The organism is Rhizobium sp. BR 315, assembly GCF_050577975.1.
GTDB lineage: Bacteria > Pseudomonadota > Alphaproteobacteria > Rhizobiales > Rhizobiaceae > Rhizobium > Rhizobium miluonense.
Map to the genome: position 1 here is coordinate 1 of NZ_JARWKZ010000044.1, position 52,397 is coordinate 52,397.

General features: G+C 60.1%; 45 protein-coding genes and 3 pseudogenes. 30 read left to right on the forward strand and 18 right to left on the reverse strand.

The window, feature by feature from the left end:
* The 3 genes and pseudogenes from QD409_RS27750 to QD409_RS27760 form a co-directional block, all read left to right on the forward strand.
* Positions 1-265 (forward strand): annotated as a pseudogene (locus QD409_RS27750) (ShlB/FhaC/HecB family hemolysin secretion/activation protein); the annotation flags it as partial.
* A gap of 167 nt (positions 266-432) precedes the next feature.
* Positions 433-966 (forward strand): invasion associated locus B family protein, encoded by a 534-nt coding sequence (locus tag QD409_RS27755; RefSeq protein WP_430764182.1) that lies wholly within the window; start codon positions 433-435, stop codon positions 964-966.
* 125 nt (positions 967-1,091) lie between these two features.
* Positions 1,092-1,586, forward strand: coding sequence for an invasion associated locus B family protein (locus QD409_RS27760; RefSeq protein WP_159432150.1), 495 nt, complete (start codon positions 1,092-1,094; stop codon positions 1,584-1,586).
* A 100-nt stretch (positions 1,587-1,686) separates the two neighbouring features.
* Here QD409_RS27760 and QD409_RS27765 read toward each other — a convergent pair whose 3' ends face one another.
* The 3 genes from QD409_RS27765 to QD409_RS27775 form a co-directional block, all read right to left on the reverse strand.
* Positions 1,687-2,781: an amino acid ABC transporter permease gene (locus tag QD409_RS27765; RefSeq protein WP_430764183.1), complete on the reverse strand. Its 1,095-nt coding sequence runs from the start codon at positions 2,779-2,781 to the stop codon at positions 1,687-1,689.
* Between the two features lie 2 nt (positions 2,782-2,783).
* The gene (locus QD409_RS27770) at positions 2,784-3,932 is read right to left on the reverse strand and encodes an amino acid ABC transporter permease (protein WP_092846103.1); all 1,149 of its coding nucleotides are present in this window, start codon (positions 3,930-3,932) and stop codon (positions 2,784-2,786) included.
* 70 nt (positions 3,933-4,002) lie between these two features.
* Positions 4,003-5,031 carry an amino acid ABC transporter substrate-binding protein gene (locus QD409_RS27775; RefSeq protein ID WP_092846101.1) on the reverse strand — a complete coding sequence of 343 codons (1,029 nt, stop codon included), beginning with the start codon at positions 5,029-5,031 and terminating at the stop codon, positions 4,003-4,005.
* A 195-nt stretch (positions 5,032-5,226) separates the two neighbouring features.
* On the opposite strand from QD409_RS27775, the gene QD409_RS27780 reads away from it, so the two are divergent.
* Entirely contained in the window at positions 5,227-6,207 is a 981-nt protein-coding gene (locus QD409_RS27780) for a GGDEF domain-containing protein (protein WP_430764184.1), read from the forward strand.
* Positions 6,208-6,414: 207 nt separating this feature from the next.
* On the forward strand, positions 6,415-6,717 hold the full coding sequence (locus QD409_RS27785; protein ID WP_430764185.1) for a hypothetical protein: 303 nt from the start codon (positions 6,415-6,417) through the stop codon (positions 6,715-6,717).
* 184 nt (positions 6,718-6,901) lie between these two features.
* Here the strand turns inward: QD409_RS27785 and QD409_RS27790 are convergent, their stop codons facing one another.
* Entirely contained in the window at positions 6,902-9,307 is a 2,406-nt protein-coding gene (locus tag QD409_RS27790) for a transketolase-like TK C-terminal-containing protein (RefSeq protein ID WP_430764186.1), read from the reverse strand.
* 132 nt (positions 9,308-9,439) lie between these two features.
* On the opposite strand from QD409_RS27790, the gene QD409_RS27795 reads away from it, so the two are divergent.
* Positions 9,440-9,934: an Lrp/AsnC family transcriptional regulator gene (locus QD409_RS27795; protein WP_430764187.1), complete on the forward strand. Its 495-nt coding sequence runs from the start codon at positions 9,440-9,442 to the stop codon at positions 9,932-9,934.
* A 116-nt stretch (positions 9,935-10,050) separates the two neighbouring features.
* Here QD409_RS27795 and QD409_RS27800 read toward each other — a convergent pair whose 3' ends face one another.
* Positions 10,051-10,491, reverse strand: a complete 441-nt coding sequence (locus QD409_RS27800) for an Lrp/AsnC family transcriptional regulator (protein WP_092846091.1) — start codon at positions 10,489-10,491, stop codon at positions 10,051-10,053.
* 160 nt (positions 10,492-10,651) lie between these two features.
* Between QD409_RS27800 and QD409_RS27805 the strand changes: the two genes are divergently transcribed.
* From QD409_RS27805 to QD409_RS27830, 6 genes are all read left to right on the forward strand, one after another.
* Positions 10,652-13,699 (forward strand): aminotransferase class III-fold pyridoxal phosphate-dependent enzyme, encoded by a 3,048-nt coding sequence (locus QD409_RS27805; RefSeq protein WP_430764188.1) that lies wholly within the window; start codon positions 10,652-10,654, stop codon positions 13,697-13,699.
* Between the two features lie 361 nt (positions 13,700-14,060).
* The gene (locus QD409_RS27810) at positions 14,061-14,849 is read left to right on the forward strand and encodes an ABC transporter substrate-binding protein (RefSeq protein WP_430764189.1); all 789 of its coding nucleotides are present in this window, start codon (positions 14,061-14,063) and stop codon (positions 14,847-14,849) included.
* 65 nt (positions 14,850-14,914) lie between these two features.
* A complete protein-coding gene (locus QD409_RS27815; protein WP_092846085.1) occupies positions 14,915-15,562 on the forward strand; it encodes an amino acid ABC transporter permease in 648 nt (215 codons plus the stop codon).
* A 10-nt stretch (positions 15,563-15,572) separates the two neighbouring features.
* Positions 15,573-16,232 carry an amino acid ABC transporter permease gene (locus QD409_RS27820; protein WP_430764190.1) on the forward strand — a complete coding sequence of 220 codons (660 nt, stop codon included), beginning with the start codon at positions 15,573-15,575 and terminating at the stop codon, positions 16,230-16,232.
* Positions 16,229-16,996, forward strand: a complete 768-nt coding sequence (locus QD409_RS27825; protein WP_092846081.1) for an amino acid ABC transporter ATP-binding protein — start codon at positions 16,229-16,231, stop codon at positions 16,994-16,996. The genes QD409_RS27820 and QD409_RS27825 overlap by 4 nt, the downstream gene beginning before the upstream one ends.
* Positions 16,997-17,122: 126 nt before the next feature.
* Positions 17,123-18,256 carry a gluconeogenesis factor YvcK family protein gene (locus QD409_RS27830; RefSeq protein ID WP_092846079.1) on the forward strand — a complete coding sequence of 378 codons (1,134 nt, stop codon included), beginning with the start codon at positions 17,123-17,125 and terminating at the stop codon, positions 18,254-18,256.
* A gap of 130 nt (positions 18,257-18,386) precedes the next feature.
* Here the strand turns inward: QD409_RS27830 and QD409_RS27835 are convergent, their stop codons facing one another.
* A complete protein-coding gene (locus QD409_RS27835) occupies positions 18,387-18,590 on the reverse strand; it encodes a hypothetical protein (RefSeq protein WP_430764211.1) in 204 nt (67 codons plus the stop codon).
* On the opposite strand from QD409_RS27835, the pseudogene QD409_RS27840 reads away from it, so the two are divergent.
* The 3 genes and pseudogenes from QD409_RS27840 to uxuA form a co-directional block, all read left to right on the forward strand.
* Positions 18,561-18,656, forward strand: a pseudogene (locus QD409_RS27840) (carbohydrate ABC transporter permease); the annotation flags it as partial. The gene QD409_RS27835 and the pseudogene QD409_RS27840 overlap by 30 nt on opposite strands.
* Positions 18,653-18,946, forward strand: coding sequence for a hypothetical protein (locus tag QD409_RS27845; protein ID WP_430764212.1), 294 nt, complete (start codon positions 18,653-18,655; stop codon positions 18,944-18,946). The pseudogene QD409_RS27840 and the gene QD409_RS27845, both read left to right, overlap by 4 nt.
* Positions 18,947-19,010: 64 nt before the next feature.
* Positions 19,011-20,255 (forward strand): mannonate dehydratase, encoded by a 1,245-nt coding sequence (gene uxuA / locus QD409_RS27850; RefSeq protein ID WP_430764210.1) that lies wholly within the window; start codon positions 19,011-19,013, stop codon positions 20,253-20,255.
* A gap of 46 nt (positions 20,256-20,301) precedes the next feature.
* Here uxuA and QD409_RS27855 read toward each other — a convergent pair whose 3' ends face one another.
* The gene (locus QD409_RS27855) at positions 20,302-21,711 is read right to left on the reverse strand and encodes a helix-turn-helix domain-containing protein (RefSeq protein ID WP_092846077.1); all 1,410 of its coding nucleotides are present in this window, start codon (positions 21,709-21,711) and stop codon (positions 20,302-20,304) included.
* A gap of 115 nt (positions 21,712-21,826) precedes the next feature.
* Between QD409_RS27855 and QD409_RS27860 the strand changes: the two genes are divergently transcribed.
* The 5 genes from QD409_RS27860 to QD409_RS27880 all read left to right on the forward strand — a co-directional run bounded on the left by QD409_RS27860 (position 21,827) and on the right by QD409_RS27880 (position 28,075).
* Positions 21,827-23,359, forward strand: coding sequence for an acyl-CoA carboxylase subunit beta (locus QD409_RS27860; protein WP_430764191.1), 1,533 nt, complete (start codon positions 21,827-21,829; stop codon positions 23,357-23,359).
* Positions 23,360-23,371: 12 nt separating this feature from the next.
* Entirely contained in the window at positions 23,372-25,378 is a 2,007-nt protein-coding gene (locus QD409_RS27865) for an acetyl-CoA carboxylase biotin carboxylase subunit (RefSeq protein ID WP_430764192.1), read from the forward strand.
* Complete coding sequence (gene scpA / locus QD409_RS27870) at positions 25,378-27,516, forward strand: methylmalonyl-CoA mutase (RefSeq protein WP_430764193.1); 2,139 nt, start codon at positions 25,378-25,380, stop codon at positions 27,514-27,516. The genes QD409_RS27865 and scpA overlap by 1 nt, the downstream gene beginning before the upstream one ends.
* Positions 27,517-27,520: 4 nt before the next feature.
* Complete coding sequence (locus QD409_RS27875; protein ID WP_430764194.1) at positions 27,521-27,670, forward strand: hypothetical protein; 150 nt, start codon at positions 27,521-27,523, stop codon at positions 27,668-27,670.
* 258 nt (positions 27,671-27,928) lie between these two features.
* Positions 27,929-28,075, forward strand: a complete 147-nt coding sequence (locus QD409_RS27880) for a DUF1127 domain-containing protein (protein ID WP_081615274.1) — start codon at positions 27,929-27,931, stop codon at positions 28,073-28,075.
* Positions 28,076-28,543: 468 nt separating this feature from the next.
* Here QD409_RS27880 and QD409_RS27885 read toward each other — a convergent pair whose 3' ends face one another.
* From QD409_RS27885 to QD409_RS27895, 3 genes are all read right to left on the reverse strand, one after another.
* On the reverse strand, positions 28,544-29,749 hold the full coding sequence (locus QD409_RS27885) for an adenylate/guanylate cyclase domain-containing protein (protein WP_430764195.1): 1,206 nt from the start codon (positions 29,747-29,749) through the stop codon (positions 28,544-28,546).
* Positions 29,750-29,778: 29 nt separating this feature from the next.
* A complete protein-coding gene (locus QD409_RS27890; protein ID WP_430764196.1) occupies positions 29,779-31,401 on the reverse strand; it encodes an MDR family MFS transporter in 1,623 nt (540 codons plus the stop codon).
* A gap of 77 nt (positions 31,402-31,478) precedes the next feature.
* On the reverse strand, positions 31,479-32,711 hold the full coding sequence (locus QD409_RS27895) for an HlyD family secretion protein (RefSeq protein ID WP_430764197.1): 1,233 nt from the start codon (positions 32,709-32,711) through the stop codon (positions 31,479-31,481).
* Between the two features lie 138 nt (positions 32,712-32,849).
* Here QD409_RS27895 and QD409_RS27900 point away from each other — a divergent pair, with 138 nt between their 5' ends.
* Together QD409_RS27900 and QD409_RS27905 are read left to right on the forward strand one after the other, a co-directional pair.
* Positions 32,850-33,752, forward strand: a complete 903-nt coding sequence (locus QD409_RS27900; RefSeq protein WP_430764198.1) for a LysR family transcriptional regulator — start codon at positions 32,850-32,852, stop codon at positions 33,750-33,752.
* Between the two features lie 165 nt (positions 33,753-33,917).
* A complete protein-coding gene (locus QD409_RS27905) occupies positions 33,918-34,388 on the forward strand; it encodes an MEKHLA domain-containing protein (RefSeq protein WP_430764199.1) in 471 nt (156 codons plus the stop codon).
* Positions 34,389-34,544: 156 nt separating this feature from the next.
* Here QD409_RS27905 and QD409_RS27910 read toward each other — a convergent pair whose 3' ends face one another.
* From QD409_RS27910 to QD409_RS27920, 3 genes are read right to left on the reverse strand one after another with little or no spacing between them, the layout of a single operon-like run.
* On the reverse strand, positions 34,545-36,032 hold the full coding sequence (locus QD409_RS27910) for an MFS transporter (RefSeq protein WP_430764200.1): 1,488 nt from the start codon (positions 36,030-36,032) through the stop codon (positions 34,545-34,547).
* A 43-nt stretch (positions 36,033-36,075) separates the two neighbouring features.
* Positions 36,076-39,222 (reverse strand): multidrug efflux RND transporter permease subunit, encoded by a 3,147-nt coding sequence (locus tag QD409_RS27915; RefSeq protein WP_430764201.1) that lies wholly within the window; start codon positions 39,220-39,222, stop codon positions 36,076-36,078.
* A gap of 7 nt (positions 39,223-39,229) precedes the next feature.
* Entirely contained in the window at positions 39,230-40,414 is a 1,185-nt protein-coding gene (locus QD409_RS27920; protein WP_430764202.1) for an efflux RND transporter periplasmic adaptor subunit, read from the reverse strand.
* 232 nt (positions 40,415-40,646) lie between these two features.
* Here QD409_RS27920 and QD409_RS27925 point away from each other — a divergent pair, with 232 nt between their 5' ends.
* From QD409_RS27925 to QD409_RS27935, 3 genes are all read left to right on the forward strand, one after another.
* Complete coding sequence (locus QD409_RS27925) at positions 40,647-41,345, forward strand: response regulator (RefSeq protein ID WP_430764203.1); 699 nt, start codon at positions 40,647-40,649, stop codon at positions 41,343-41,345.
* Positions 41,326-42,384, forward strand: coding sequence for an ATP-binding protein (locus QD409_RS27930; RefSeq protein ID WP_430764204.1), 1,059 nt, complete (start codon positions 41,326-41,328; stop codon positions 42,382-42,384). Before QD409_RS27925 ends, QD409_RS27930 begins: the two co-directional genes overlap by 20 nt.
* Before the next feature lie 130 nt (positions 42,385-42,514).
* The gene (locus tag QD409_RS27935) at positions 42,515-42,889 is read left to right on the forward strand and encodes a hypothetical protein (protein ID WP_430764205.1); all 375 of its coding nucleotides are present in this window, start codon (positions 42,515-42,517) and stop codon (positions 42,887-42,889) included.
* Between the two features lie 174 nt (positions 42,890-43,063).
* Here QD409_RS27935 and QD409_RS27940 read toward each other — a convergent pair whose 3' ends face one another.
* Positions 43,064-44,092 carry an NADP-dependent oxidoreductase gene (locus QD409_RS27940; protein ID WP_430764206.1) on the reverse strand — a complete coding sequence of 343 codons (1,029 nt, stop codon included), beginning with the start codon at positions 44,090-44,092 and terminating at the stop codon, positions 43,064-43,066.
* Between the two features lie 87 nt (positions 44,093-44,179).
* The gene (locus QD409_RS27945; RefSeq protein ID WP_092846045.1) at positions 44,180-45,022 is read right to left on the reverse strand and encodes a VOC family protein; all 843 of its coding nucleotides are present in this window, start codon (positions 45,020-45,022) and stop codon (positions 44,180-44,182) included.
* A 434-nt stretch (positions 45,023-45,456) separates the two neighbouring features.
* Here QD409_RS27945 and QD409_RS27950 point away from each other — a divergent pair, with 434 nt between their 5' ends.
* Positions 45,457-46,011: an OsmC family protein gene (locus tag QD409_RS27950; protein ID WP_430764207.1), complete on the forward strand. Its 555-nt coding sequence runs from the start codon at positions 45,457-45,459 to the stop codon at positions 46,009-46,011.
* An 88-nt stretch (positions 46,012-46,099) separates the two neighbouring features.
* Here QD409_RS27950 and QD409_RS27955 read toward each other — a convergent pair whose 3' ends face one another.
* The 3 genes from QD409_RS27955 to QD409_RS27965 all read right to left on the reverse strand — a co-directional run bounded on the left by QD409_RS27955 (position 46,100) and on the right by QD409_RS27965 (position 49,163).
* Positions 46,100-47,824, reverse strand: coding sequence for a peptidoglycan D,D-transpeptidase FtsI family protein (locus tag QD409_RS27955; RefSeq protein WP_092846041.1), 1,725 nt, complete (start codon positions 47,822-47,824; stop codon positions 46,100-46,102).
* 263 nt (positions 47,825-48,087) lie between these two features.
* Positions 48,088-48,366, reverse strand: a complete 279-nt coding sequence (locus tag QD409_RS27960) for a hypothetical protein (RefSeq protein ID WP_092846039.1) — start codon at positions 48,364-48,366, stop codon at positions 48,088-48,090.
* A complete protein-coding gene (locus QD409_RS27965; RefSeq protein WP_430764208.1) occupies positions 48,366-49,163 on the reverse strand; it encodes a DUF899 domain-containing protein in 798 nt (265 codons plus the stop codon). The genes QD409_RS27960 and QD409_RS27965 overlap by 1 nt, the downstream gene beginning before the upstream one ends.
* Before the next feature lie 119 nt (positions 49,164-49,282).
* On the opposite strand from QD409_RS27965, the gene QD409_RS27970 reads away from it, so the two are divergent.
* From QD409_RS27970 to QD409_RS27985, 4 genes and pseudogenes are all read left to right on the forward strand, one after another.
* The gene (locus QD409_RS27970; protein ID WP_430764209.1) at positions 49,283-50,503 is read left to right on the forward strand and encodes a helix-turn-helix domain-containing protein; all 1,221 of its coding nucleotides are present in this window, start codon (positions 49,283-49,285) and stop codon (positions 50,501-50,503) included.
* A 47-nt stretch (positions 50,504-50,550) separates the two neighbouring features.
* The gene (locus QD409_RS27975) at positions 50,551-51,183 is read left to right on the forward strand and encodes a Vgb family protein (RefSeq protein ID WP_092846036.1); all 633 of its coding nucleotides are present in this window, start codon (positions 50,551-50,553) and stop codon (positions 51,181-51,183) included.
* 216 nt (positions 51,184-51,399) lie between these two features.
* Complete coding sequence (locus tag QD409_RS27980) at positions 51,400-52,101, forward strand: GntR family transcriptional regulator (protein ID WP_092846034.1); 702 nt, start codon at positions 51,400-51,402, stop codon at positions 52,099-52,101.
* Positions 52,102-52,266: 165 nt separating this feature from the next.
* A pseudogene (locus QD409_RS27985) lies at positions 52,267-52,397 on the forward strand (dihydrodipicolinate synthase family protein); the annotation flags it as partial.

Genomic DNA, 52,397 nt, shown 5'->3' on the forward strand with positions numbered 1-52,397 from the left:
TGCCGATGGAACGAGCACGGCCGGGGCCGTGGTGGTCTCGCCTTACCTGTTCGGCGCCTATGGCGGCGTCAAGCTCTACCAGCCGACGGCGCTGGAGAGCGGCTTTTCGCGCGGCGCGGCCTATGGCCTCGGCCTGCGGCTGGCGGCGGCCGAACAGACGAGCTTCAACAGCATGAACGTCAACCTCGAATATGGCCGCGTCGAGCGCTTCGGCGACGGCTCCAACGACAATCGATTTACAGTTGCTGCTGCATTCCAGTTCTGAGACGACGACGTGGCCCACTACCCGCATCCGCATGATGCTCCCCAGCAGGATCCTGCTATCGGCGCAGCCGACCTCGATGGAGCGAGCCATGCTGCGGACCTGGTGCAGTCATTTCAGAATGTCTCTCAAGTATATGCGAACTTGCGACCACAAGGATATTTTTGATCATGATTCCATTCCATTACTCTTCGCTGGCTGGTGCCTTGTTTGCCGTCGGCATGCTGGCGGCCCAGTCGGTAAGCGCGGCCTCCCTTCCAGGCGGCGCCAGTTCGCTCGTCGAGACCTATGACGACTGGGGCGTGGTCTGCCAGATACAGAACAATGCGCCGGCCTGTGTCGTCCGGCAGGTCCAGACAAACAACCAGACCAATCAGGCCGTGCTGACGGCCGCGATCGGCAAGGCGGCCGATGGCAAGTTCCAGGGCGTGCTGCTTCTGCCGCTCGGGCTCGCACTTGCGCCGGGCGCGCAGCTGAAGGTCGACGACAACTCCATCGGCTCACCGCTCCCGTTTTCGACTTGCGTGCCGCAAGGCTGCCTGGTGCCGCTGGTTTTGGAAGCTGACACGATCACCAAGCTCAGAGCTGGCAAGGCGCTCAATGTCACCGTTTCGGCAATAAATCCCTCGAAGCCGGTGACGTTCGCAGTCTCCCTTAAGGGCTTTTCCGGCGCCCTCAACCGTGTTGCGGAACTGACCAAGTAGTTGTGACCATCCACATGCCCTCTTCCCTCGCCACGCGGGCGCCCAGACGAGCATCCCGCATTTCCGCGATCTATCCACTGCCTGTCCTGCATCGCCAAAGCGTCAGGCTCAACGAAAGAATGACCATGACCGATCAAGCCACCACTGACAGAACGACCCGCCTGCCGGGTGGAGCCGATGCATTGCGCGAGGTTCATGGTGACTGGCTCGTCCTTGGTGCGGTCCAGGCCAACGAGACGTCGACGCAGAAATCCTGCGTGATCGTCCAGGAGCAGATCCACAACGACACACGCCAACGGCTGCTGTTGATCGAACTGCGTCCCGATGCGGGGCGGGTGACGGGCACCTTGGTGCTGCCATTCGGGCTCCTGTTCCAGAAGGGCGTTGTCCTGCAGGTGGACGAGGGCAGCCGGGCTCCCGCCATCCCCTTCCGCACGGCATTGCCGGCCGGCTGCTTCGTCGATCTTGATATCGATGCACTGCGCCTTTCATTGTTGAAATCAGGCAAGACGCTGCAGATCCATGCGATCGCTGCCGACACCGGACAGATCGTCACTTTCCCGGTTTCCCTCAACGGTTTTGCAAGCGCCCTTGCACGGGCCGAAGCGATTGTCCGGTAACTGGATACGTCTGCAAGGAGCGGCCTATAATTGCCGGCGAAGCATGACAAAGTGCGCTGCGAGGCGCAGCTCGTCGGCAACTTGAGCCAAGCGGTCTTCGCTAGTCGTGTGTTGTCTTGAAATAGCGCTCCAGAAACCGGCTATAGCTACCCATCAGCGCACTGAAGGTGAAATAGACGGCGGCCGCGAAGAGATAGCTTTCGAGCACCGCAATGCCCTGCCATGCGGGATCACGCATGGCCGACCGCACGGTATCGAGGAAGTCGAGAAGGCCGACGATGGTCACAAGCGTCGTGTCCTGAAAGAAGCCGATGAACAGGCCGACCAGCGGAGGGATGACTTTCTTCATGGCTTGTGGAAGCACGATCTTGAACATCACCAGCCAGTAATGCAGGCCAAGCGCCGACCCCGCTTCGATCTGACCCCTCGGTATATCCTGCAGGCCGCCGCGCACGATTTCGGCGATATAGGCGGCGGCGAAGATAATGATGGCAACTTGCGCCCGAACCAGTTTGTCGATGGTGACGCCTTCAGGCATGAAGAGCGGCAGCATCACCGTGGCCATGAACAGGATGCTGATCAGCGGAACGCCACGTACGATCTCGATGAAGCTGACCGCGAGGATGCGGATGATCGGGAGTTCGGATACGCGGGAAAGAGCCAGGAAGATTCCGAGAGGCAGCGCGCAGGCAAGTCCGACGAACGAGAGCAGGAACGAGAGCGGAAGGCCACCCCATTGGCTTGTTGGCACCGGCACCAGCCCGAAAACGCCGCCAGCCATGAGGATATATAGCGCTGGTATCAGCGCCAGGCACCAAGCGCCAAACAATGCTCGCCCCCATAGCCATGGTAGCATCGACACCAGCGCGCCGCCGAGGAACAAGGACAATGCCAAAAGCGGCCGCCACTGTTCTTCGAAGGGGTAGAAGCCGAAAAGCATGTAGCGTAGTTTCGCCGCAAGAAACGGCCAGCACGCGCCCGAACCGCTTTTACAATCGGCCGGTGTTCCCGCGAATGTGGCCTTTACAAGTAGCCAATCGACCGCCAGTTTTGCCAGCACGAGTAGGGCGCCGACGCAGACAAGCGTGATCAAGGTGTTGCCGGGTGTTCCGAACCATGTCCGCATCCAGTTGGCCTGGCTTTTGGGCGGCCGTTGCGGTGCAATCGCGGTCAAAGGGAGATCAACATCAGTCATTGTCAGCGATCCTTCAACGCGATGCGGGTATTGTACCAGTTCATGAAGAGCGAAATGGTGATGGAAAGGCCGAGATAGACCGCCATGAACAGCGCTATGGTTTCCATGGCCTGCCCCGTTTGGTTCATGATTGTGTTCGACACCATGACGAGATCGGGGTAGCCGATAGCGATCGCAAGCGAGCTGTTCTTGAAGACCGTCAGATAAATGTTCGTCAGCGGTGGGATCATGATGCGTAGCGCCTGGGGCAGGATGATCAAGCGCAGCGCGTGGCCGCGTGAGAGACCCAGCGCCATGGAGGCTTCCCATTGCCCCCTGCTGATGGCTTGAATGCCGGCACGCACGATCTCGGCTACGTTTGCCGACACGTTCAGCGCAAGACCGAAAAGAAGTGCTACGAATTCCGGCCGGATCTGAAGGCCGCCGCTCAAGCGGAAACGACCTTGCTGTGGGATATCCCAGCTCAGGCTGATGCCATATAGAAGCCAGACCAGAAAAAGCGGGGCAATAGCGGCTGCAAGTGCAATTATCCCGCCATAATTCGATCGACCGCGAGCAAGACGCCGACGCAACGCAATGCGATAAACGATGAAAGCTATCATCAAGCCGATGGCTATTGCGGCCAATGGAGCGGCAGAACCGCCGACGAAAGACATGCCGGGAATGGCAAGCCCGCTGTTGGAAAGATATATGTGCGGCGCAATTTCCAACGCTGCGCGTACGGGCGGCAGAACGTTGATGACCAGGGCATACCAGAATAGAAGATACAGCAGCAAAGGGACGTTGCGCAGGACCTCGATATAGACGAGCATCAGCCGCTGCAGCAAAGGGTTGCGCGACATTCGGCCGATGCCGACCAGCAGCCCGAGCAGGGTACCGAGGATTGCCGATAACAGCGATACTTTCACCGTATTCGCAATCCCGACCAGCAGTGCGCGCGCAACGGTATCGGTTGGCTCATAAGCGATCGCCGCTTCGCTGATCACGAAGCCTGCTTGTCTCGAGAGATAACCGAAACCCGTCGCGATATCCTGTTTTGCCAGATTGTGACCGGCTGTCGTAAACATCGACCAGGCGAGTGCGGCAACAAGCACGACGACCAGGCACTGATAGAATAGCGCGCGATACCGCACGTCATGAAACAAAGCCATGCGCTTTTCCGGTCAAATTTGAGAGCAGAGGATGTCCCGTGTTCGAAATACGAGCACGGGACGGGCTTCCTTAACGGAAGGGCGGGGCATAGAGCAGACCCCCGGCATTCCACGGCACATTCGGACCACGCGTCAGGCCGAGCCGGGTTTTTTCGCCAAGATTACGATTGAAGATTTCACCGTAATTGCCGACCGACTTGATGATGTTGTAGCCCCACTTCTTGTCCAGCTTGAGCATCGGCCCGAGTTCGTCCGTTGCCCCGAGCATACGCTGGATTTCCTGGTCGCTGGTTTTCAACTTTTCGTCGACGTTGGCCTGAGTGATGCCCTTTTCCTCAGCCGCCATCACCATCCATTCAGACCAGGATACGATGTCTCGCCAGTTTGAATCGTTCTGCCGAACCGCCGGAGCGAGCGGCTCCTTCGAAATCGTTTCGGGAAGAATGACGTAATCGTCCGGATTGTTGGCAACCGCACGGATCGAGGCCAGGTCAGAGCGGTCGGAGGAAATGGCTTCGCAACGGCCGCCGAAGAAGGCCGCGCGATTTTCGTCGGGGCTCTCGAAGACGACCATTTCGAACTTGGCGCCCTGGGCCGCGAAGAAATCGCTGAGGTTCTGAGCGGTGGTCGTTCCCGGCAGGGTGCAGATGGCCGCGTCCTTCAGTTCCCTGGCGCTGTTGATCCCCAGCGACTTCGGAACCATCAGGCCCTGACCGTCAAAGAAGACATAAGGACCGAAATCGAGACCGAGCGAGGCGTCACGAGAATAAGTCAGCGTCGTCTGACGGGACAGGATGTCGATCTCGCCGGATTGCAGGGCCTGGAAACGAGTGTTGATGTTGGTGGGAACGAAATCGACTTTTTCACCATCGCCAAACACTGCAGCGGCAACGGCGCGGCAGATATCGGCATCAAACCCTTCCATCCGCCCCTTGTCGTTCGGCGCTGCAAAGCCCGGATTGGCCAGCGATACGCCGCATACCAGTTTGCCGCGCTGTCTGACCGTGTCGAGCGTATCTGCCCGGGAAACAGTCGGCGCCAGCGCGCCAAGGGTGGTGAGCGCACATGCGACACCCGCCCATAAGATCCCACGTTTCATAAGATTCCTCCCATTTTTTAAGTTTGTGCAATTCCACGCTCCTCCGCATGGCTCCAGTTTGCACACAATGATTGTCTACAATGAAAGTGAATCCATAACAACATCACGTTTGAGGTTCGGCCTAATATTCTCGCTGAGATTGGATTGATAAGGCAATTTGCGTGCCATTTGCGCCAGATGCGGTAACCGGAGGGCGTGGAGAAGAAGTATGATCGCGTCTTATTGTGTACAATAATGCAGCCAGGAATCGCTTTCCGCTGGACGCTCCGTCGTGCATACCCGCCTGATGTCGACAAACAAGCCCGCCCAGCCGGGGAGCGCATGGCTCCGATACGGATAAATGGGTTTTTACGTATTCGTGTAGAGGATCTTAAGGAAATCATCGCTAATGGACCCCGGTGCCAACGATCCGCCGGTCTTGCTATGCGTATTGTCCTTTTCAAGGCCGTTTTGACCGGTCTCCTGTCTCTTATGGCCTCCTTGGCAATCTGCTTTAGTGTCGTTCCGCTTCTCGGCGGCCAGGTCGATGGCGCCGGCTTGGCGATGGCTATCCTTTGCCCGCTGGCAATCGCCATCCCCGCTTCGGCCGTTCATTTTCGTCATTCGGAGAAGCTGCGGCGGGCCGAGTCTATCGCTTCGAGCGCAGTCATGGAGCTTGCCAGGGCTTATGAAGAGCTGCGGCTGCAATCACGGCTGGATGGGCTGACAAACGTTCTCAACCGCCAGACTTTTCAAAGAGAGCTTGCCGGCGCAAGTAAAATGGGCATGTCCGGAGGGCTGCTGTTTCTCGACCTCGATCATTTCAAGTCGATCAACGACCGATATGGACATGCTACCGGTGATGAAGTCTTGCGGAAAGCCGGGCAGGTGTTGAACGCCCATTGCGGTTGCGGCGACATAGCTGGCCGATTGGGAGGCGAAGAGTTCGTGCTCTTCTTCGGGGATATGGCTGCCGAAGACATGTTTAAACGCTGCGAGGAGATCAGGCTCGCCATCGCGCGTTTGGACGTGCGCGCTCCTTCGGGCGCGATCGTGCGTGTTTCCGCAAGCATCGGCGCGGTCTATTGCGAGGCAGGTTTTGAGGCCGAAAGCTGCCTTGGCGCGGCGGACAGAAATCTCTACGCGGCGAAAGCAAGCGGCAGAAATACAGTCGCGTTCGCCGATTCCGATCTATGAAGGGTACGCCGCGGCGAAGGGCTTTCGGACTTCTCTCCATGCGACAATGGTAATGCTCTTGTCGATGAAGCGGCTCGATCGCGGATGCCCTGAAAAGGCGGTCGTCAAGGACAATCCATGATTGTCGTTGTGTGATTGGTTGCATTTCCGGTTATTCCTGGAATACAATCTCTGGCAGTTGCGCGCCGGGGATTCTAGCGAGGCATGATGAGTGGCATTCTGAAGCTAGTCGCGACTGGCGCCTTTATGATGATAGTTGCCAGCGGTGCGCTGAACAGATGGCCGCTCGATGCCGAGCGCCAGGCCGACGGTTTGCAGAAGCAAATGACCGATTGCGATCAAAACATTGATGTATTGATGCGATATCACAATGGCGAAGCGGAAGTGACCAAATGGGATCGCAATGTGGTCGAAGGCAAGGTGAAGGCCTGTTTGTCCGAGCTCAAGAACTACTTTTATGTGACCGTTGCGAGAACGAAGCTTAAGGCAAAGAGAGTTTCAAGCTTCTGATCGCGCGTCGGCGTCACATAGGGATGCGATCCGCGATGGTTGGCTGATCGAACGTCGTGACGTGGAAGAGCCTGGCGATCAGCCGCGGGAGGTGATCAAGTGCCGAACCTGTCACCAGATCCTGCCTTTTGATCGATCCCCCCGCTTCTTCTGGAGCGCTTCGCTCTCACGGTCTTGCACGGCGTTAGGCCGCGCTCACCCCTAACGGCATGGCGGTTTCGCTGCGTGTCAGAGCTTCGGCCGCTTCGACGATGGCGTGAGTGTCGATACCGAAATGGGCATAGAGATCGGCGATCGTGCCGGTCTGCCCGAAGTGCTCGACGCCGAGCGACACGGTTCTATGACCATGCACTGAGCCGAGCCAGCCAAGCGTTGCTGGATGGCCATCCGTAACGGTGATCAGGCTGGCAGCACGGGAAACGCTGCCGAGCAGCGCTTCGATATGGCTATGAGCACCAAAATGGCCGTGGCGACGGGCTCGCTGCGCCGCCGTCCAGCCGGCATTCAGCCGATCGGCCGACGTGACTGCCAATACTGCCACATCGCCGTATGCTTCTGCCATGCTTCCCGCCGCCATCAGCACTTCCGGCGCGATGCAGCCTTGATAGGCAAGGACGATGCGGGTGCGGGCGGAAGGCTTGCGCAGCCAGTAGGCGCCGTCGATCACGCCCTGCCGGAAGGCGGCGTCTTCGCGCCGCAACGCTATCTGCTCCAGCGGCCTCGTCGTCAGGCGCAGGTAGATGGAGCCGCCGGTTTCGTCCCGAAGCCAGGTGCGGGGGTCGTGTGTCGCATCGCCATCGCGCTGCATGTAGTCGAATGCCCAATCCATAATGACGGACAGCTCGTCGAGATAGGCTGGCTCGAAGCTCGCCAATCCGTCCTGGCTCATGCCGATGAGCTGCGACCCGATCGACTGGTGCGCGCCGCCCTCGGGCGCCAGCGTTACGCCGGAGGGCGTGCCGACGATCATGAAGCGTGCGTCCTGATAGCAGGCATAGTTCAGCGCATCGAGGCCGCGTGCCACGAAGGGGTCGTAGACGGTGCCGATCGGCAGCAGCCGTTCGCCAAACAGCGAATGCGAGAGGCCTGCGGCCCCGAGCAGCAGGAAGAGGTTCATCTCGGCAATGCCGAGCTCGATATGCTGGCCAGCCGGTCCGAATTCCCATTTCTGCGTCGACGGCACGCGCTCGTCGCGGAACGTATCGGCCAGCTGTTCGCGGGCGAAGAGGCCGCGGCGATTGACCCAGGGGCCGAGATTGGTTGACACGGTGACGTCGGGCGCCGTGGTGACGATACGTGCGGAAAGCGCGTCGTTGCGCTGCGCAAGTGCGTCAAGAATCTTGCCGAAGCCGGCCTGCGTCGACAATTCACGATCGTCGAGGAAGATCGGCCCGGCAGAGGGCAGCTTGGGCGCGCTGAAGCGCCGCTTGCCGTCGGCGAAGAAGGGGACGGTATTGAGGAAGTTGCGCACCGGCTCGGGCGAGCGGATCGCGCCGAATTTTTCCCATTCCTCTCCCGGCTTGACGCCGACGCGGGACTGGAAGGCTTCCATCTGAGCCTTGGTCATCAAGCCGGCATGGTTGTCCTTGTGGCCGGCAAGCGGTGTGCCCCAGCCCTTGATCGTATAGGCGAGGAAGACGGTCGGCCGGTCATGATCGATACTCTCAAAGGTGCGGGCCAGCGTCTCGACACAATGGCCGCCGAGATTGTTCATAAGGTCGGAAAGCTGCTCGTCGCTGCGGGCTGCGAGAAGTTCGGCAACGCCCGCTTCCATACCGATTTCGTCACTGAGCCGCTTGCGCCAGGCGCTGCCGCCCTGGAAGGTCAGCGCGGAATAGAGTTGGTTCGGGCAGCGGTCGATCCAGCCACGCAGCGCCTCGCCGCCGGGTTCCTTGAAGGCGGCCTGCTGAAGCGCGCCATATTTCAGCACCTTCACATCCCAGCCGAAGGCGGTGAAAATGCCTTCGATGCGCTGCCACAATCCCTCGCGCACCACGCCATCCAGGCTCTGGCGGTTATAATCGATCACCCACCATGTATTGCGCAGATCGTGTTTCCAGCCTTCCTGCAGGCATTCGTAGATGTTTCCCTCGTCCAGCTCGGCATCGCCGACCAGAGCGATCATCCGGCCCGCCGGGCGCCCCTTCGACCATGACTTGGCGGCGATATAATCCTGCACGATCGAGGCAAAAGCGGTGATTGCGACACCGAGGCCGACGGAGCCGGTGGAGAAGTCGACGTCGTCGATGTCCTTCGTGCGGCTCGGATAGGATTGCGCGCCGCCGAAGCCGCGGAAATTCTGCAGCTTCTCCTGCGTCTGGTTGCCCATCAGATACTGGATGCCGTGGAAAACGGGCGAGGCGTGCGGCTTGACGGCGACGCGATCCTCCGGACGTAATACGTGGAAGTAGAGGGCCGTCATGATCGAGACGAGCGATGCCGACGAAGCCTGATGTCCCCCGACCTTCACCTCGCCTTTTTCGCGCAGATGATTGGCATTGTGGATCATCCAGCATGCGTGCCACAGAGCCTGCCGCTCCAAATCCTTCAGGCATTCCAGCTTCGCTGGCGTCAAGGACGCTCCACCCATCGTCGACTCTCTCCCATATTTCAGACTTTCCGAAATGCTACACCCGAATTCGAGGTTAAATTGGTCTCAGTTGACCGGCTTTAGAGAAAATGCGAAATTCTCTTTCGAAAAATCATCAGTTCGCGGTCAAATATGCCTACGCCAAAACCTTCCCTCGATACGGCCACTATTCGAATCCTCGATCTGTTGCAGCAGAATGCCGAAATGAGTATTTCCGAGCTGGCGGAAGCGACAGGCCTTTCGGCCTCGCCCTGCTGGCGACGTGTCAACGATCTGAAGGAGAGCGGCGTCATCAAAGGATCGGTGACGCTGGTCGATGCGCAATCCCTGGGGCTGGCGGTCAACGTCTTCGTGCAGGTGTCGCTAAAGCAGCAGGACCGAGAATCGCTCGACGTGTTCAACGCCGCCATCAAGACCAAACCCGAAATCGTCGAATGCTACCTGATGACTGGGGAAGCAGACTACATGCTGCGGGTGGTGGTCGAGGACCTCATGAAGTTCCAGGCGCTCGTGGTCGATTTCCTCACCCGCATTCCGGGTGTTGCCAATATCCGCTCCAGCTTCGCGCTCAGCCAGATCAAATATACAACGGCGCTGCCCACCGACCATCTTAAAGCAAAGCCATAGTGCTGAGCTCGCTCGGCACGGCGCATCCGGCTTGCCGGAGATCACATGCGGCGTGTTGAAGCCACCGGGAACTGCACCGGTCTTACTCTGGCAAACAGTAGCTGAGAATATTCGGACTATCGTGGCTCGCGGTCGATATCGCGTCGCAGCACCACGGCAGTCGTGATGTCCTCCACCGTCTCATGGCTGGCGATCAGGTCGCGAACCTGGTTGAGGTCGTTGATGGATGCTGCCTCCAGTTCGACAACGAGGTCGAGCTGACCGCTCACGGATGACACACGGCGTACCTCGGTATGACGCGCAAGCAGATCGAGTAGGCCAAGCGCCGGCGTGCGCTTGAGGCTGACGAGAAGGATCGCCCGGATGACGTTGGCGTCGATCTCGCCGATGTCGGCGCGATAGCCCCGGATCACACCGCTGCGCTCGAGATTGGTGACCCGCTCGCTTGTCGCGCTCCTCGACAGGCCGATCCTGCCGGCCAGTGCCTTCACCGCGATGCGTGCTTCCTTTGACAGGATTTCGAGTATTTCGCGATCTTTGGCGTCAAGGTCACGCATGGTCTTCTCACTTTGAGGCCGAACGTCTGTCGGTCCATTCCGACAGAGTGCCGGTTCGATCCGACAGGATACTTGCTCGATCCGGCAGGAAACTTGATGCCTGAAAACCGATTGCGTGCCAAGCTGTCGGAAAGAAAAATAGCTTGGAAAAACAACAACTATGACAGATCTCTCCCATCCGGCTCCTCAACTGTCCGCAGGCGATGCCGAGAAGCTCGCCAAGGAAATATTTGGCGTCACGGCCAAGGCCTCCCCGCTCGATAGCGAGCGGGACCGCAACTACCGACTGAAGACGGAAACCGACGCCGGCTGGATCCTGAAGATCGTCAATTCCAGCGAGCCGAAGATCGAAAGCGAATTCCAAACCGCTCTTCTGCACCATCTTGCCCGCGCCAATTCGGAACTTGTGGTTCCGCATCTGAAGCCGAGCCTCTCGGGCGATTTTCTGGCGTCCACGGTCGCTGTCAATGGAGAGACGCATGCCTTGCGGCTCGTCGGCTGGCTGGCGGGCACGCCGCTTGCGGAGGTCGGCAGAACGCTCGATCTGATGCGCAGCCTCGGCCGAGCGCTCGGCGAACTCGATCGGGCACTGCAAGGCTTCATTCATCCCGGCGCGCTGCGCGAGCTGGATTGGGATCTGCGCCATGCGGCGCGGGCGCGTTCACGGCTGCATTTCGTCCGCGACGCGGGGAAGCGGGCGATCCTCGAGCGCTTCATTGAGCGCTTCGAAACTCTCGTTGAACCCAAGCTCTCGGGGCTGCGGGCGCAGGTCATTCACAATGACGCCAACGACTGGAATGTTCTGGTTGATGAGCAGGACAATCAAAGAATTTCCGGTCTCATCGATTTCGGCGATGCCGTCCACACCGTCCTGATCGCCGAAGTCGCCATCGCCTGCGCCTATTCGATCCTGGATATGGAGGATCCGATCGGCGCGGCGGCGGCCCTGGCCTCCGGCTTCCACGAAAAATATCCTCTGCAGACTGAAGAGATCGACATTCTGTTCGACCTCATCGCCATGCGCCTGGTGACGAGCGTCACCTTCTCCGCTTCCCGCCACGATCAGACGGATGACAATCCATATCTTGCGATCAGCGAGGCGCCGGCTTGGCGTCTGCTCGAAAAGATGGATGCCATGAACCCGCGATTTGCTACGGCCATTCTGCGCAAGGCGTGCGGCTTCGATGCGGTTGATGGTGCCGGCGCAGTCCGCCGCTGGATTTCCGACAACCGCAAGAGCTTTGCCGATGTCGTCCGTCCTGCGGCTGCTACGATGAGCAAGGCGATCGTCCCTTACGGCGACGCGTCGCATGTCATGACCGTTGCCTCGGCCGAACAGCGTCCGCAGGAGGCGACCAAATGGTGGACGGATTTCTCCGAACAACACAAGATCGAACTCGGCGTGGGCTCGTGGGGCGAGAAAAGAACCGTCTACACCGATAAGGCCTTTGAATCACGTTTCATCGAGGGCCGGCGGCGCATCCATCATCTCGGCGTCGATCTCTTCATGGCCGCCGGAACGCCGCTCTACACGCCGCTGGCCGGGATCGTGAAAAGTGTCGAGATCGAACATGAGCCGCTCGGCTATGGCGGGCTTATCGCACTGGAGCATGCCCCCGAAGGCTGCCCTCCTTTCGTGACCCTCTGGGGCCATATGGCGCACGAGGCTCTCACCCGGCTGAAGCCCGGCCAGCGCCTGGAAGCCCGCGCGCTCGTAGGTTACATGGGCGATATCCATGAAAACGGTGGCTGGACTCCTCATCTGCATTTCCAGATCTCGACCGACGTCCAGCTGACGGCGACCGACATTCTCGGCGTTGGGGAAACTGCCTATCTCGATGTCTGGGCCGAACTCTTCCCCGACGCGTCGACGCTCGCCGGTATCCCGCCCGAAACATTTGGTCAGGATGGCCGAACGAGGGAAGAGCTGGTGGCCAAGCGCAAAGAGCTGCTGCTGCCCAATCTTTCGATTTCCTATTCCGAGCCGATCAAGTTCGTTCGCGGCGAAGGCGCCTGGCTGATCGACAATTACGGCAGGGCCTATCTGGACTGCTTCAACAATGTCTGCCATCTCGGACACGTGCATCCCGACGTCGTCGAGGCGCTTTCGCGCCAGGCCGGGCTGCTCAACACCAACACGCGCTATCTGCACGACAATATCGTTGAGTATGCCGAGCGCCTGACGGCGACTTTGCCGGATGGCCTGGCCGTGGCGTCCTTTGCCTGCTCGGGAAGCGAAGCGAACAGCCTGATGCTTCGCATGGCGCGCAACCACACCGGACGCAACGACGCGATCGTCGTTGATTGGGCCTATCACGGCACGACGCAGGAGCTAATCGACCTCAGTCCCTACAAGTACAAGCGCAAGGGCGGCAAAGGCCGTCCCGAGCATGTCTATGAGGCCGTTATTCCGGATAGCTATCATGCCTCGGAAGAGTGGCCCGTGGCCGAGCATGGCGAGCGCTTTGCCGAAAGCGTTGCCGAACAGATTGAAAGCATGCGCAGAAAGGGGCGGGCTCCCGCGTTCTTCCTGGCAGAATCGATCCCGAGCGTTGCCGGCCAGGTGTTCTTCCCGGATGGATATTTGAAGGAAGTCTATGCCATGGTGCGGGCGGCGGGCGGCCTCTGCCTTGCCGACGAAGTGCAGGTCGGCTTCGGTCGCGTCGGCAGTCACTGGTGGGCTTTCGAAACCCAGGGCGTGGTTCCGGACATCGTTTCCATGGGCAAGCCCATCGGCAACGGCCATCCGATGTCGGCGATCGTCACAACACGCGAGGTCGCAGACAGCTTCAACAACGGCATGGAATATTTCAACACCTTCGCCGGCAATCCGGTTTCCTGCGCCGTGGGACTGGCAGTCCTCCATGTGATCGAGCGGGACAAGTTGCGGGACAATGCCCTGAATGTCGGCAATTATCTCCTCGACGGTTTCCGCAAGATGCAGGATCGGTTCGACATCATCGGCGACGTTCGCGGCCTCGGTCTCTTCCTCGGGATCGAGCTGGTCACCGACCGCAAGACGAAGGCGCCCGCAACGGCTCTTGCCAGAAAGATCAACGATGGCGCCCGAGCGCGCGGCATCCTGATGGGAACCGAAGGACCGCACGACAACGTCCTGAAAATGCGCCCGCCCATGATCTTCAGCCGGGCAAATGCCGATCACCTGCTCGATGTTCTGAACGCGAGCTTCGAAGCAGCTCTCAGGTAGTTCCTGGAGCGCAGGCAGGCCGACTTGGAAGGCCGTATTCCCGTTCCAGCAATGGTCGGGAGTGCGGCCTTTTGCTTTTGAGCGGTTTCAGCGAGGGGTGTGGCACTTGCCGTTCCGGCCTACCCGCTTTGCTCATCGAAGCCAGCGCAATGCATCGGCCATCTCGCCCTTTTCTTCATTCGGTGGCCGATGGCATTGCGAAAGGCGCCTGGCGACATAATGCCGGCCGATTCCGGCAATGTGTCAGGTACGCTGACACCTTGCTTGGTGCTTGGCCGAAATGGCTATGCAAAACTCTGTTCGGTGAAGGTTGCTGGGAAACCGACAAAACCAAACAAAATACCAACAGAGGAAACCTGACGTGTTTAAACAAAAGCTTACGAAGCTGATAGCTGCCGCGACCGTTGCGATTGCCGCGACATTTTCCCTATCCCATGCTCACGCCGACGAGCTGACGAGCCTCAAGGACTCCGGCGAGTTGCGCGTTGCCATGAGCGGCCAATATCCGCCCTTCAGCTTCACGAACGATCAGAACCAGGTCGTCGGCTTCGACGCCTCGATCGGTGAAGCCATCGCCGAGCGTATGGGCCTCAAGACCAAAATCATCACGACGCCCTTCGATGGGATCATCGCCGGCCTCCTGGCGAAGAAGTACGATGCCGTTGTCGCGTCGATGACCATCACGCCGGAGCGCGAAAAGGCCGTCGACTTCGTCGGCCCTTACTATCATGCCGGCAGAGCGATCGTGGTGAAGGCGGATTCCTCCATCCAGAAGCTCGAAGACCTCAATGGCAAGACCGTGGGCGTGACGCTCGGAGACGCGCATGAGAAATGGGCAAGAGCCCAGGGCAATCTAACGGTGCGCTCCTACAAGGGCCTTCCCGAAATGCTCGTCGATCTCGAGGCCGGACGCATCAACGCTCTCGTGATGGATAGTGTTCCGGTCATGGTAGCCGTCAAGGAAACCGGACAGAAGATTCGCATTCTCGATACCCCGAATATCGAAGGCGGACGTGTCGCTCTCGGCATTGCGATCCGGAAGAACAATCCGGAACTCAAGGCAAAGATGCAGAAGGTTCTCGAGGACATGCTCGCTGACGGCGCTTATGAAAAGATCTCGATGAAATGGATCGGTAGCGATATTCGCTAACTGGCATTTCGGTATGGGCCGGCTAAGTCTCCGGCCCATTCACTATGACTTTTCGGAGCGTTTCTATGGATTTGGCGCTAATGCAGCGCGTCCTCCCATTTTTTCTGGAGGCCGCGTGGGTGACATTGAGTATTTCCGTCCTTGCGATTCTGCTTGGCTTCTGCATCGCAGTCGTCCTGGTGGCGGGCCGGCTGTCGGGTTTCTTCGTCGCCCGATGTCTTTCCCGAGCCTATGTCAGCGTGTTTCGGGGCACGCCTTGCCTCGTACAGCTGTTCGTCCTTTATTTCGGCGGCCCGCAAATCGGGCTCGAGCTTGAGCCATATTCGGCCGGGGTCATTGGCCTTGCCCTCAACATCGGCGCCTATATGGCCGAATCCATTCGCGGCGCCATCGTCAATGTCGACCGCGGACAGGCCGAGGCTGCGCGTTCGATCGGCTTTGGGCGCGGCCAGACCCTGTGGCTGGTGACCCTGCCGCAGGCGGCGCGTCTGATGATCAGGCCGCTTGGCGTGAATGCCGTTGCCTTGATCAAGGGATCGGCCCTGGTGTCGACCATATCGGTTATCGAGCTCACTTATACCGCTCAGCGCTTCATCAGCTCGACCTACAAGCCCTTCGAAATCTTCGCTGTATCCGCCGCGCTTTACATCGTGATGGTCTACGCGGTTCGGTTCTTCATTGACCGCCTTGATCTGCATTTCGCGCCAAGGTGAGGATGCCCATATGCAAAATCTCGATTTCAGCGTAGTCACGCCCTACTTCGGCCTCCTGACGACCGGCCTCTGGTGGACGATCGTCATGTTCCTCAGCTCGAGTGTCGTGAGCCTCGCGCTCGGCATAGCCTTCGCGCTCATTGTCCTCTATGCGCCGCAGATAGCGGCCTTTCCGATACGGTTCCTCACCTGGCTTTTCATGGGGACGCCGCTCCTGCTGCAATTGTATTTGATCTATTACGGACTCGTGCAGATCGGCATCGATATTCCGGCAGTTGGAGCAGGCATTATTGGCCTCAGCCTGCATTTCGCCGTCTACAACGCCGATGTCTTCCGCGCCGGTATCCTTTCGGTCGATCCCGGACAGATGGAAGGCGCGCGCTCGATCGGCCTCAACCGTGGCCAGGCCCAGCGTTACATCATCGTGCCGCAGGCGCTCCGCAAGACGATCGCACCGATCGGAAACAATCTGATCGTGCTGCTCAAGGATACCTCGCTCGTTTCCATCATCGGCATTGCCGAGCTCGTCTATAGCGCTCAGCTCGCCATCAGCGAGACCTATACGCCTTTCGAATTTTATCTAACCGTTGCAGGCATTTACTACATGGCAAACCTCGTCCTCGAAGCCGGACTGCAATTTCTTGAAAACAAGGTGGAGATGTCACGATGAGCGCCGCTAAGCCCATGGTCGAAGTCAAGGGTGCCCGCAAGGCCTATGGGGCGCTCGAAGTGCTCAAAGGGATCGATCTTTCCGTCTCCCGCGGGCAGATCATCGCGATTATCGGCCCGAGCGGCTCGGGCAAGAGCACGCTTTTGCGGTCGATCAATCATCTGGAAGTGCTGAACGGTGGAGAAGTCTGGCTCGATGGCGAGCTGGTCAATCGCGCGCTGAAGGGAAATGCGTTTGAACGGCACATCAATGCCGTGCGCCAGCAGATGGGCATGGTGTTTCAGCATTTCAATCTGTTTCCGCACCTGACCGTCCTTCAAAACATCACGCTCGGCCCCATCAAGCTCAAGGGTCTGACGAAGCAGGCTGCCCGCGAACTGGCGGTGGAGCTCCTGTCCAAGGTGGGGTTGGCCGACAAGGTCGATGCCTATCCGTCGCGGCTATCCGGCGGCCAGAAGCAACGTGTCGCGATTGCGCGCGCGCTGGCCATGCAGCCAAAGGTGATGCTCTTCGACGAGGCGACATCAGCACTGGATCCTGAGCTGGTCGACGAGGTTAATGCCGTCATGAAGCAGCTCGCCGCAGAGCACATGACGATGTTGATCGTCACCCACGAGATGCGGTTTGCCGGCGAAGTGGCCGATCGAATCGTCTTCATGGATGGCGGTGTCGTCGTGGAGGAGGGGGCGCCGCAGCAGATTTTGCAAAATCCGACCCATGATCGAACCCGTTCGTTCTTGAAGAAGCATCTTCACGATCGATAGGGTGGGCTCGGCCCGGTGGGCCTAGTAATGCGTTTATGACATCCGTGTCAGCATTCGTGACGACGTCCTATCTTTTCGGGTCGTCGGCGCGCTATATCCTTTCCCTCCAGATTGACGGGAGAGGATATGAAGAGAATCGTCTTGTTTTCCGGCGGCAGCGCGTGTCGTTCGATCAACATCGCTCTGTGCCGGAACGGGGCCGAGGTCACGCGCATCGTACCTGCCTGGGACAGCGGCGGAAGCTCCAAGATTATCCGCGAGCGGCTGGGCATTCTCTCTGTCGGCGACATCAGGCAGGCTTTGATGACGATGGCTCATGGGGAGGGATGTGCCGGCGATGTCGTGAAGATCTGCAATGCGCGGCTTTCGGCCAATCTCGGTCTCGAGGGCGCCTGGAACGAATTCCTGTTTTACGCCAAGGGCGGTCATCCGCTGCTCGAGAGAATGGAGCCGGGGCTACGCGGCGCGATCCTGAACTACCTCAACACATTCGCTTCCGCGGTTGGCGAGGATTTCGATTTCAGACACGGCAGTATCGGGAATTTCATTTTGACCGGCGCATGCCTTGCCCACAACGGCGATGTCAACACGGCGATTTTCGTGTTTAGAAAGCTGTGTGGCATCAATGGGAATGTCTGGCCATCCTCCATCGACAGCGATCTTGTGCTGTCCGCGACGTTGACGGATGGCAGAATGGTGATGCCGCAGGACGCGATCACGACCATGTCCGAGCAGGATGCCAGGATCGGGATCGCCAAACTCGACCTTGATCGCGCGAGTGGTGAGCGACCGATGGCCAACTCCGCCGTTCTCGACGCGATAGCCCGGGCAGATCTCATAGCCTTCGGGCCGGGCAGTGTTTACACCAGCGTTATTCCGCATCTTCTGGTGGACGGCGTCGTCGCTGCTGTCGAGCAGGTCAACTGTCCCAAGGTCCTTATCGGCAACATTCTGCAATGCCGCGAGACGATCGGGCTGACATTGGCTGATGTGCTATCGGCTTTTGATCTCCAGTGGCGCCAACGCGGTGGATCTTCGGACTTGTTTTCTCACATTCTGGCGAACCGGGTGCTTTTTCCCTTCGAAAAGACGGTTGGCAGATTCCCGTACCTGACGGACGGATTGTCGGACACGGCTCGATATGCGCTTATCCGGGATGAGTTCGAGGACGCCTGGAGCCGTGGTCAGCATGACGGCGAAGCGATAACCTCCAGCCTGCTGAAGATCGCTTCGGCCGGGAATGGGCTTGGTCGGGCGTAAGGCGAGAGGAGGCGGCTCATTCCATGGGCTTGCTCCGGATGCTTCGCGCTACCAGTAACATGCCTGCGCCCGACGCTGCCGCGACGGCGGGAAAATCAGCGATCTCTAAAATAAAGGCGACGGCTGATCGTCAGGCCCCGCTTCCATCGGTCTTGTGCTCGGCCGGAGCCGGACCGGCGGTGTCGCGGAGTATGAAGCGCGCGCCGAGAACAACCTTCATATCCTGCGGGCTGTCGCGGTGCTCGATCGCATCGCAAAGAAGCTTCAATGCATGTCTGCCGACCTCCTGGCCCGCTATCTCGTGATGAGCTTCGGCATATTCCTTGTCCGGCAATACGCCCTCTCATCGATCCCCGACGAATTGCTGGAAGCCGCGCGTGTGGATGGCGCCGGCGAATGGTGGATTTTCTTTCGCATTGTGTTGCCGCTGATGCGCGGTCCGATCGGGACGCTGACCGTCCTGCCTTCTTCCAGGCCTGGACCACCTTTGCCTGGCCCATGGTCATCAACATGGCGCGTGGCAAATGCGTACTTGAGGTGGGGCTGGCCCTGTTCCAGACCGGCTTCATCGTCGATCTCGGCCGCCTCAGTGCCGCTGCCGCTCTGTCGCTCATTCCGAGTGTCATCTTCTTCGGTGCGATGCGGCGCAATTTCGTCAAAGGTGTCGCGACGAGCGGCATGAAGGAATAGGCTGGGCGAGACTTCGATTCCCCACTTTTCCAAACAGCATATGCACTGAAGAAAGGGACAGATGATGCGGCAGACTTGGCGTTGGTTCGGCCCGTCCGATCCGGTATCGATTGACGACATGCTACAGGCGGGAGTTGAAGGCGTGGTCACCGCGCTTCATCATCGCGCTCCCGGCGAGGTGTGGACGCCGGAGGATATTGCCGCCCGCCAGCGCGAACTCTCGGTTATGAGCGACGGCAGTCCCTCCGGGTTGAGCTGGGACGTGGTCGAGAGCCTGCCGGTCTCCGAGGATGTCAAACGCCAGAGCGGGCCGTGGCGGGAGCATATCGACAGCTGGAAGACAAGCCTTCGCCATCTTGCCGATGCCGGGGTGCAGGCGATTTGCTACAACTTCATGCCTGTCCTCGACTGGACGCGCACCGATCTTGCCTATCGCCTGCAAAACGGTGCGACGTGCATGCGCTTCGATGCGGTGGATTTCGCAGCATTCGACCTGTTCCTGCTGCAACGCCCGGCCGCGCGCGAAGAACTTGAGCCTGACGTCGTCGATGCAGCGCAGCGCCGCTTTTCGGAAATGGACGATGCGCGCAAGAGCCAACTCGTCGCCAATATCGTCTCCGGCCTGCCGGGTGCCGCGATCCACATGACGATCGACGAGGTGAAGGATCATCTCACGCAATATAATGGCTTGTCCGCCGAAAGACTGAAGGCGCATCTCATCGATTTCCTCAGCGAAGTCGCACCGCTCGCACAGGAGCTGGGCATGCGGCTCTGCTGCCATCCGGACGATCCGCCGTTTCCGCTGCTGGGGCTGCCGCGTATCATGTCGACCGAAGCCGATTACCGCGCCATGGTCGAAGCCGTCGATCTTCCGGCCAACGGTATCACGCTGTGCACCGGCTCACTCGGCGCGCGGCGCGACAACGACCTGCCGGGCATGATGGCAAGGCTCGGCGATCGCGTCCATTTCCTGCATCTGCGCAACGTCGCGCTGGAAGACAATCGGCACGGCGGCTCGTTCCACGAGGCGGCGCATCTCGAGGGCAGCACCGACATGGTGGCGGTGATCGCCGCCGCGCTCAAGGAGGAGGCAAGACGGAAAGGGCAGGGCCGCCAAGACTGGCAGATCCCTTTCCGCCCCGATCACGGCCAGAATATTCTCGACGATCATGTCAGGCAGACGCGCCCCGGTTATCCGGCGATTGGCCGCCTCAAGGGGCTGGCGGAATTGCGCGGCATCATGACCGCGCTGTCGCATCCGCTCGTGGCCGGAGGCTCATCGGGTCCTTGCGAGCCTGTCAGGATTTGAACGCTGTGCTGAATGAGGCCCTGCCGTTTTCCGCGCGACGCGGGTCCTACGACAGCTGATACGGCGTCGTCTCTCTGACATTGTGATCGACGGAGATGCTACGGCGCAAAGGCGGAACGGCGCGGCTGGCGCAGTTGCTGCGCTCGCATATGCGACAGGATATGCCGATCGGTTCGAAGGCGGATTTGTCGGTGACGTTGAGATCGTCGGCATAGACGAAGGCGCTGGCGTAGGAAATTTCGCAGCCGAGCGCCAGCGCGTGACTGGACCGCTGCGTGCGAAACCCTCCGACTCCCTTGCTCACATGCGTGGCAAGACAGAGATAGCGGGCGCCGTCTGGCGTTTCCGCAAGTTGGCGAATGAACCGGCCCGGTGTCTCGAAGGCCTGATGCGCGTTCCAGAGCGGACAGGCCGCTCCGAAGCGCGCGAATTGCAGCTTGGTTGCACTGTGACGCTTGGTAATGTTGCCGGCGCGGTCGATGCGGGCAAAGAAGATCGGGATCCCCTTCATGCCCGGGCGTTGCAGCGTCGATAGCCGGTGGCAGACCTGCTCCAGGGATGTCCCGAACCGGGCGGCAAGCAGCTCGATATCGTGCCTAAGGTCGCGGGCGGTTTTCAGGAAGCCTTGATAGGGCATGAGGAGAGCACCGGCAAAATAGTTGTGCAGGCCGATGCGACAGACCTCGCCAGCCTCTTCGCTGCGGAACCCTGCCTGGCGCACGATGTTTTCCACCGCCTCGCTGGCGTAGAGCTGTGCGACTTGCACGGCCATCTGGAATGTGCGGGTTTCGGCCGGGGCATACGGATTGAGGGTCAGCACCCGTCCCGCCGGATCGTAGCGGCGGACCGCATTCATGGCCGATGGCCCGTGCACGACGCGAACGCTGAATTGACTGTCCAGATAGTCTGTCAGGATCGGCTGGCCATCCCCGCCCTGCAGGCCGAGTTTGAGGGCGAGCGCTTCCGCCGTGGTGTCGAGTTCCTGCACATAGTTGTCGACATAGTGAAAGAAGTCGCGAACTTCGTCATAGGGCGTCGCTTCGAGTGCCGCAGCGCGGCCGAGCCTGTCGTCGAGGCTGGCAAGCTGCTCGCTGTTGCGCCGATAAGCCTGGTGACAGCTGACTAGCGCACGGGCAAAACCCGGCGCATTCTGCGCGATCAGCTTTAACTCCTGTAATGTCGGCGAGTAGGATTCGAACAATGGATCGCCAAGCGCCTCGGTAAGCGCCGACATCAGTCGATCGGTCTCGCCGGTGGAAAGCTCTGCAATGTCGAGCCCATATTTGTCGGCCAAGGCCAGAAGGACGGCGGCAGATACCGGACGTTGGTTGTTTTCGATCTGGTTAAGATAGCTCAGTGAGATGCCGAGGCGTTCGGCGAACTGGCTCTGCGTTGCATCATGTTCCAGACGCAGTTCCCGGACTTTCCGGCCGATGAAGAGTTTCCCGATGGCCATCTTCGCAACTTCGCAATTGTTAATTTGAATTTTTATAAGTCCGCATATCTGCGCGTTCAATGATTTTCTCGCGGTCGGACCCTCGCTATGACTTCGGCATATCGAGGGAGGCATCATGCAGACGATATTGGATCAGCTCGCAGCCCGGCGCGCCGAGGCGCGGCTGGGAGGCGGCGAGCGAAGAATTGCGGCCCAGCACGGAAAGGGCAAGCTGACCGCGCGCGAGCGCATCGAAGTGCTTCTCGATGAAGACTCCTTCGAAGAGTACGACATGTATGTCACTCACCGCGCGACCGATTTTGGCATGGCGGAGCAGAAGATCGCGGGTGACGGCGTCGTGACCGGATGGGGAACGATCAATGGCCGTCAGGTCTACATCTTCTCTCAGGATTTTACCGTGCTAGGTGGCTCCCTGTCGGAGACGCACGCGCAGAAGATATGCAAGATCATGGACATGGCCATGAGGAACGGCGCGCCGGTCATCGGCCTCAACGATTCCGGTGGCGCGCGCATTCAGGAAGGCGTGGATTCGCTTGCCGGCTATGCCGAGGTGTTCAAGCGCAATGTCGAGGCCTCCGGCGTCGTGCCGCAGATTTCCGTCATCATGGGACCTTGCGCAGGTGGTGCCGTCTATTCGCCGGCCATGACGGATTTCATCTTCATGGTGCGGGATTCCTCCTACATGTTCGTCACCGGCCCCGACGTGGTGAAGACGGTAACGAACGAGATCGTCACGGCGGAGGAGCTTGGCGGAGCGCGCACCCACACCTCGAAATCCTCGGTTGCCGACGGCGCCTTCGAGGATGATATCGAGGCGCTGGAGCATATCAGGTTGCTCTTCGACTTCCTGCCGCTGAACAACCGCGAGAAGCCGCCGGTCAGACCATTCCACCACGACCCGGCCCGGTTGGAAAATCGGCTAGACACGCTCATTCCCGACAGCTCCAACAAGCCTTATGACATGAAGGAGCTGATCCACGCCCTTGCCGACGAGGGCGACTTCTTCGAGCTGCAGGCGGCCTTTGCGCGCAACATCATCACCGGCTTCATGCGCATGGAAGGACAGACAGTGGGTGTCGTTGCCAATCAGCCCATGGTGCTGGCCGGCTGTCTCGACATCGACTCCTCGCGCAAAGCTGCGCGTTTCGTTCGCTTCTGCGACGCCTTCAATATTCCGATCCTGACATTGGTCGACGTGCCCGGCTTCCTTCCCGGCACGGCACAGGAATATGGCGGCGTGATCAAGCATGGCGCCAAGCTCTTGTTCGCCTATTCCCAGGCCACAGTGCCGATGGTGACGCTCATCACCCGCAAAGCCTATGGTGGCGCGTACGACGTAATGGCGTCGAAGCATATCGGCGCGGATGTGAACTATGCATGGCCCAGCGCCGAAATCGCGGTCATGGGCGCCAAGGGCGCGACGGAAATTCTCCACCGCGCCGATCTGGCCGATCCGGAGAAGATCGCCGCCCGCACCCGCGAATATGAGGAGCGGTTCGCCAATCCATTCGTTGCTGCAGAACGTGGCTTCATTGACGAAGTCATCATGCCGCATTCGTCCCGCCGTCGCATCGCCCGCGCCTTCGCCTCGCTTCGTAACAAGCAGGTGGATGCACGCTGGAAGAAGCACGACACGATACCTCTCTGACGGGCCATTCCCATGATCAAGAAAATCCTGATCGCCAATCGCGGCGAAATCGCCTGCCGCGTCATCAAGACCGCCAAGCGCCTCGGCATTTCGACAGTCGCCGTCTATTCCGATGCAGATCGCAACGCCCTGCATATGTCGATGGCGGACGAGGCGGTGCATATCGGCCCGTCGCCATCGAGCCAGTCCTACATCGTCATCGACCGGATCGTCGAAGCCGTCCGCAAGACCGGTGCCGACGCCGTACACCCTGGCTATGGTTTCCTCTCCGAAAACGCACATTTTGCGGCCGCGCTCGAACGCGAAGGCGTAACGTTTATCGGCCCTCCCGTCGGCGCGATCGAGGCCATGGGCGATAAGATCACCTCCAAACAGCTCGCGGCCCGCGCTGGAGTGTCGACGGTGCCAGGGCATATGGGTCTGATCGAAAACGCTGACGAAGCCGTGCGGATCGCGGATGAGATCGGCTATCCGGTGATGATCAAGGCATCGGCGGGCGGTGGCGGCAAAGGCATGCGCATCGCGCGCAATGCCGAAGAGACACGCGAAGGATTTCAAGCGTCGCGCAACGAGGCCAAAAGCTCCTTCGGCGACGACCGCATCTTCATCGAGAAGTTCATCACTGAGCCGCGCCATATCGAGATTCAGGTGCTCGGCGACAAGCACGGCAATGTCGTCTATCTCGGTGAGCGGGAATGTTCCATCCAGCGCCGCAATCAAAAGGTGATCGAGGAGGCTCCGTCACCCTTCCTCGACGAAACGACCCGCAAAGCCATGGGAGAGCAGGCCGTCGCGCTCGCCAAGGCTGTCGGCTACAATTCCGCGGGGACGGTGGAGTTCATCGTCGATGGCAAGCAGAACAAGTTCTATTTCCTTGAGATGAACACGCGCCTGCAGGTTGAGCATCCGGTGACGGAACTCGTGACCGGGCTCGATCTGGTGGAGGAAATGATCAAGGTCGCGGCCGGCGAACGTCTGTCTTTCGGCCAGGGCGATGTGAAGCTGAATGGCTGGGCGATCGAAAGCCGCCTCTATGCCGAGGATCCCTACCGCAACTTCCTGCCGTCGATCGGCCGATTGACGCGGTATCGTCCGCCGGCCGAGGGTCGAACGAGCGACGGCGCCATCCTGCGCAACGACACCGGCGTCTATGAAGGCGGCGAAATCTCGATGTATTATGACCCCATGGTCGCGAAGCTCTGCGCCTGGGCACCCAGCCGCGAAGAAGCGATCGATGCGATGAGCGATGGTCTCGACGACTTCGAGGTCGAAGGGATCGGACACAACTTGCCCTTCCTGTCCGCTGTCATGAATCAGGAGCGCTTCCGTTCCGGTCAGCTGACGACGGGTTACATCGCCGAGGAGTTCCCCGATGGCTTCCACGGCGTCGAGCCCCACCAGGCGTCGGCTCGCAAGCTTGCCGCCGTTGCCGCGACGATCAACCGGATCGTTCAGGCTCGCGCTGCGGATATTTCTGGAACGATCGGCAATCATCGCCGGCGGATCGGTCAGGATTGGGTCGTATCCTTCGGCCAGTGGCGTTTCGAGGTTTGCATGCTGCCGATGGAAGGCGATACGGACGTATCGTTCGCGGACGGCGAAGTGCTTCGCGTGGCGAGCGACTGGCTGCCCGGCAAAACGCACTGCGCTTTTTCGGTCGGCTCCGATATACTGGGCGTCAAGGTCGATCTGGTGGGGTCGGCGATCCGCCTGCGCTGGCGGGGGACGGAGATCGTTGCTCGTGTCCGGTCGCCACGCGTTGCGGAGCTTGCCCGCCTGATGCCTATTAAGCTGGCGGCGGATACCTCCAAGCTTCTGCTATGCCCGATGCCGGGAGTTCTGACCTCGCTCAGTGTCGAGGTAGGCAGTGTCGTCGAAGCGGGTCAAACCTTGGCAGTGGTTGAGGCCATGAAGATGGAAAATGCCTTGAAGGCGGAACGTAAGGGTGTCGTTAAACGTATCGAAGCGAAAGTAGGGCATAGCCTTGCGGTCGACGAGCTAATTCTGGAGTTCGAATGATGGTTGAACGATCCCTAGAGGAATGGGCTGATCTGGCCGAGAAGGAGCTCAAGGCATCGGCCGAGACGCTCACCTGGGAAACGCCTGAGGGAATAGCCGTCAAGCCGCTCTATACCGAGGCGGATACCGCGGGCCTGCCGCATCTTTCCTCGCTGCCAGGCTTTGCACCCTTCACGAGAGGGCCGCGCGCCACCATGTATGCCGGCCGTCCCTGGACGATCCGCCAATATGCCGGCTTTTCCACCGCCGAGGCCTCCAACGCCTTCTATCGCAAGGCGCTCGCCGCCGGTCAGCAGGGTGTCTCCGTCGCCTTCGATCTCGCCACCCATCGCGGCTATGACAGCGATCATCCGCGGGTCGTCGGGGACGTTGGCAAAGCGGGTGTCGCGATCGATTCCGTCGAGGACATGAAGATCCTCTTCGATGGCATTCCGCTGGAGAAGGTTTCCGTCTCGATGACCATGAACGGAGCCGTCATCCCGATCCTGGCGAGCTTCATCGTTGCCGGCGAGGAGCAGGGCGTGCCGCGTGCAGCACTTTCGGGCACGATTCAGAACGATATTCTGAAGGAGTTCATGGTCCGCAACACCTACATCTACCCGCCCGAGCCCTCGATGCGGATCGTTGCCGACATTATCGAATATACGGCCAAGGAGATGCCGAAGTTCAACTCCATCTCGATCTCCGGCTACCATATGCAGGAGGCCGGCGCGACGCTGGTGCAGGAGCTCGCCTTCACGCTCGCCGACGGCCGCGAATATGTGCGGGCTGCGCTGGCCAAGGGCCTCAATGTCGACGATTTCGCCGGTCGCCTTTCCTTCTTCTTCGCCATCGGCATGAACTTCTTTATGGAGGCGGCCAAGCTGCGGGCGGCGCGCCTGCTCTGGACGCGCATCATGGAGGAGTTCAAGCCGGCCAAGCCATCGTCGCTGATGCTGCGCACTCACTGCCAGACATCAGGCGTCTCGCTGCAGGAACAGGATCCCTATAACAACATCATCCGTACCGCCTTCGAGGCCATGTCCGCCGTGCTCGGAGGCACGCAGTCCCTGCACACCAACTCTTTCGATGAGGCGATCGCCTTGCCGACGGAATTTTCGGCGCGCATCGCCCGCAACACCCAGCTCATCCTGCAGCATGAGACCGGCATAACGAACGTGGTGGATCCGCTTGCCGGCTCCTACTATGTCGAAAGCCTCACCAAGGAACTCGCGGACAAGGCCTGGGCGCTGATCGAGGAGGTGGAAGCCCTGGGCGGCATGACGAAGGCCGTCAACGAAGGCTTGCCGAAGCGACTGATCGAGGAGGCAGCGACACGCCGGCAGGCGGCAGTCGACCGGGGCGATGAAGTCATCGTCGGCGTCAACAAGTATCGGCTGGAGACGGAGGAGGAGATCGAGATCCTGGCGATCGACAATGCCGCCGTCCGCAGCGCACAGATCAAGCGCATCGAGGAGACGCGCAGACGCCGTGATGGCGTCAAGGTCGAACAGGCTCTCGAGCGCCTGAAGACAGTCGCGGCGACGGGTGAGGGCAATATCCTCGAAGCCGCCGTTGATGCCGCCCGCGCCCGTGCGACCGTAGGCGAGATTTCCGACGCCATGCGCACAGTCTTCGGCGATCACTCAGCCGTCCCCCAAGTTGTCAGCGATATCTATGGTGCCGCCTATGCCGGCGATCCTGAGCTGGTGACGCTCAGCAACCGCCTCTCCGAGGTGACTGCATCGCTCGGGCGCAAGCCGAAGATCATGGTCGCCAAGCTCGGTCAGGATGGTCATGACCGCGGTGCCAAGGTCATCGCCTCGGCCTTCGGCGATGTCGGCTTCGACGTGGTCGCCGGGCCACTGTTTCAGACGCCGGACGAAGCTGCGGATCTTGCCGTCAGGGAAAAGGTTCAGGTGATCGGCATGTCCTCGCTTGCCGCCGGTCACAAGACGTTGGCGCCTCAGCTCGTCGAAGCGTTGAAAGAGAAGGGCGCCGATCAGGTCATTGTCGTGGTCGGTGGTGTCATTCCGCGCCAGGACTACGACTACCTGCTCGAACACGGCGTCAGCGCGGTCTTCGGCCCCGGCACCAATGTACTCTACGCCGCCAATTCCATCCTTGATCTCCTGGAAGGCAAACGCAGGAACGCTTGAGGTGATGGGCAAACTTGATTGCGTCTCCTCCTTGCCCTCCTCGGTGCCAGTCGTCATCCTGGCCGGAGATACGTCGCTGGAGCGATTGAGGGAAGTCGCCACAAGCGGTTATCTGCGGCTGCGCGAGCCCGTCGATGCGGAACGGGTCCGATAGGCAATCATTGAGCTATGCTCTCCCGAAACATCGGCGCTTCAGGTTTAGCTCCCAAAACGATCCGAGCAGCGCCTCCTTAAGCCTAAAAAATACCCATCTCCTACAAAAAGCGTCAAAGAGATGCGTTTGATGCATGGGTGCAGTGCGGGATCGTCGCTGGTTTAAATCGATTGAAGATCCTATATTCCAATCATCGAAACGACGCCGGAACCAAACGAGGTTGCCGACGTCAGGAAGCCCTCAGGAAAGGGGATTATCATGAACGTCGCACGCTCTTTCAACAACTGGCGCAAGTTCCGTCAGACCGTAAACGAACTCGGCCGCATGTCCAGCCGCGAACTGCAGGACCTCGGTATCGACCGCGCTGATATCCGCAGCGTTGCCCGCGCGGCAATCGCACGCTAATCGCATCACATTCGGCCTTTGAGGCCTCCGGACGCCCGCTGAAAATGCGGGCGTTTTTGCGTCAGCCTGCCATGCTGAAGGCCGGTTCGTTTTTCGCGCTGACTTGACGCCTTTCTGGTTTGCATTTTGTGCATAGCTGCAGTGCAGCATAAACTCTATGAATCTCCGGTAGTTCAAGTATGATCCAAATCATCGAAGCGATGCACCTCCTCCCGCAGCGCTTCGGATTTCAGACGGCCCACTCCTCCTCCCAGGGACGTCTGTAGGAACAGCGGCACTCCTCCTCCCAAGTCGCTGTTCGGTTTTCGAAAAGCCTGCCGCACCTCCTCCCGCGGCAGGCTTTTTTCGTTTTGGCGCTTGCTCCCTTGTGAAAGACATTCGTCAATGACGGCGGCTCGCTGATCATGATTTCGCATTGTTTCCAAACTGCCGGAACGAGCGCGTGAACTTGCATCTCCGGCGTCTCCCTCAGCTTGCGAGGGCAAATAGCTCCATCGCATCGGCAAAACCTTTCAGCCGCTGCGGCCCGATTGAAACCGCGTCGGTGATATGTGCCTTTTCGCGGAAGGCTTCGGATATCAGCAGCGCCTCGCCCCTTTCGCTGCAAATGCTCTGTATGCGGCTGACGACATTGACGTCGGGGCCGATCAGCGTGAAATCGAGCCGGCTGCCGGAGCCGACATTGCCGTAGCTGACCTCGCCATAGTGCAGCGCGATGCCGACCTTGATGTTGATGTCGTCATATTGGAAGCGGTCCACGTCGTCGAGGATCGCGCGCGCAGCCGCCAGTGCGGCGTTGCAGGCGCCGGGCGGATCGATGCCCGGAAAGAAGGCGAGAACGGCATCGCCCATGAACTTCAGCACCTCGCCGCCTTCTCGGGTAATCGCGGGGACGACCTTGTCGAAATAGGCGTTCAGAAGGCCGAGCACGACATTGCCGGGCAGCCGGTTGGAAAGTTCGGTGAAGCCGCGCAGATCGCAGAGCAGCAGTGCCGTTTCCATGGACTCGATCTCGCCACGGCGAATGTGCCCGGCAAGGATCCGGCTTGCTGTCATGGGACCGATATAGGTGTCGAGCAGGCTGAGCTCGCATTGCCTGAGAACGCGCAGCTCAGTGGCGTTGCGTAGCGCCGGCAGGATGCGCGCGATCACCTGCTGCTCGGCTGATGTAAAGCCGCTCGGCCGTTTCGTGCCGAAGGCAGCGGAGCTGATCGGCCCGTCGGCATTGCAGAGCGGAGCGATCATCAGCTGTACAAGTCCGCGGCCGGAAAAGATGTCGATATGTTGCCAGCGGCCGTGCTGGCTTTCGCCTGGGCCGACAATCAGCGTTTCGCGCGTCTCCAGAGCCTTCTGGAGCGGTGTATTCGCGATCGTCAGGCGCATCCCGTGTTCGCGGTCGTGAATCTCGATCGGTTCGCCGGGCGCCCAGGCGAAGGTGCGGCCGATGAGCTCGGGGTGCAGCGTCATCAAGTGTAGCGTCAGCCGGTCGATGGGGAGGCCGATCGCCCGCAAACGGCGCCCCAGCCCAGAGATGAGACCGACTTCATCGAGCGCGTGGCACTCATCTCCGGTCAGCCATTCGATGAGGCTCAGCGTCGCCGCGGCATTGATGCCGGCATGCGTGATCTTGGAGCTTGGTATTGCGGTTTGAGATATGTCCAGCAGCATGGTCATGATTGTTTCCTCCTGTTTCGGTGCGGCGCTTAGTGCGCGCCGGCACCGGAGAGATGACCGGCTTTCTTGAGAAACAGACTGGCGAGCAGGGCGACGACGAGCGCAACGCCAAGCAGGTAGAAGGTGTCGCTGAAGGCCATGATGTTGGCTTGCTTGCGCAGGCTGCCGGCGATAGCGACGATGGCCTTGTGCGTGGCAAGCGCCTGGTCGCTGACCCCATGGTTCAGGAAATAGTTGGTGAGCCTGGCGACACGGTCACGCGTTGCGTCTTCGAACATCGAAACCGAATTCGTCAGGATATTCGAGTGGAACTGTTCCCGCTTGGTGAGAAAGGTCTGCAGTGCCGCAATGCCGACCGCGCCGCCGAGATTGCGCATCATGTTGAAGAGCGCAGAGGCAGAGCCGGCATTTTCCTGTTCGATGCCGGCGGTGGCGATCGCGGTGAGCGGGGTGAAAGCCAGTGCCTGGCCAACGGCGCGCACGATATTTGGCCAGAAGAGCTGATCGCTGGCATAGTCGCCAGTCATGTAAACATTCATGAAGTTCGAGGCGGCAAAGAGGGCAAAGCCGGCAAGGATCAGCAGCCGGGCATCGAACCGCTTCATCAGCCGTGGCACCAGCGGGATCAGGATCAGCTGCGGAATACCGGTCCAGGCGAGCACCAGGCCGATCTGCTCCGAATTGTAACCCTGAATACGCGTGAGATAGATCGGCAGGACAAAGACCGAACCATAAAGCGCAATGCCGAGCAGGAAATTGGCGAGCATGCCGAAGCCGAAATTACGGCGCACCAGCAGGCGCAGGTTCAGCAGCGGATGGGCAGCGCGAAGCTCGATGATGAGGAAGAGCGTCAGCGAAACCGCGGCGATAACCGACAGACGGACGATAAATGGAGAGCTGAACCAGTCGTCCTTGTTGCCTTCTTCAAGCACTGTCTGCAGCGCTGCGAGACCGATTGCCATGGTGATGATGCCAGGCCAATCGCCCTTCGCGAGCAGCGAAAGGTTCATCGGCGCACGGTCGAGCGACACCCAAAGCATGGCCACCATCAGAATACCGGGCACGAGATTGACGTAGAATATATATTGCCAACCCCAGCTTTCGGTGAGGTAGCCGCCAATGGTCGGGCCAATCGCCGGCGCAAAAGTCGCAGAGAGGGCGAAGAGTGCGAGGCCCATCGGCTGCTTGGGCTTCGGCAGCAGCGTGATGATGATGGTGAAGGCCATCGGGATCAGCACGCCGCCGGAAAAGCCCTGGATGGCGCGCAGCACGATCATCTGCTGGAGGTTTGCGGCAAAGGCGCAGCCGACCGAAAACAGCAGGAAGAGGATGGCATTGGTCAGCAGATAGATGCGGACCGAAAAGACGCGGGCGAGCCAGGCGCTGAGGGGGATGACGACGATCTCGGCGATCAGGTACGAGGTCGAGATCCAGCCGCCGTCATCCGTGCCGGCGCCGATTGCGCCCTGGATGTCGGCAAGCGACGCATTGACGATCTGGATGTTCAGCACGGCCATGAAGGCGCCGAGCGTGGAACCGATGACGGCGATCCACATGCGCAGCGGGTTCATGGCAGGCTTGGCGGCCGGGGCCACCGCAACGGGGGCGGGTACGGCGGAATTGTTGTTTGCGGCGATCTGAAGAGTGGCCATGATGCAGCTCCTTCCGGCTAATGCCGAAATAATCTCATGACAGTGTTGAGGTGATAATCGACGAAGGAAGGGAAGGATCATCCAGCGTGGCCGGATAATCCCTCCGCGTTGGCGGTCGACGTCTGGGCGGCCTTGGTATCGATTTCGGGCTCGACCGACATGCCGGAGCGCAGCAGCCCGGCCAGGCGTTCATCATCGATCACGATCTTCACCGGAATGCGCTGGACGATCTTGGTGAAGTTGCCGGTGGCATTATCCGGCGGCAGCAGCGAGAATTCGAGGCCGCTTGCCGGCGAGAGGCTGTCGACATGGCCCTTGATGGCAACGTCGGGGAAGCTGTCGACCCTGATGTCGACCGATTGGCCGGGGCGCACATAGGTCAGCTGCGTCTCCTTGAAATTGGCGACGACATAGACCGAATGCAGCGGTACGACCGCCATCAGCTGTGTGCCTGACGTGACGTACTGTCCGACGCGGATCGAGCGGGCGCCGACCGTGCCGTCGACTGCGGCAACGATGTCCGTGTAGGAAAGATTGAGTTGCGCCTGGCGGACCGTTGCTTCAGCGCGATCACGCTGGGCGGCGGCCTGATCGCGCTGCGTCTGCAGCACGGGCACCTTGTTCTGGGTGGCAACAAGGGCGGCATGGTCACGCTCGACGACCGCGGCAGCCTGTTCGCGAGCGGATTGTGTCTGTTCGGCGCGCGATTGCGTGCCGGCGCCGTTGCTGATTAGCCGGGCCGAACGGGCGGCATCGGACTGCGCAAAATCGAGCGAGGCCTGAGACGCGGCTTCGGTTGCCTTGGCCTGTCCGATCAGCGATTGCTGCAGCACGATCTGCGCGTCGATATTGGCGATGGCGGCATCGGCAGCTTTCAGGTCCGCCTTCGCTTGGGAAAGGGCAGCCTGGAAGTCGCGGTCGTCGATGCGGGCAAGCACCTGGCCGGCCTTGACGCTGTCATTGTCGTTGACAAGCACTTCCTTGATATAGCCGGCGACCTTGGGGGCGATCGCGGTGTAATCGGCTTTGACGTATGCATCGTCGGTGGATTCGATGAAGCGGCCGACCATCCAGTAGTGATAACCGAAGTCGGCGGCGAAGGCCGCCCCGGCCAGCAAGGCGGCGACGAGCACCCCACGCTTGATGAGCTTGCGGCTTGTCCTCGGAGCCGTCGTTGCCGCAGGGGTAGCTACCTCGGCAGCCGGTGCCTGCGGAGCTTCGGCGCCGGGAGACTTTGTCGCCTCGCCCGCCGGCGCGACCTCGGCCTGGCTTGCGTTTTTGAACACCTCGTTGCGGGGTAGTTCGACCATTTGTCCATCTCCTTCAATATCGCAGCCCACTTGCAGCGGGCCTTTTTGATGGGGTGAAGATGCGTCCGAATGGTCTTTCTGATAATCTCCTCGAATCTGGAAGGATCATCAATTCAGAGTGGATAATCCGAGGATCAAATGGATCGGCTGACCAGCCTCACAGTCTTTGGCCGGGTGGTGGAATGCGGCGGTTTTTCGGCTGCTGCCCGCCGGCTCAACATGTCCGTCACCATGGTGGGCAACCATGTGCAATCGCTGGAGGATCGCCTCGGCGTGCGGCTTTTGAACCGCACCACGCGCAAGGTCAGCCTGACGGAAACCGGGAAATATTATTACGAGCGTTCCTCGCAGATCCTCGCCGATCTCGAGGAAATCGATCGAGCGGCAGGCGCGCTCAACACCATGCCGCGCGGCACGCTGAAAATTTACACCAGCGGCGCCATCGTCCGCTTCCTGCTTCCCGTCATCAACGAGTTCATGACGCAGTACCCGGCGATCTCTCTGGACTTCAACGTCGGCGAGCGCTCGATCGACATGATCGAGGAGGGCTACGATCTGATGATCCGCACTCTGCCCTCCCAGGAATCGACCCTTGTCGCACGCAAGCTGACCCCGTGGCGCCACATGCTGGTTTGCTCACCCGAATATCGCGATACGCATCCCATGCCGAAGGTGCCGGCGGATCTCGTGGAGCACAATTGTCTGCAATATGCCTATTATCCCTATGGCGACGAGTGGCGTTTCGAGGATGCGGCCGGCAATCAGCAAGGCGTCAAGATTTCGGGCAATGTCGTAACCAATAGCGCCGAGACCCTGCGTTTTCTGTTGGCGAGTGGGCAGGGCATATTCCTTGCCCCGAGTTTCATCGTCTTCGAAGATGTTGCCGCCGACCGGTTTGTGCGCATGATGCCAGATTATCGCGCAGTGGAGTTTACGATCAGCGCGATCTATCCGAACCGCAGCCATCTGCCGACCAAGGTGCGGCTGTTCATCGATCTGCTGGTGGAGCGCTTCGCCGAACATCGCAAATGGATGACATGAGCGTCCTGTCTTTTGCCGCTCGCTGCAATTTTTTTCGAATGCCTGGCGGGGAGGGCGTTCATCGCAGGCTCGTCATTCGGATCTGCGATGCTACTTCACCTGCCATCGATCCGATCGCAATTTAGCAGATTACACATCTATCGGTCCCCAACGGGAAGGGAATAAATGACTAGCGCACCCGAAATCAATGCCGGACATCTATCGGCCGATCGTGTCTTCTTCGAATTGCTGACCGGCAGTTTCCGTCGCATCGTTGGAGTTCCGCTCGTCGGCGAGGGGTTGGGACCGGATTGGCTCTATCACGATGCTCCCTTTGTGGTTGTGGCCCACAATACCGACGCGGATCCGCGCTTCGTCTATGCCAACAAAGCCGGCCAGAATTGCTTCGAATATCCATGGGACGAGTTCGTCACCTTGCCCTCGCGACTTTCGGCTGAGCTTCCCAACCGCGCGGAGCGCCAGCGATTGCTGGATGCCGTGACCAGCAACGGCTTCATTTCCGACTATCGCGGACTGAGGATCGCAAAATCCGGACGACGTTTCTGGATCGAGGACGGTATTGTTTGGCAGCTCATCGACGATGGTGGAAACCACCGCGGGCAGGCGGCGACGTTTTCCCGCTGGAAAGACGCTTAAGTCCGGGATCCGCCCGATTTGCGGTTGGGATCACGGCATAGCTTCTTCTATTGAAGGGCGCGAAGAGCATTTGAATGGGGATGAGAATCCTGGCGGCACCTTGGCCGCCGGGATCCATAGCTATCCGTATCGAGCAGAATCTCCACACGCGAGAACTCAGTAGGTTCCCGAATTCGATATCGGTGCGTTTCGAAGCGCAACGAAGATCAAGACGGAAAGCACGGCGATCATTGCGGCCACCAGCATCAGGACCGAGCTGTGAGCCGCACCGAACGCCACCTTGGCGGCGACCGCAATTTCCAGACCCGCGCTGCCGCCGATGTCACGAGCAGCCGTCATCGCTTCGCTGATGGAATTCGACACGCCATCGACATCGGCGGGATGTGAGAAGGACGAGCGGTAGATCGAATTCACCAACACGCCGAAGATCGTGATGCCCAGGCCTCCACCCAGCTCGTATCCGGAGCTTTCGAGCGCGCCTGCGGCCCCGGCTTTCTCCGCGGGAGCACTTCCCATGATCGCGATGGACGAGGCGAGAAGTCCGACGCCGAGCGCAAAGCCGAGGATCGCAAGGATGACGGCGACGGCATACACATCCTCCGCCAGATTGGACATTGAGATCGCAAACAGGGCGAGCGCGGCAGCTGCCATCGACAGTGAGGCGACAGCGCGAAGGCCGTAACGATTGGCGAGCCAACCGCCCGCGGGTCCGCCGATTGCCGCGGCGACAACGATGGGCAACATGAACACACCGGCTTCGAGGGGTGTCTTGTCGAGGACATACTGGAGCTCCTGTGCCAGCACGAGCTCGAATCCGGCAAGCGATCCGCTGGCAACGAAGGCCATGATCAGGCCGGTGCCGATCGCCGGCTTCGCTAGCAGGGACAGGTCGAGCATTGGGTTTTCCGACGAAATCTGTATGCAGGAGAACCAGGCCAGCAGCGCTACACCACTCGTGAGAATGACGACACTTTGAAGGTCCAGCGCTGCCTTGAAGCCGGACTTGATGCCGTAGACGGTAAGGACCAAGCCGGCGACCAGCAGCAAGGCCTGTCCAGGCTTCCACGTCGCTTCAGAGTTGCCTGGCTGGGAGGGGACGAGCTTCCAGACGGCCGGGATAACCAGCATCATGACAGGCACGTTGACGAGGAAAACCGAACCCCACCAGAAATGCTCCAGCAGTACGCCGCCGATGAGAGGGCCAATGGCAGCACCAGCCATGCCGACCACGCTCCAGATGCCGAGCGCCGTTGCCCGCTCGGCGTCGTCTTCGAACGCCTGCCGGACCAGGGCAAGAACGCAGGGCATGATCATGGCCGAACCGATCCCGAGTATCGCGCGCGTCACAATCAGCATCAGGGCGGAAGTCGAGAATGCGGCGGCGATGGAAGTAGCACCAAAGATACCGAGCCCGATCAGGAGTATCTGACGGTAGCCGATCCTGTCTGCCAGCGTCCCCATGGGGACGAGCAGGCCCGCCATGACCAGAGGATAGACGTCGATGATCCACAGCACTTCATTTCCCGAGGCGCCCAAAGCGACGGCAAGGGAAGGGATTGCGATGTGAAGGATCGTCGTGTCCACGACGACGGGAGTGAATGCCATCATTACGGCGGCAAGGATGAGCCAGCGACTTGAGTGCATTTGTCAGCTCCTATGCAGCATGAAGATCATGCCGCCCATCCGGTTAGGGATGGGCGGCTGGTGCGGGCGGGACGTCAGCGCCCGCATCGTCATCGACCGGTCTCTTGGTCCGCAGTAAGGACAGCACGAAGACGAAGAAGACCGGGACGAAGAAGACGGCGAGGAGGGTTGCCGAGATCATGCCGCCGAGGACGCCGGTGCCGATCGCGTTCTGGCTGGCCGCGCTTGGGCCAGTAGCAATGGCGAGCGGCACGACGCCGAGCGTGAAGGCAAGCGACGTCATCACGATCGGACGGAAGCGGACACGGGCCGCCTCGACTGCCGATTCAAGCAGGGATTTGCCTTGGGCGTAATAGTCTTTGGCGAATTCGACGATCAGGATGGCGTTCTTCGCCGACAGGCCGATGATCGCGATGAGGCCTACCTTGAAGTAGAGGTCGTTCGGCATTTCGCGCAGTACCGCTGCCAGCACGCATCCGATGATGCCGAGCGGGACCACCAGCATGACCGACAAGGGGATCGACCAGCTTTCGTAGAGACCTGCCAGCAGTAGGAATACGAAAAGGATGCTGAAGCCGAAGAGGATCGGTGCCTGGTTGCCGGAGGAGATTTCCTCGCGCGACTGGCCGGACCACTCGTAGCCGAAGCCGTCGGGAAGGTCGGTTGCGAGGCGTTCCATCTCGGCGATGGCTGCGCCGGAAGACTTGCCCTCGGCCGCCTGTCCGGTGATACGGACGGTCGGATAGCCGTTGTAGCCGACGATCTGCGGATCGCCCTTGCGCCAGTCGGCGGTCGCGAACGACGCCAGCGGCACCATCCCGCCGCTTGCGTTGCGAACGTTCAGCTTCATCATGTCTTCCACCTGCATACGGCTGCGGCCGTCTGCCTGCACGATGACCTGCTGCATGCGGCCTGCGTTCGGGTAATCGTTGATATAGGAAGAGCCGAGGTTCGACGTGATGGCTTCGTTGATGTCGGAGAAGCTGACGCCGAAGGTGTTTGCTTTCTCGCGGTCGATCGCAAGCATGATCTGAGCCGCCTCCTGCATGCCTTCGACGCGGACATTCGTCACCACGCCGCTTTGGGCCGCTTTTGCCATCAGCTCGTCCGCCGCTTGCTTGAGAGCCTTCTGTCCGCGCCCGGCGCGGTCCTGGAGCCGGAAGGAGAAGCCGCTCGTCGTGCCGAAGCCTTCGATCGGCGGAGGCGAGAGTGCATAGGACGTGGCGTCCTTCAATCCGGCAAGCTGTGCATTGACACGCCCGGCGATCTCCGGGACCGAACTGCCAGCCGGCCGAACGCTCCAGTCCTTGAGCGTGACAAAGGCGATGGCCGAGTTCGGGCCGTTTCCGGAAAAGCTGAAGCCCTGAACAGCGAAGACGTTTTCGACCGCGGGTTCGGCCTTGAAGATGGCCTCGACCTGCTTCAGCGACGCGATCGTGCGATTGGCGCTCGCCTCCGGCGGTCCCTGAATGTCGACGAGCAGGATGCCCTGATCCTCCTCCGGCACGAAGGAGCCCGGCAAATTGACGAAAATGTAGCCGAGGCCGACGACGAGTGCGAGATAGACGACCATCATTCGTCCCGACCGGCGCGCAAGGCCGGCGGCGGTCTTCGTGTAGCCGGCCGTCATCCCGTCGAACTTGCGATTGAACCAGCCGCCGAGCCCCTTCTTCGCGTGGTGATCAGCCTTGATTGGCTTCAGGAACGTGGCGCAGAGCGCCGGTGTCAGTGAAAGCGCCAGGAAGGCCGAGAACATGATCGAGACGACCATAGTCAGCGAGAACTGCCGGTAGATGATCCCGGAAGCGCCCGGAAAGAATGCCATCGGAATGAAGACGCAGGAGAGCACCAGCGTAATGCCGAGGATGGCGCCGGTGATCTGCTTCATCGCCTTCTGCGTCGCGGCCTTCGGCGGCAAGCCTTCCTCGGCCATGATGCGTTCGACGTTCTCGACCACGACGATTGCGTCGTCGACAAGGATGCCGATCGCCAGAACCATGGCAAACATGGTCAGGACGTTGATGGAAAAACCTGTCGCATACATGACGGCGCAAGTCCCCAGCAGCGCGACCGGGACGACGAGCGTCGGGATGATCGTGTAGCGAAAGTTCTGCAGGAAGACGAACATCACGATGAAGACGAGCGCGATCGCCTCGATCAGTGTGTGGACGACCTTCTCGATCGAGGCATTGACGAACGGGCTGGTGTCGTAGGGTATCGAATACTCTACGCCCTTCGGGAAGAACTTCGACAGTTCGTCCATCTTCGCCTTCACCGCTTTCGAAACAGAGACGGCGTTGCCGGTCGAGGAAAGCTGGATGGCGAGACCAGCGCTCGGATTGCCGTTGAGCCGGCTCGTCGTGGAGTAGTTTTCGGCGCCGTTCTCAACGCGGGCGATGTCGCGCAGGCGCACAGTCGAGCCGTCGGGGTTGGCGCGAAGGATCACGTCGCCGAACTGCTTTGCACTGTTGAGCTGACCCTCGACGATCACGGTCGCGGTGAGATCCTGGCCGACCGGATTTGGAGTGGCTCCGATCTGGCCAGCGGCAACCTGCGCATTCTGGGCAGCGATCGCCGCACTGATGTCGGCCGCCGTCAGATGGAGGCCGACCATCTTGTCGGGGTCGATCCAGACGCGAAGCGCCCTTTGCGAAGCGAAGACCTGCGCGCGGCCGACGCCCGGGAGGCGGCGGAGCTCCCCGAGGACGTTGCGGTTGATGTAGTCGCCGAGCGCGATCTCGTCCATCTTGCCGTCGGTGGAGGTCAGGGCTGCGATCAGCAGGAAGCCGGCGCTGGCTTCCTCGACATAAATGCCTCGCGTTCGCACCGTCTGCGGCAACCGCGCCTCGACGCGGCGGACTGCGTTCTGCACATCGACCGTTGCCTTGCCGATGTCCGTTCCGGAGGCAAACGTCGCGTTGATGCTCACCGATCCGGAATTGTCCGACGTCGATTCAAAGTCGACGATGCCATGGACGCCATTGAGTTCCTCTTCTATCAGGCGGGTAACCCCCTGATAGATTTCCTGCGGAGACGCGCCGGGGTAGGAGGCGGAGATCGAGAGCTGCGGAGGCGCGACAGCGGGATATTGCGCGACCGGCAACGAGGGAATCGTAATGATCCCTGCGATCATGATGAAGAATGCGAAAACCCATGCGAGAACGGGTCGCTTGATAAAGAGCTGTGCCATGTCTGAATTACTTCGCGGCCTGGTCTGAGGAGTTTTGGTCGGCGTTTTTCGGCGACCAGGGTTCAGCGACTACCTTGCCTCCCGGCGTGACCTTCTGGACCCCGTCGGCGATGATTGTTTCGCCATTCTTCAGTCCTGAGAGGACGATCCACTCGGAGCCGAGGGATGCGCCGAGAACGATATTGCGCACCTGCGCAGTCTGGTCGGAAGCGAGCACGAAGATCTGCGGATTACCCCCGGCATCTCTCGTCACCGCCCTTTGCGGAATGGTGATGCCGGCTTGCTGGACTGCCTGCTCGATGCGCACGCGGACATACATTCCCGGCAGGAGATCGCGCTTCGGATTGGGGAACTCTGCTCTTAGCGTCACCTGTCCGGTATTGGGATCGACATTCGCGTTCGAGAACAGGAGCTTGCCGGGCTGGTCGTAGACCTTGCCGCCGTCGAAGACCAGTTCGACACGCGCCTGGCCTGGCGCCGGGCTTTCGAGCTTGCCGTCGCTGACCGCTTGCTTGAGCGCAAGAAGTTGCTGTGCCGATTGGGTGAAGTCGGCGTAGACGGGATCGACTTGCTGGATCAGCGCCAGATTGGAGGTGCTATCCGCCGTGACCAGCGTTCCCTCGGTGGCAAGAGCGCCGCCGATGACGCCGGTGATTGGCGCGCGTACCTCGGTGTAGCCGAGGTTTATCTTGGTTTCGTCAAGGGCAGCCTGCTGGGATGCGACGTCGGCGTCGGCCTGATCGAGGGCGACGGCAGCCGTATCGTAATCCACCGCGCTCACGACATTGCGCTCACGGAGCAGGCGCTGGCGTTCAAGCTGCTGCTTGGCATTGGCCTGGATCGCCTTGGCTTTCTTCAACGCTGCTTCGGCGCTGGCGACGCGGACTTCGAACAGGCGCGGATCGATCCGATAAAGGACGTCATCCTTATGCACCAGGCTGCCCTGCTCAAAGACTCGCTCTTGCAGGATGCCCGAGACCCTCGCGCGCACTTCGGAAACCCTGGTTGCGGCAATGCGGCCGGGAAGCTCACTCATGACGGGAACGGCGTGTGCCTTCAATTCAACGACCCCGACCGCCGGTGGCGGTATCTGGGTTGCTTCCTGGGAGGATGCATGACCTGCCACCAAAGCGAGCATCGCCGTAATCGTCAGCAGCGTCGATCGCCCGTGCAGTCCCTTGTTCATCAGCATTGATGGCTTCCTGTCTGGACCGAAGGGGATGTCTTTCCGGACAAATTGTCTCGCAAGCTCGCGGCTTCGGTTCTTTCGAACATTCGTGTTTTTATTCTGCGGTTTTCGCTAATTTACGCTAGACAGCACAACTGTTGCGTTTCAATGGAGCGTATGTGGAAGTTTCATGGAGATGCGAAATGAATGTTGACGCGGGGCTTCATGACGCCTTTTGTCGGGACAGGAGGTGCGTATGGAAAACGCTCTTGTACTGATCATCGAGGACGAGCCGGAAATATCCGATATCCTCGAGCGCTATTTCGAACGCGAGGGATTCCGTGTTTTGACGGCGTCGGATGGAGAGATTGGGCTTTCCCATCATCAGCGCCTCCGGCCCGATCTGGTCGTTCTCGACGTCAAGCTGCCCAAGCTCGACGGTTATGCTGTTCTTGCAGCGATCCACAAGCGCGGCGACACGCCTGTTATCATGGTGACCGCGCTGGCTGACGACGTGGACAGGCTGCAGGGACTGCGGGCGGGAGCCGACGATTATGTGGTCAAGCCGTTCAATCCGGCCGAGGTGGTTGCGCGGGCCCGTGCGATCCTCAGGCGTTCCGTCGCCGCCGGCATGGCCAACAAGGTTCTGCGGATCGGAAGGCTCTCGGTCGATCCGATTGCGCATGTGGCTTCGGTAGACAATGGTGATCAGCGCGTCCTCCTGCCGCTGACCCGCACGGAATTCCGGATCCTTGAATTCATGGCTGGCTATCAGAACAGGGCCTTCGAGAGAGGCGAGATCATCGACGCCTGCCTTCCCGAAGGCGAGGCCCTCGACAGGACGGTCGACAGCCACATGAGCAAGCTGCGCAAGAAGCTGGAAGCGGCCGGCGTCGGCAATCTTCTCAACGGCGTCAGAGGAGTGGGCTACCGCCTTGGCGACCTCGGTCAATAATAGTCTCAACCGACAGATCATCTGGTCGACCACGATCGTCGCGTTCGTTTCCCTGTCGGTCATGTTCTTCGGGTTCCTGATCTACGGCTGGGTTTGGGATTGGCTGTTTCCCGGAGCCATCAGCAGCGACGAATGGGCTCCGACCGATTTCGTGGTTCTCGCCATCAATGTCGCGATCGGCCAGGCCGTCGGAGCCTATGTCGGCTGGCGGCTTGCCCGGCGGCTGGTCAAGCCGCTCATCACCGTAGCACATGCCGCCCGCACCATCGCCGAGGGCGATTTCACCGGGCGAGCCACGGGGCAGGGGACGTTCGGCGAAGCCGATCGCCTCATCGAGGATTTCAACCAGATGGCGGAGAAGCTGCAGAGGGCCGAGAAGGAACTCCAATATTCGAATTCCGCCATCGCCCACGAGCTTCGCACGCCGCTGACGATTCTTCGCGGGCGCATGCAGGGTTTGGCCGATGGCGTATATGAGCCGAGCCAGGATGCCTTTCTCGGCCTGGTCAAGCATATCGATTCCCTGACGCGCATCGTCGAGGATCTCAAGACCCTCTCGCTGATGAATGCCGGCCGGATGGAGCTGCAGATCTCAAGCTTCGATCTGGCGGCAGAAGTCGGCGATACCCTGGACACAATGAGACCGGCGCTGTCCGCCCAAAGGCTAGAGCTCGTCGTCAACATGCTCAGCGCACCGCTCAACGCGGATCGCGCGCGGGTTCGGCAGGTTGTTCTCGCCTTGATAGACAATGCGGCGCGCTATGCGCCTGGCTCGCGCCTCGAGGTCAGGACGTTCATGAGGGGTGGATTTGCCATTCTGCAGGTTTCGGACACCGGACCGGGAATGACCCCTTTGGAGCAGGAATACGCCTTCGAGCGCTTCTGGAGAGCTGATGAAGCCCGAAGCCGGAGGGCCGGAGGGTCCGGGCTCGGTCTGTCCGTGGTCAAGGCGATTGCCGAGGCGCATGGCGGCAAAGCCATGATCGAGAGCCGCAAGGGCGGCGGCACGACTGTGCGTGTGACCATCCCGCGCTACTGAGCCTGCAAGACTTCATCGCCTCGGGATGGGTCATGAATTCTCGACTCAGTCTCGACAGGATCTCCACACGGCTTTGCCAAAGTTCCCGCCGGAAAGGGCCGCTCCCATTTACAGAGCGGGCTGATGGAAGATGAAGCCAGACAACGGTTCCGACATGTTGGAATTCCTCGATGCGATCCATTGCAAAGGCTTGCTGGAGTTCTCCGGAAACCACACCCCGGATACCGAAACAGGGCTTCTCCTGAAGCGTGGGCTCGATTCCTCCCTCATTCGCGCTGGCGACGCCAATGGCAATTTCGGTCTCTGCTTCATGTTGACGGGAAAAGGGCGCCACGCTCTTGGCTTAAGCGGCGATCCCTACGTCAATGACGTTTCAGTCGAGAGGTGCGACTTCGATCCGAGGCGCAGGCGCAATCTTGCGACCTTCTTCCGCCTCATGCCTGCCATCTGCTTCATCGCCATCCTTTGCGGCATCGTCCTCTCCCTGCTTGTCGTGAGGAAGTAGCTCGCGCTTGCGGCTAATCGCCATTCGCCAGGGCGCCGCATGGCTCCGCCACATCAGCATTTCCAGGCAGTGTTTCTTCAAATTCGCCAGGAGAAATAGGCATAGACGACGGCCGCGCTGCATGCGGGTCGCGCAAGAAGCCGCAGGCGTCTGTGTATGCGCCAAAGGCTGGGCTCAGGATGCGATATGCACGATCAGCTTGCCAAAATTCTTTCCCTCCAGCAGGCCGATAAAGGCCTCGGGAGCGTTTTCGAGTCCGTCCACGATGTCCTCTCTATACTTGAGGCGTCCTTCGGAGATCCATTTTGCCGCTTCGCGATAGAAATCGGGGCGCTGATCGACGAATTCGCGCTGAATGAACCCCCTTATCGTCAGGCTTTGGCGAAGAACGGCCCGCATCACGGTGGGCAGTTGATTGTGACCATCAGAGGTCGAAGACCCTTCATTGTAATGCGCGATCAGCCCGCAGACCGGGACACGCGCAAAGTCATTCAGCAGCGGAAACACCGCATTCCAGACATGGCCGCCGACATTCTCGAAATAGATGTCGATCCCGTTCGGGCAAGCCGCCGCGAGTTGGCTGGCGAAATCGCTCGACCGGTGGTCGATCGCAGCGTCGAAGCCGAACTCATTGCGGATATAGTCGCATTTATCTGCCCCGCCGGCGATCCCGACGGCGCGCGCGCCGAAGATCTTGGCGATCTGGCCGACTGCGGAGCCAACCGCACCGCTCGCCGCTGCAACCACCAGCGTTTCGCCGGCTTTCGGTTTGCCGATGTTGCGAAGCCCCGCGTAGGCGGTGAAGCCGGGCATGCCGAGAACGCCCAGCGCAGTCGTGATCGGCGCCGCCTCGGGATCGAGCTTGCGCAAAGCGGCGGCGTCCGAGATTGCATGGCTCTGCCAGCCGGAATGAGAGAGGACGATATCGCCCGGCGCGAAAGCCGCGTCGCGGCTGCTGACGACGCGCGCGACCGTTCCCCCTTCCATGACTCCACCGACTTCGACCGGCTTGGCATAGGACTTTGCGTCGTCCATACGGCCGCGCATATAGGGATCAAGCGAAAGATAGAGGATCTGGAGAAGAACTTCGCCTTCGGCGAGATCCCGGACCGCTTCTCGCTCAAGCCGGAAATTGGCGGCCACAGGCTTTCCTGAAGGGCGAGACGCAAGGACGATGCGTGTGGAGATGGGTTGGTTTGCCATGCCTGTGTTTCCCGGGTCTGATTTTGCTATCCAGATAATAGAACTTTTCGCGGCCGGTCGCGCGTTTGTCGGCGTGAGTGATTTGGATTATTCCCTGAACCAGAGCGCGACACCGTTGGCAGCCTCGGCCTCGACGAGCAGGCCACCTTCGAAAGGCTTGGGTGAAAAACCACCGAGAACCAGAGCGTCTGCCGCGGCGTTCAGTGAGCGCACTTTCAGTCCGAGCGCCACCTTGCGCTCGTTGCCTTCGAAACCCTGGGGAATGGCGGATCCGAAACGGGCGCTCGCGCCGTCTTCGGACAGGATGTGGATGGTAGCGGTGCCGGCCCGTATGGAGATACTATCCTTGTTGGCTTCGGGAGCCGCTGCGGGAAAGCCGTCGAGCAACCCGGTAATCACCTGAGAAGCGCGGCTGACGATGAAGACATCGCTGATGTTCAATACGCCGTTCGGGTGGTTCTGATCGATCGGACGCCATACGAGTTCCGGCGTGTTGTGCTGGCAAAAGAAAAAACGACCATTGGAAATCACCTCTCCGCCGATCTGGAAGGTGCGGAAGCTTGCCGGCTTTGGCACGCCATCGACATCAACCGGGCGCGAGAAATCCCTCCAGTCCGTCACCGGCTTGCCGGCTTTTACCAATTCACCTTGTAAGGCCGCGGCATCGCTGGTGCGAAAGGCGAGACCGTTAAGGCCTGACGGGTAGGACCAGAGATCGGTCCTCGTCTTCTCGCTCTCCGACGGGAAGCCGAGGAGCTCCAGATAGTTGCCGTCGAAGACGGCAAGATGATTGATGGAGCCGAGCGTGTGGTAGCCCCGTGGCGTCAGCGCGAAGCCGAGCTTGCGATAGATCGCTGCGGCGGAATCGAGCTTGTCGAGTACGCCAATGACCGCGTGATCGAGGACGAGTGGCTGAGCCGTAGCGGGCATGAGTGGGATCTCCGGATATGGATATATGAGATTGCGTTTGTTTTGTTCAGCCAACCTCGGGATCGGCAAGCAGCGCATCCGACGGCGAGAGTATTTAGTCTACTAATTTTATGATCTATATAGTGCGCCAATGGGGATGACGATTCCGATTGATTCCAAATGGACCCCATAAACATGGAAAAGAATTCCAATTTGCCGTCCCCATCGACATTGACGGCTCTCGGAGTTTCGTCCCTCTTTCCCGGGACGTCACGTCGCCAAGAATTTTCAGAGATTGACCCACGCCAGCAATATTCTTCGTGCCATGCAGATATAAAGTATATAATTTTTATAGACTATCTATTGGCCCCGCGGTTATAAATTGACCGCACATTCGTTTTCGATCCGGCCGAAGCCGGCAACGAATGGAACCGATAGACAAAGGGTAGGCGGCAATGACAACCTTGAATGAATATCTCGGGCAGAAGCGGGCGGCTCTGCTGAACCGGCGTGCACGCGTGAAATCTGAGGAGCTGGGCGCGGTCACTTTAAAGGCCAGCGCGAGTGCTGAGGGTCGCAGTGGCGTGCGTCGGATCAGAATTCGGGATTTTCAGGTTATTTCCGATAGCCCGCCCGATTTCGCCGGCTACAATTTGGGTCCCTCATCACCGGAGCTGCTGCTTGGCGCACTTTCGAGCTGCCTGACGCATACCTATTTGATCCACGCTTCCGATCAGCGCGTGCCGCTCGAATCCCTCCACGCGGAAGTCTCCGCCACGATCGATGCACGCGGCGGTGCCGAAGGGCATGAAAACGTGCCGGTCTATCCCCAGGATATAAGTTATCTGGTGACGCTGGTATCTCCCGCGAGCGCCGAAGACATTGCCCGGCTGCGGTCGACCGTGGAGAGGCTGTGCCCAATCCTCAATCTCCTGAAACGCGGAAACGAAGTGCGTGGGCAAGTCGACCATCAACAGCCAGGTCGCTCTACGGCAGGCTCCGAACTTTGATGACGGTCCCAAGCACTGCCGGATAAAGCGCAGCTCTCCGATTTTGCGCTGTCGCGACGCCGTCTGCTGTTAGTAGCCCGTGGCACCCTCAATAGGAGGCGATCAAGTTCGTCCCGAAATCAGGCTGCACGCCGAGCATGGGGGCTGCTTGCTTGATGATGTCGCGCACCATCGGTGCTGCGGTGTTGGTGGCGAAGGTGAGGTTATGTTCGCCGGTCAGCGGCTGGTCCACGAAAGCGAGCACCACATATTTCGGATGATCGATCGGGAAGGCGCCAAGGAAGGAGTTGAAGCTCAGCTTGTGGGAATAGACGCCGTGGATGACCTTGTTCGCGGTGCCTGTCTTGCCGCCGACATGATAGCCGGGGACGTTGGCAGGCTTGCCGGAACCTTCCTGGCCGTTCAGCTTGAACAGGGAGCGGATGATGTCGCTTGTCGCCGGTTTGACAATCGGAGTTTCGACCTTCTCGGCTTCCTCGCGCGTTCGCGGCAGGAAGGTCGGCTCGATCAGCTCGCCGCCATCCATCAGTGCCGCGCCGGCGACCGCAGTCTGCAGCGGCGTGGTGGCGACGCCATGGCCGAAGGAGATCGTGATCGAATTGATCTTCTTCCAGACGTGGGGCTGGGTGGGCATTTTCACTTCCGGCAATTCGGTCTTCAGTTTGGTCAAAAGGCCAAAGCGGGTGAGATAGGCCTTCTGGTTTTCCATGCCCACACGATCCATCAGCTTGGCAGTGCCGATGTTCGATGAATAGCGGAAGATTTCCGGCACCGTCAGCCACCTGCGCGGCACGTCACGGTCGTCATGAATGATGAAGCCGCCATAGTGCAGCGGCGCGGAAGCATCGAAAGTATCGCTCGTCTTGACCGCGCCAACATCGAAGGCCATCGCCATCGAGAAGGTCTTGAATGTCGAGCCCATTTCGAAGGTGCCATTCGACATGCGGTTGAGCCAGCCGTCGCTGCCGGTTGCCTGCGGGTCGTTCGGGTCGAAATCGGGGGCCGAGGCCATGGCGAGCACTTCGCCGGTGTGGATATCCAGCACCACGGCACCGGCCGCCTTGCCCTTGTAGAGATCGAGCGCACTGCTGACGACGTCGTGCACGACGTTCTGAACGCGCAGATCGACCGAAAGTTTGACCGGCTGCAGCGTATCCTGGCTCGTCAGGCCCGTGGAATCGAGATCAGACAGGCCCTGCATGTCGAGATATTTTTCCATTCCAGCCACGCCGTGGTTGTCGATATCGACATAGCCGAGAATATGGGCGGCGGTGCGTCCGCCGGGATAGAAGCGCTTGACCTCCGGCCGGAAGCCGATCGCCGGAATGCCGAGAGCCAGAATTTCGCTTTGCTGCTTCGGCGTCAGCTGGCGGCGCAGCCAAGCGAAGTGCGAGCGGTGGTCGGCGAGCTTCTTATAGAGGGATTTGCGGTCGATATCAGGAAAAACCGTGGCTATCTTTTCGACCGCTTCGTCGGCGTCGACGACGCGGTTCGGCTCGGCAAACATCGAGACCGTACGGATGTCTGTCGCCAGGAGCTCGCCGTTTCTGTCGACGATATCGGGGCGGGCGGCAGTCACGCGTTCGGGCGGGATCGATGACGTGTCGTCCCTCGGCGCCATGCCGAATAAAGTCAGTCTGGCGAAGATCACGGCATAGACCGCGATCAATCCACCACTGAGCATCACGATGCGGGCTTTTGCAAGCTTGCTATGCCCTGTGGCCTGGACGGGACGGCGTCCGCGCGATCCCGGACCGAAGGAGAGCCTCACGAGGCGGCCGCTATTTGCGCTTAGAGCATGAATGATCGACATTATCGACTTATTCGCAAGAGCTGGAAAAGCGGACGCGCCTTTCAATCAAAGATTTATAAGGCAAATATGGTTAACAAGACCCTAATACTAAGGGGCCTTGGCAGCGATCCCAAAGGCTCCGGTCGTCATTTGCCTGATTTCGCCAAACGACGTCCAGCTAGGCGGCGACCAATCTGTTCTGCGTAGAAGATTGGGCTGGATCAAAAGGAAGCGTGAGAGCGAACAAGAGTGCGCGATCAATCGCCGTGGGCAATAGCGCAGGCTCATAGCCCACATGCCTTCGTTTCTTTCGTAAAAAGCGCCAACCAAGGTCCGCTGTGGAACAGGCTCATCAGCAGATACATCGGCACCATTCCACCCAGCATCGAGCTGCCTTGCGCGGAACAGATCATGTCGGCCGCCGCATCGTGGGCTGTCAGCAATGCCATAGCGGCGAAGGTCGGTGATGCGGCCAGCTGAAGCCAGCGTCTGGAAGTCGCCGACCGAAGGAGGCCGGCGGCGCGTGCGCCGGCCCTTTCTTGAGTTTCGGACAGTCTGGACATCAGAGCGCTCCGTAGCGGTCATGATGGCGCCACCAGACGCCGGTCTCGTTGCGGCCGAGCGGCGCCCGGTCGAGCCACTGATACATGCCCCAAAGGCCGTCCAGTCCGCGGGCATAAGACGAATAGGTGTGATAGATCACGCCGTCCTGCATCGCGAAGGCGCTCACACCTGGCCGATCACGCGTGTAGGTCGCGACATCCGTCCCCGTCATTGATGCCATCAGTTCGACCGGGCCTTCGCTGCCGCGCAGCTCCCATTGCTGCACCGTCTTGCCCGCCTGAGCTTCGGGCATCGGCGGCTCGCGACGGTAATTATATTCGATGCCGCCGTCGCGCTGCTCCTCCGGGGTGAACCAGACATTGAAATCGTGGTTGAAGTCGCTGTTTGCCGACGAGGCCCAGTCGAAGGTCCAGCCCATGCGCTGCTTGAATTCGCGCAGCTTCCCGAATTCCGCCCGAGACACGGCGGAAAAGGCGACGTCGTGGTTTTCGAGGTGGACGGCAATGCCGTTGAAACCGTCCGCAATCGACGAGCAGGACGGGCATCCGGCGATATAATCCGGCCCGAACATGAAGTGATAGACGAGAAGCTGCGAGCGTCCCTTGAAGAGCGCCGAGAGCGGGACCACGCCCTGCTCGGTCTCAAGCCGATAGTCCTTCTCCACCTTGACCCAAGGCAATTGCTGACGGTGCGCGGCGATTTCGTCGCTGCGTCTCGTCAGCTCTTTTTCCTGCTCCAGCAGGGAAAGCCTCGCCGAAAGCCACTCATTGCGTGTTCCTGTTTTATGCATCGTCATGGTTCATCTCCTTGATTTGCTGGATCTGCCACTGCCGGCACAGCGTCTTGCCTGCCGATGGGGAATAACTTACGGCTGAAGTCCCGAGGGGTGGGAGTTACAAGTGTGACGGGATTTCGATGGACTCGCTGATCGTCGCTGCCGCACAGGCGCTTGCTGCCGGGGACGCGCTCGGAGCCATGAAGCGCGTGGCTTTGCGCGACGATGCGCCTGCGCTGGCGCTGCGCGGCATTGCCATGGCTCAGCTGGGGGACCTTGATCGAGCCAAGGCGCTGCTGAAGAGTGCCGCACGTGCCTTTAGTCCGCGTGAGACCGTCGCCCGCGCTCGCTGTATCGTTGCCCAGGCAGAGATTGCCCTTGTCTCGCGTGATCTCGGATGGCCGGAAAAGGCGCTGGAGACGGCGCGCGCCGTCCTCGATAAACACGGCGATCGTATCAATGCGGCCCATGCCCGCAATCTGCAGATACGCCGCCTTCTGCTTGTCGGCCATCTCGACGAGGCCGAGCGGTTGCTTGCAAAGCTCGATCCCTCGCCGTTGCCGCCGGCTGCAAGAGCAAGCCATGAGCTTGCGGTCGCCGGCATCGCCATCCGCCGCCTGCGCACGGAACTGGCGCGTGCCGCGCTGGCCCGGGCAACTGAAGCCGCGCGGAGGGCCGATATCGCCGCGCTCGATGTCGAAGTGCGCAATGCCACGCGGGCGCTTGATGCGCCAGCGGCTCGGCTGATCGCGGGCGGCACTGAACGCCTGCTGTCGCTGGGTGAAGTCGAGGCCTTGCTATCCTCCGGCACGCTGGTCGTCGATGCCTGCCGCAATGTCGTGCGTCGTGGTAGTGAGGTCCTGTCGCTGGCGAGCCGGCCGGTGCTGTTCGTGCTGGCGCGCGTCCTTGCCGAGGCTGCGCCGGCGGATGCGCCGCGTACCCTTTTGCTTTCCCGCGCGTTCCGCGCCCGCCATGCCGACGAATCCCATAGGGCACGGCTCAGAGTCGAGATTGGAAGGTTGCGCGCTGCATTGGAGACATTCGCCGACATCGACGCGACGCCGCAAGGCTTCGTACTCACGCTGCGCGGGAAAGGTGATATTGTAGTGCTGGCGCCGCCCATGGAGACCGAGCATGCTTTTCTGCTCGCCTTGCTGGCGGACGGCGAGGCCTGGTCGAGTTCGGCACTGGCGATCGCGCTCGCAACAAGCCCGCGGACGGTGCAGCGAGCGCTCGACGCTCTTGCCGCGGCCGGCAAAGTGCAGAGTGTCGGCAATGGCCGTGCCCGCCGCTGGATGATGCCGCCTGTCGTCGGCTTCCCGACAACATTGTTACTCCCGGGCCCGCTGCCGAGCGACTAGGGTCGGAGCCATCAAGTTCAACAGATGCTGACTGGAGGATGGTTGCAATGAAAAAGTCTCAAGCTGAGATCATTCGCGAATATGGTCCGTTTGAAAACGCGCCCCGTGTGAACGGAGTTACCTTCGACGGCAGGCATGTCTGGTTCGCCTCCGGCGAAAAGCTGCATGCCCTCGATCCTGAGAGCGGCGTTGAAGTGCGGTCGATCGATGTGGAATCACATGCGGGCACGGCTTTCGACGGGCGCTATCTCTATCAGATCGCCGAGGACCGGATCCATAAGGTCGATCCTGAGACCGGAAAGGTGCTGTCGACCATTCCAGCGCCCGGCAACGGCGGCGATTCGGGTCTTGCCTGGTGCGAAGGGAGCCTGTGGGTCGGGCAGCATCGCGGTCGCAAGATCCATGAGATCGACCCCGAGACCGGTGCTATCCGCCGCACCATCGAATCCAACCGCATCGTCACCGGTGTCACATGGGTCGACGGCGAGCTGTGGCACGGAACCTGGGAGGGCGACGAAAGCGACATTCGCCGTATCGATCCAGTGACGGGCGAGGTGCTGGAGCGGTTGGAAATGCCCGAGGGCGCTGGCGTTTCGGGCCTCGAATCCGACGGAAGGGATCGGTTCTTCGCCGGCAGCGGCGGCGGCGGCAAAGTGCGGGCGATCCGCCGGCCGCGTTGAAGACTACTCAGCGATCCTTTCGGTTGCCAGCCCATATCGGGGGTAGCTCTTGCTGCCCCCGATATGGCGTTTTGAGGTCGACAATTGCAATTTGCGCCGAAGATAACAGCCGCTACACATGGCGTGCTGCAAAGCTGTACAGCAGTGTTCAGAGCGCCGTTGATTTACTAGGCATGCCCCTTTATTTCTCACGCTGAAAGAAGAGGTCAGCTAGCCATGGATAATGAAACAAGCCTGCGGAACGAGCGCAAGCGCGGCTCCGGCGTGAAGGTGGTCTACGATATCTTGCGTGACGAGATTCTGCACCTGGAATTGCCGCCGGGCAGCCCTATCGATGAGGTGCAGCTCTCCGAGCGCTTCGGCATGTCGCGCACGCCGATCCGCGAAGCGCTGGTACGGCTTGCCGGCGAGGGGCTGATCGATACGCTGCCCAACCGCTCGACCATGGTGTCGCAGATCGATTTCCTCAACATGCATAGTTATTTCGACGCGCTGGTGTTGATGTATCGCGTCACGACGCAGCTTGCGGCGAAATATCATCGGCCGGAGGATCTCGAGATCGTGCGTGCACGCCAGGCGGAATTTGCCGCTGCCGTCGAGGCGCAGGATGCGCTTGCAATGATCTCCACCAACGCCGAATTGCATCTTGCGATCGCCGAAGCTGGTCGCAACCCGTATTTCACAGGTCTTTTCAGCCGCCTGCTCAACGAGGGCCGGCGCATCCTTCGTCTCTATTACCAATCCTACAATGATCGTTTGCCGCGCCGTTTCGTCGAGGAGCATGACGAGATGATCGCCGCCATTGCCGCGCGCGATACTGAGCTCGCGGAGCGCCTGGCACGCTTGCATGCGGAACAGATCGTGGCGCAGGTTCAGAAGCTGCTGGTGCGCGGGGATCGGCTGGATGTGAAGCTCTGAACCTTTGGGGCCGCGACGTCGTGAAGTCGCATTGTCCCATTATCTGCATATTTCTTGTCGACAAATTGAATACAAAGATGTATGGATGCTGAGACAGGGTGACGTGCGGCCGGGAATGCGGCTGGACATCGTTGCCGATGCACTTGCAGCCAAGAGGATAGACAGATGACATCCAGCATTTTCTCCGGCGTGATCCCGGCCCTGATGACCCCGTGCAAGGCCGATCGCAGCCCCGATTTCGATGCCCTGGTCAAGAAGGGCAAGGAACTGATCGCCGCGGGCATGTCGGCGGTGGT

Coding starts and splice junctions, on each gene's coding strand:
- QD409_RS27825 (WP_092846081.1), top strand. CDS start 16,229: ATGAGCGCCGCTAAGCCCATGGTCGAAGTCAAGGGTGCCCGCAAGGCC.
- QD409_RS27905 (WP_430764199.1), top strand. CDS start 33,918: ATGACTAGCGCACCCGAAATCAATGCCGGACATCTATCGGCCGATCGT.
- QD409_RS27865 (WP_430764192.1), top strand. CDS start 23,372: ATGATCAAGAAAATCCTGATCGCCAATCGCGGCGAAATCGCCTGCCGC.
- QD409_RS27765 (WP_430764183.1), bottom strand. CDS start 2,781: ATGACTGATGTTGATCTCCCTTTGACCGCGATTGCACCGCAACGGCCG.
- uxuA (WP_430764210.1), top strand. CDS start 19,011: ATGCGGCAGACTTGGCGTTGGTTCGGCCCGTCCGATCCGGTATCGATT.
- QD409_RS27895 (WP_430764197.1), bottom strand. CDS start 32,711: ATGGTCGAACTACCCCGCAACGAGGTGTTCAAAAACGCAAGCCAGGCC.
- QD409_RS27805 (WP_430764188.1), top strand. CDS start 10,652: ATGACAGATCTCTCCCATCCGGCTCCTCAACTGTCCGCAGGCGATGCC.
- QD409_RS27970 (WP_430764209.1), top strand. CDS start 49,283: ATGGACTCGCTGATCGTCGCTGCCGCACAGGCGCTTGCTGCCGGGGAC.
- QD409_RS27950 (WP_430764207.1), top strand. CDS start 45,457: ATGACAACCTTGAATGAATATCTCGGGCAGAAGCGGGCGGCTCTGCTG.
- QD409_RS27770 (WP_092846103.1), bottom strand. CDS start 3,932: ATGGCTTTGTTTCATGACGTGCGGTATCGCGCGCTATTCTATCAGTGC.
- QD409_RS27885 (WP_430764195.1), bottom strand. CDS start 29,749: ATGACCATGCTGCTGGACATATCTCAAACCGCAATACCAAGCTCCAAG.
- QD409_RS27880 (WP_081615274.1), top strand. CDS start 27,929: ATGAACGTCGCACGCTCTTTCAACAACTGGCGCAAGTTCCGTCAGACC.
- QD409_RS27960 (WP_092846039.1), bottom strand. CDS start 48,366: ATGTCCAGACTGTCCGAAACTCAAGAAAGGGCCGGCGCACGCGCCGCC.
- QD409_RS27890 (WP_430764196.1), bottom strand. CDS start 31,401: ATGGCCACTCTTCAGATCGCCGCAAACAACAATTCCGCCGTACCCGCC.
- QD409_RS27875 (WP_430764194.1), top strand. CDS start 27,521: ATGGGCAAACTTGATTGCGTCTCCTCCTTGCCCTCCTCGGTGCCAGTC.
- QD409_RS27755 (WP_430764182.1), top strand. CDS start 433: ATGATTCCATTCCATTACTCTTCGCTGGCTGGTGCCTTGTTTGCCGTC.
- QD409_RS27845 (WP_430764212.1), top strand. CDS start 18,653: ATGGTGGATTTTCTTTCGCATTGTGTTGCCGCTGATGCGCGGTCCGAT.
- QD409_RS27910 (WP_430764200.1), bottom strand. CDS start 36,032: ATGCACTCAAGTCGCTGGCTCATCCTTGCCGCCGTAATGATGGCATTC.
- QD409_RS27955 (WP_092846041.1), bottom strand. CDS start 47,824: ATGTCGATCATTCATGCTCTAAGCGCAAATAGCGGCCGCCTCGTGAGG.
- QD409_RS27900 (WP_430764198.1), top strand. CDS start 32,850: ATGGATCGGCTGACCAGCCTCACAGTCTTTGGCCGGGTGGTGGAATGC.
- QD409_RS27980 (WP_092846034.1), top strand. CDS start 51,400: ATGGATAATGAAACAAGCCTGCGGAACGAGCGCAAGCGCGGCTCCGGC.
- QD409_RS27820 (WP_430764190.1), top strand. CDS start 15,573: ATGCAAAATCTCGATTTCAGCGTAGTCACGCCCTACTTCGGCCTCCTG.
- QD409_RS27775 (WP_092846101.1), bottom strand. CDS start 5,031: ATGAAACGTGGGATCTTATGGGCGGGTGTCGCATGTGCGCTCACCACC.
- scpA (WP_430764193.1), top strand. CDS start 25,378: ATGGTTGAACGATCCCTAGAGGAATGGGCTGATCTGGCCGAGAAGGAG.
- QD409_RS27935 (WP_430764205.1), top strand. CDS start 42,515: ATGAAGCCAGACAACGGTTCCGACATGTTGGAATTCCTCGATGCGATC.
- QD409_RS27940 (WP_430764206.1), bottom strand. CDS start 44,092: ATGGCAAACCAACCCATCTCCACACGCATCGTCCTTGCGTCTCGCCCT.
- QD409_RS27760 (WP_159432150.1), top strand. CDS start 1,092: ATGACCGATCAAGCCACCACTGACAGAACGACCCGCCTGCCGGGTGGA.
- QD409_RS27790 (WP_430764186.1), bottom strand. CDS start 9,307: ATGGGTGGAGCGTCCTTGACGCCAGCGAAGCTGGAATGCCTGAAGGAT.
- QD409_RS27975 (WP_092846036.1), top strand. CDS start 50,551: ATGAAAAAGTCTCAAGCTGAGATCATTCGCGAATATGGTCCGTTTGAA.
- QD409_RS27925 (WP_430764203.1), top strand. CDS start 40,647: ATGGAAAACGCTCTTGTACTGATCATCGAGGACGAGCCGGAAATATCC.
- QD409_RS27855 (WP_092846077.1), bottom strand. CDS start 21,711: ATGGCCATCGGGAAACTCTTCATCGGCCGGAAAGTCCGGGAACTGCGT.
- QD409_RS27945 (WP_092846045.1), bottom strand. CDS start 45,022: ATGCCCGCTACGGCTCAGCCACTCGTCCTCGATCACGCGGTCATTGGC.
- QD409_RS27795 (WP_430764187.1), top strand. CDS start 9,440: ATGCCTACGCCAAAACCTTCCCTCGATACGGCCACTATTCGAATCCTC.
- QD409_RS27860 (WP_430764191.1), top strand. CDS start 21,827: ATGCAGACGATATTGGATCAGCTCGCAGCCCGGCGCGCCGAGGCGCGG.
- QD409_RS27915 (WP_430764201.1), bottom strand. CDS start 39,222: ATGGCACAGCTCTTTATCAAGCGACCCGTTCTCGCATGGGTTTTCGCA.
- QD409_RS27815 (WP_092846085.1), top strand. CDS start 14,915: ATGGATTTGGCGCTAATGCAGCGCGTCCTCCCATTTTTTCTGGAGGCC.
- QD409_RS27785 (WP_430764185.1), top strand. CDS start 6,415: ATGAGTGGCATTCTGAAGCTAGTCGCGACTGGCGCCTTTATGATGATA.
- QD409_RS27830 (WP_092846079.1), top strand. CDS start 17,123: ATGAAGAGAATCGTCTTGTTTTCCGGCGGCAGCGCGTGTCGTTCGATC.
- QD409_RS27920 (WP_430764202.1), bottom strand. CDS start 40,414: ATGCTGATGAACAAGGGACTGCACGGGCGATCGACGCTGCTGACGATT.
- QD409_RS27965 (WP_430764208.1), bottom strand. CDS start 49,163: ATGACGATGCATAAAACAGGAACACGCAATGAGTGGCTTTCGGCGAGG.
- QD409_RS27800 (WP_092846091.1), bottom strand. CDS start 10,491: ATGCGTGACCTTGACGCCAAAGATCGCGAAATACTCGAAATCCTGTCA.